Source organism: Enterovibrio norvegicus (genome assembly GCF_002876705.1).
Lineage (GTDB): Bacteria > Pseudomonadota > Gammaproteobacteria > Enterobacterales > Vibrionaceae > Enterovibrio > Enterovibrio norvegicus_B.
In genome coordinates this window covers 37,410-95,080 of record NZ_MDAG01000057.1, presented here as the reverse complement: position 1 = coordinate 95,080, position 57,671 = coordinate 37,410, and the positions used below count along the sequence as shown (strand labels likewise).

The following is a 57,671-nucleotide window of genomic DNA, read 5'->3' as shown; positions in this document are numbered from 1 at the left end:
CAGCGCTGATTTTCTTATAAATTCTGACAGATAAAAATACACATAAATATAATTTAAAGACGCGGACAACAGGAGTGCATAATGCCGAATTCAGTTCTCGGTCTAGCATCCGGAAATGCATATATCATAAAAGCTGATGGTTCTATTCAAATTGCTTCCGATAATCCCACCCTTTCAGAGGGTGATATTCTCATTCCTTCAAAATCGGCAGCGAAAAACAGCGACATCGATAATGACAGCAATACCAATGAGGGAGATCTTGGTGTTGCCACGCAAGATGGTCAAGAAGTCGCTCTAGACGACCTTCCTGCCGATGTTCAACAGATCATCGAAGCATTGGAGCGTGGAGAAGATCCTCTCAACGAAGAGGATTCAGAACCAGAAGCAGGTCCAGACCTTCTAGGATCATCCATTACCGCTCCCCCTATCGTTGAATCGGGCAGTGAACACGTACAAGTTGTTGCTGATTTTGCTCTGGACGATAGTGCATTAGCGACTGATTCTGCTGGCGGTGATGATGATGAAATCAGTGCATCATTACGTTTCATTCCAATAACGGCTGACGACACCTCTCCTGTTACCCCTCCTCCCGTCACGCCCGACCAACCAGCAGTATTTACTGGCACGCTGACAGGCAGCGTCAACTTTCTTGGTTTTGATGTAAACCCAAATGAAGGCAGTAACCTGACAAGCCCCAATGACGCGATCTCTAACGGTACACAACCCACGCGAACGACAACGACCATGTCGGTCACAGGTTTTGCTTTTGTCATTTCAACCACAACGGGTGGTGCAGGTGGTATGGCAACCATTTCGCGCGTCAACAATGACGGCACGTTGACAGAAACTGACCGCATTACCTACGACGCCGCGAATAACACCATTGAATCGACGTCTGCCGGCGACCTCTCTGCAGCACTGACCGCGGCGGGTATCGACGATATCGCCTTTAGCAACTTGACCCATTCCAATGCCTTTAACGTTGATGGTGTCGAAACACTGTTTTTGACATCCAACAGCGGATCTTCTATCACTGCATGGTCAATTTCAGACGCTGGCACCCTTTCATTCAATGGCGGAAAAAGCTTTATCAATGCAGAAGATTCTAAAAGAAGCATTGGTGAGAACGTGGTGTTTGAAGCAGAAGATGGCACGGAGTATATCTTTGCCACACGCCCAGGAGGCGATGGGGTCTCCAAATTCACTTATGATCCTGTCACGGGTCAAATCACCAACAATAACGAATTCATTGATGGTGGCGATGCAGTCTCAGCCATAGATATCATCACACTCGACAACTACAGCACCTTCGTTGTTACCTCATCGCGAGACAATATAAAAACCTTCTCGGTGAATCAAAGTAACGGTGAATTGACGCTGGTTGATACACAAATTCCAAACAATGGAAATGCATCTTCCGTCAACTTTTACCACACGCCGGATGGTAGAACTTACGTCATCTATTCCAACAATGACCGTGATTCTGCAAGCATTTATGAGCTAAGCAACACGGGGACGTTGACCCTCACTGACACCATCACTGGCAATGGACATTACTTCGCATCGGCTGGATACATCGAAGGGCAACCCGTTTACGTCACCGCCAACAAAGTAGAAGGGGTCGACCTCTACACCATTAGCGATGATGGCAAGCTCGTCTATCAATCAACCGTTGACGATATTGAAAATGATTGGACGCCTCCCGTTATCGTTCAAACCGAAGATGGTAGCTATTACTTGGTTGATGCTGACAGTAACTCCGCCACTGCCAAAATAGACATTGGCGATGAAGATGTGCTTACTGTATCTGGCTCAGTCGCGTTTATAGACCCAGACTCAAGCGACGTACCTGTATTCAACGACACAACCATCAACGGCGAATATGGCACCTTTACGTTGGTGAATGGTACTTGGACTTACACGCTAGAGCGCGATAAAGCCCAAAGTTTAGATACGAATGAGGTGGCGCAAGACACCTTTACTGTCACCGCAACCAATGGCGCACAACAAAACATCGTTATCGATGTCACGGGCAACAAACCCTATGTCGCCAACAGTGTCATCGGTAACAATACAGACTCGCTTGCACTTAACCTTAGTCAAACAACAGCGACTGGCACGTTATCGATAGTGAATGCTGACGGAGATTTGGCGGCGGTGTTTGCTAACACCACAGAGTCTGGAAGTTACGGTAGCCTCACATTGGTCAATGGCAACTGGACATATACCGTCGACCCTTCCCTTCTGCCTACCATTCCAGCAGGAGACACGATTCAAGATACCCTTTCGTTGCAAGCCACTGATGGCAGTAAAACAGAAGTGGTTATCGTAATTGGTCACACAGAAGCGGATATCAACAGCTACTACGATAGCCTCGCAGATACTGGGCTGTCAGACATTATCGACCTCAACAGCATCACCTTTGTTGGTGGTGAAGACGCAGACATCATTCGCGGTAACAGCGGTGACGATGTGCTTTTGGGGTTGCTCGGCGATGACATCATTCATGGCGGTGCTGGGAATGACACCATTGATTTAGGCATGGGTGATGACACCGTCATTGGCGGTGCAGGCAACGACACGCTTTATGGTGGTGCGGGAGAAGACACCTTTGTGTTCGAACTCGACGACATGGGTACTGCGGCGTCACCCGCTGTCGATACCATTGGCGATTTCAATACATCTGAAGACACTCTCGATCTGTCGAACTTGCTACAAAACGAACATGAAGAGAGCATCGGCCAATACTTGAATTTCATCGATAACCCGAGTGGTAACGCCACACTGCAAATATCATCTGAAGGCAATGGCGATATCGACCAGCAAATCGTATTTGAGAATAAGAGTGTTGTTGACTTCGCCAGCGATTATGGCGTGACCATCGCTGGTGTTGCTCCAGAGCAAATAAGCGCGGCGGTCATCGATGCCATGATTGCGCAATCGCAAATCATGGTTGATTAAACGACACAAGGTCGATTAAGTAACACAGAGCCAACCAATAAAAGCCAGCATCGAGAATTTCTCTACGCTGGCTTTTTATTTTCCGTACACATCTGCCGCTTCCCTATACAGAAAGTCCGTATCCCCACTGCTTCATCTCAACACCCAGTATTTTACGAATTTTACAACTTCTAGCTAAAACAAGGCGTTAGCCAAGCCAGTAAACATGCGTGTCTGCCTGTAAAAAACACCGTACAAAAAACTTTCACTTTTCGCTTTATTCCTGTTGATCAAGCTCACATTAAATTGCATAATCTGCTCGAAATTTCACCAAGAGGAATAACTCGTGTCACAGAAAATCGTCGCTAAAGTCTCTAAGAACGCACCACTTTTTGTACTAATGGGCGCAACTATCGCGTTTACCATGTTTAATGCAATGTACTGGGGCGGCGTGCTGTAAGGCACGAATACCTTAGAGTATGTTAGAAGCCCAACGCGCTTTTAACATCGGGGAAAACTGGCAGTTGACCACCCTCGTTTGACTGCCAGATAGAACATCAGTAAACCTCACACCCTCTGTAACACGCTATGTTCAGTTTCCTTCCTCAACACCTTACCTCGTTCCGATCCAGCAAAAACACGTACAAAAAAAGCCCGATTTACACCGAGCTTGCTTGAACGAATCAAAACATGTTTACACGAGCTATTGACCACCCGCCCCCATTTTTGATTGCTCACTGCTTTCGACTAGATTACGTGACGCGTAATGCTTCAGAACCTGCCAATGGGACTCATCAATCTCGATACCGTCTCTCCATGCTCTGCGGTCAGCTTCAGACAAAGACTTTGCCGTGATACATGTTGTAAAGGGACCAAAATCTTCCGCAGTAAACGCCGACTGTTGAACGTCGATATGCAGACATTTTTTAGGTAATTGGGGCAATTCACTGAAATAGATATCAGGAAAACGTCGCCCCGCATTCCACACACAATCCACATGAAACGGCGCTTGGCTATTGCTCCACTGCGCGCGAACTGACAATCCCTTCCCAGCCAGCTTGAGCAATTCACCGTACGCAAACCAGCGGTTATGGCTGTTCAGAATTTCAATACGAATGGCTGAGCGACCGATCATTTGATCCATAGAAACATCGATCAAAGCAGGAAAATGGTTCAGTAGACTCGCACCCTTCAAATCCGCAGAAATGGTGGCATCGTTTGTCAGAAAAGCGCCAACAGGTACGTCAGGCTCTGCCGCCAAAAAATCCATGGATGACACAAAATGAGAGACGCCTTTTAACCCTGACATTTCTAAATCTGCCACCATGTTAGCAATCACATCCGATTCCCCACATTGGCGATGTAAGCTTTCATAAGCCTTACTGCACAGGGTAACCAGTTCATTGTGAGAGAGATACATCATGCCAACACCCCTCGCTTACACGTTGCCAACGCTGTCACTTCGCACTCAGTACAAGGCATCAATGGAAACAACCAGCTTTCCTCAAACCGTTTAGCAGCGAGATCACTCACCAAAGGCGCACCTTGGAATAAGGTCACACGCACCCAACGGTCTGATCGAGGGTCAAACTTAGTCGCACCAAACATCGACAATTTACAGCGCAACAAATGCATGGGTAATGCACGTTCTGACAAGACATTCATTTGAATATCGCCCATCGGCTGCTGTGCCATGGTCCACACACGTCGTGAAATCACGCGATGAGAAGGATTACTCAACAAAAAGTGCGCCAAAGACAATGACGGATCCGCCTGTTGCAGTGCCGCATACAATCTCGACACTTGACGTCCAACGTCCAAAGGTAATTCGCGTTCTTCTCCAGGCTCCTGGCCGCGAACACCCATTCTTGGCTCTTCTTTATCTTGTGAACGATACCAAAACCAATACTTGTTTTCTGGCTCAGTAAAGTCGATATCAATCGCCCAACGGTAACGGGTTTCCATTACCTCCAGCATGTCTTTCACACTGATACCCGGATCAAGTGATAGAGATTCGTCTGTATTCAGCTTGTCGATGAAGCGATCAACACATTCAGGAAAGATCTCCATGATGCAAGTAGCAAGTACCTCTTGCGTTTCCAAGCTCAAATCGCTCGCACTATCAAGCACATCACCCCAAGTGTTGAACGGTGAAAACTGCTGTCGTATGCGTGTCATCAAAGCAGGGATCTGCGCGATGCATTCCACATTCAACGCTTGTTGCTGTTCGTTGATCGTGATGATTTGCTCAAAGTGCGTTTGGGCTTTTTTCAGTAAGCCACACACACGGTTTGTACTCTCTTCATTCACACTCTGTGAGCAGGCTGAAGCCAACGCCATTTCACGTTGTGACAACCAGCGATCCACCACGCGAGGATGACGAATAAGATACGGAGCCATGCCCAAGCCCGTCGCATTACCTATGCCGAGGTAACGTTTCAATTCAGGACAAATTGTTGATGCTTTTTCACCGCCGCGCTGCTTGGCAATATACTCGACCCAATCCAGACTGAATTGACGAAGAATATACACCGCACACATTTGGGCGCTGAACGTTAAATTAAAATCTTCGTTGCTCTGCAGGGTTTCAAAATCTGCAATGCCAAACTTCCCATTGCCGTAAACAGCCGTGGTACGGAGGATATACCCCACGCGGGCAATCTCAGCCGTGTTTGGCTGTTCGCCTTGTGCCAATGACGACACCAAGTGCTCGAATACGCGCACGCTTTTGTTTGCACGCGCCAACACCAGCACACGGGAAGAATTACGACCTGCTTCTTGTAGGGGAACATTTTGACGGAGTTGCTCAATGGTGCTCATATCTACACGCCCACGGATCAGCGCGAAGGTGACATCCCATTTTTCAGCAATGACACGGTCATTTCGATCTTCATCTGCAATCGCATCAGAGAAGACAACCAATTGGTATGTGTCATAAGAAGCTTCAAGTTCGTAAACTGCGGTGCCAAAACCCTTGTCACTCATTTTCCAAAGGGCTTGCGACACTTTCCAATTTTCACTCGCCATTTTTCTGATCAGCGATCGAACAAAGCTGATGCGGGTTTGGTGCATGGCGCCCAAACGTGTTGGGGCCATAACGATTGCAGGGTCTCGGAGCGTATTCTCAGATTCCTTGGCAAAGCTCGCGTTCATTCATGCTCACCTATGATTCTGGGACGTTACCTATTTGTCCTTATCCATAATTATCCGGAACATCACGAGTTCGTGATGTTCCGAAACGGCATATTTCTGTCCAATTTGCGTCAGCGGGTTATCTAAGCCCTTGCGCTGTCGCCATCTTCATTGCGATTTGTGGCGCATTCCAAAGTGCAGGAAGCAAAATGAGCGACACAGGTACCGCGGTAATCACAATGAAAGATTGCAGTGCCGATACACCACCCGCCCCTAGGGAAATCAAGATGATGGCTGTTGCCCCCATCATTACACCCCAGAATGAGCGAATAAGCGCATTCGGTTCTGTTTCACCACTGATCACCACACTGATGGTGTAGGTCATGGAGTCACCCGTGGTGACGATGAAGATCGTGGTTAAAATCAGGAACAAAATAGACACAATCATAGGGAACGGGAGTTGCTGTGTGATCGCAAGCAAAGAGGCTGGCAAGTTAAACCCTTCAAATGCCGCACTCACAGAACCTGGGTTCGCCATTTCAAACGCCAAACCAGAACCACCAACAATCGAGAACCAGAAACACGTAATAAGCGGTGCGATAATGCTAATCGTCGTGACCAACTGTCGAATGGTGCGTCCACGAGAGATTCGCGCAATGAAGATGGCCATCATTGGTCCATAACCAAGGAACCATCCCCAGAAGAACACTGTCCACCAGCTCAACCAACCCATATCACCGCGGAACGTCGCCATCGGGATAAAGTTGTCAATCATTGTGCCCACACCCTGAACGTAACCGTTGATAATGAAATCAGTTGGGCCAACAAGAAGGATGTATATCATCAAGCCAACAGCCAGAATGATGTTGTAGCGGCTCAAAATTTGAATGCCTCGGTTTACCCCACTCAGTGCAGAGATGGTGTAAATCGCAATGGCACCCAAAATAATGATGAACTGCGTGGTAAAGCCATCAGGCAAGTCGAACAACGCATTTAACGCGTAACTGACTTGCAAGCCCAAGAAGCCGATAGGACCAATGGTACCCGCCGCCACTGCCACGATGCAGCATGCATCAATGAAAGAACCGAAAAAGCCTGTTAACACGCGATCGCCAAAAACTGGATACAAAAGTGTGCGCGGTTTAAGTGGAAGGCCTTTGTCGTAGTGAAGGTGCATCAACACTATGGTTGTTAGCGTGCCAAGAATGGCCCAAGCCAAAAAGCCCCAGTGCATGAAAGACTGTGATAAGGCATTGAACGCTTGGCGTTGAATATTGCCTTCAGGCGTACCATACAACGGAGGAGGATTCACAAAGTGAGCAATCGGCTCTGCCGCCGCCCAGAATACTCCACCACCTGCAAGTAGCGTACACAGAATAATGGCTAACCATTTGAAACCGTCTAGCTCTGGTTTCTCAAGACCACCCAAGCGGACTTTCGATGTGGTTGGGCTTATCGCAAGACCCATACCGACCAAGAACGTAATCAGCAGCAGCAACTGCCAATAAGGCCCAAATATTTTCACTGACCAAGCAAAGCCTGCATTTACAAGGCTCGACAACAGTTCGTTATCAACCAGTGCAAGCACAACGAACGCAGTCAAAAACCCTCCGCTCATCCATAACACAGGGTTGTTTAACCCAAGTTTTTCAATGGTGCTTTGTGCCTCTGGCACGGTTTTCTCTGAGTTGAGTAAGTCAGACATCTTCTGTCTCCACATGATGGCGAACACAATGGTCAGAGCCACGGTGCCCGTTTCGTTGACAGCAGGAGGCAAATCCTTCAGCCGCAGTAAGTTATTCCGCTGGTTTTAAGCCAGCATCGAGGAATTCGATCCAGTTTCCGCCAAGGATCTTGGCCGTCTCCGTTTCTGAAAACCCTTTATCGCGAAGTCCCTTAAAGATGTTCTTCATACCGCTACTATCGGGGAACCACGGCAGCGCCGCAGGCCAACCCGAGTTGTTGGCCGAACCTTCTCCAAAATCGAGGCTCTTTGACCAACGTCCATTTCGCATCCATTCCAGTACGCTTTGTGGCTGGTTCAGGCACAAATCGCTGCCAATGGCTAAACGATCGATCCCTACCATTTCGGCAGTATCTGCAATGAGCGAACAGAATCTTTCTAAGGTGCAATCACTGCCATCGGGCAAATGGAATGGATAAAGGCTAAAACCAAGCAGGCCGCCTCTTTCCGCCAATGCACGGATCACAGTGTCTGATTTGTTTCGAAGCGCTGCGTGCGCTGAGGAAGGGTTTGCATGGCTAATGCAAATGGGGCGCGACGAAAGATCGATGGTTTCCAACGTTGAACGTTCCGCACTGTGCGACATGTCAATCACCATGCCCACGCGATTCATCTCTTCAATCACTTGTTTACCGAAGCGCGTAATACCGCTGTCGTTTTTCTCGTAGCAACCCGTCGCCAGCAGGCTTTGGTTGTTATACGTCAATTGCATGATGAGCAAACCCTGCTTTCTCATCACCTCGACCATGCCGATTTCGTCATCCAGTGGCGAACAGTTTTGCGCGCCGAAAAATACGCCAACTTTGCCTTCTTCTTTGGCTTTCACCACATCGCTCATCGACATGACGGGCATGATCAGGTCAGGATTTTGCTCAAAGAGTAAATTCCACTCAGCAAAACGCGTTAGCGTTTCACGGGCCGTTTCGTGGTACACCAAGGTGGCATGAATCGCCGTCACACCACTTTCTTTGAGCTGTTCGAAGTAAGCTCTGTTCCAGTTGCAGTACTGCAAACCATCGATAATAAGGTGGTCTTGATACATGCTGACTCCTTGCAAATGTTCGCGGTGTGTAACGTTAGAATGTGTTTAGGGAGAGGTGTGTAGAAACACACCTCTAAGATAAACATGAAATATCGTTGTTAAATACTCGGAAAAACTCAGTAAGGGCGCTGGTAAGCCGTCTTTACAATGGTGTAGAAATCACGGGCATATTGGCCTTGCTCTCGTGGCCCAAAGCTCGATTCTTTACGACCACCAAACGGGACGTGGTAATCCGTACCTGCGGTTGGCAAGTTCACCATCACACAACCGGTTTGCGCTTGGCGCTTAAACAAGGTGCTGCTGCGCAGGCTCTGCGTCACAATGCCCGCTGTCAGACCAAAACGTGTGTCATTCACGGTCGCGATCGCTTCTTCAAGTGAGCTCACCTTTTGCACACACGCCATGGGTGCAAACAGCTCTTCCTGGTTGATGTCCCAACTGTTGTCAGTGTTCAGGAAAAGCGTTGGTGACATATAAAAACCGTTGTGTTCACGATCAAGTCGCTCGCCACCAAAGGCCAGATCCGCGCCGTGTTCTTTTGCACGCTCTACCCAACTCATGTTTGCGCTAAGCTGGCGTTCATCAACCACAGGGCCCATAAACACGCCATCTTCCAAGGCATGACCGACTTTGAGTTCTGACATGCGCTGAATCAGTGCTTCTACATACGCATCATGAATGTCTTCCATCACCACGAGACGTGACGACGCCGTACATTTTTGGCCAGTGCCTGAAAATGAACCCGCGATCGTTGCATCAACAGCCGATTTCAAATCCGCATCGCTCGCAATAACCAAGGCATTTTTACTGCCCATTTCGAGCTGGCAGCGCACAAAGTTTGGTGCGGTTGCCGCAGCAACGGTGCGGCCAACATCGACAGAACCCGTGAAGCTCACGGCATCGATATCTGGGCTATTGATCAAAGTGTCACCCACTTGGGCACCAGAACCCAGAAGCAAGTTAAACGCACCAGGGTGAACGCCCGCACGGTGGATGATGTCCGTCAGCGCCACTGCGCTAGCCGGTGTCAGATTGGCGGGTTTCCAAATCACACTGTTACCAAACGCAAGCGCTGGGGCGATTTTCCAAGCCGCAGTGGCCGTTGGGAAATTCCACGGTGAAATGATTGCCACAACACCTACCGCTTCACGCGTCACTTCCACCGTCACATCAGGGCGCACGGAATCGGCAATGTCGCCCATTTGACGTAACACTTCTGCTGCGTAGTATTGAAAAAATTGGCCTGAACGATAAATCTCACCACGCCCTTCAGCAAAAGGCTTGCCTTCTTCCATCGACAGCAAACGCCCTAACTCATCGCAGCGCGCAATCAGCTCATCACCAATGGTGTTCAGCACTTTTTGTTTGAATTCGAGCGGGGTGCTTTCCCATGAAGGCTGCGCATTTCTCGCGGCATCAATCGCTTGTTGAACCTGAGACAAACTTGCTTGAGCAAAATCACCAAGTGACTGTGATGTATCAGACGGATTAACGTTTGCAACTGTGTTTGCGCCTTGTAGCCATTGACCGTCGATGTAGAGTGCGCTTTCCGTGTTATACGTCATGAGAAATCCTTGATTCTGTTATCTAAATTCGTGTTCAAAACCTGTATTGCTTACTGCGAGCTTAGTCTGTGTTTGGCACGGCTGCATACACCGCGAGTTCCACCAGCATGCCCTCTCTTGCTAACCCAGCAACAACCATGGCGGCTCGGTTTGGATAAGGCGCGGTAAAATACTCGGCGTAGACGCTGTTGACCGTGGCAAGGTAGCTTCTGTCTGTGACATAGATAAGCACCTGCAATACCGCATCCAACCCCACTCCTGCGCATTCGAGAGTGTGCGCGAGGTTATCTAGCGTTTGACGCGTTTGTGCTTCAATACCCCCCTCAGTAAGCTGGCCCTGGGCATCAATAGGAATTTGAGCCGTATAAAGCGTTCCATTGTGCGTAACCGCCCATTCCAACGGCGCTTTTGAGGCAAAAAGCTGTGTCGGCACAGCGGTTTTACGGGTAGGTGAAGAGGTATTTAAAGACATGGCGCTCGCATCCATTTAACCATTTCGTTTCATTTGATTTACATATTGCACCTTTCATTTTGATAAATCTAACGGTTAATTTTTGACAATTGTTCAATTTTATTTATCAATAGGAGGGGAGAGGAATAAATCAGCAGGACGTGAAAGATGGACATCAAACTTCAACAGCTTAGGCATTTTTCATTGGTGGTAGAACAGGGAGGGTTTCGGGCAGCGGCTTCCAAAGCAAATCGCTCGCAAGCCGCCTTGTCGACGTCAGTAAAAGAGTTAGAGAAAATTCTCGGGCAATCACTGTTTGATTCAGGACACAAAGCGAAACTCACGCCGTTTGGCGACCTGTGTTTACCCAAAATTAATCAGTTCTTAAAGCTGTATGAGGACCTCAATTCCGATCTTCGCGCAGCAGCGGCCGGGCAATTGGGACAAGTGAGAATCGCAAGCGTGCCTTCAGTGGCCGCAAAGCTGATCCCCCGTATTCTGGCAACCTACACGGAAAGCCACCCAGAGGTTGAAGTCGTGCTGGTGGATGACACTGCTGCTGGCGTAGAAAATCGACTATTGGCAGGAGAAGTGGATGTTGCACTGGGGAATTGCCTGCACATTCAAGATGAGCGCATTGAATTTATCCCATTGCTGGCAGACCCCGTCGGCATTGTCTGCCTGAGCGATCACCCCCTTACTCAACACACATTGCCTATCGACTGGGAGGTGCTCACACCCTACCCCTTCATTAAAAACGGGACCTGCTCCCTACTTGAATCCACACCAGCCAATGCGTTAACAAACACAGCGCTCTACACAGTTGAAAACATCACGTCGCTATTTTCCGTGCTCGAATTGGGTATCGGCATTACGACGCTCCCTCGCCTCGCCTTCCCCGATAACGCCAAAAACCTCACTTGGCTGCCGCTGGCCTCCCCCTACGTAGAGCGACAGATTGGGATATTCCGTCTCAAGGCGCGTGTTATGTCTCCACAAGCTTATGATTTTTACGAAATGTGTATTCGAGAACTAAAAGTAAAAGCAAACCTCGGACAATGAATGCCTATTTTTCTTGCAAAAGAATTAACCTCTCACCGCATTCTATGACCGCGATTTGGTGCCAAACCACTGATTTCATCGAAATGTAATTAAGCGCTCAGTGACTTTCGAACTATTAATCGCAAATCATAAATTTCACATGCCACAGCTTGGAGAGACATACATTCATCTGCTTGATTTTATATGGGTCATCAATACCCAACGTGAATAGTCAAGGAGAACCCATTGAACAAGAAACTCGCTACACTTTTTATTGGCGCTGCGTTCGCGCCGAGCTTGTTGCTCGCACAACCTCTTGAGACAAAAGATGTCAGTCCGCGTATTGTCGGCGGTAAACCCGCAGCACCAGAAAATTGGGCTTTCTATACGCAAATTGTTAACCGTCCAAGCAATCGCTCATTCTGTGGCGCTAGCTATATCGGTGACGGGTATGTGCTCACCGCCGCTCACTGTGTCGACAATGATGCCCCTAACCACATAGCCGTCAAAATCGGCGGTATTCGATACAACGGCACCGACGGTGTTCGCGTCAATGTTGAACAAATTTTCATTCACCCCAATTTCAACACAAGAACACTGGCCAATGACATTGCCCTCCTTAAACTCACCAACGTTCCTTCTGGTGTGCAAGCCGTTGATATCGCTGCGGGCAGCGTCAGCCAATATGCAGTTGAAGGCGATACGCTTACGGTGGCAGGCCTCGGTCGAACATCTGAAGGTGGTAGCTCACCTACTGTGCTGCAAGAAGTCGATGTTCCGTTAGTGTCTGATGCAGTTTGCCGTCAATCTGGTGGCAACTATGCCAATGTTGGCAGCGTGTCATTTTGTGCCGGCATTCCTGCTGGCGGCATCGATTCATGCCAGGGTGACAGTGGTGGACCACTGGTCATCAATCAAGCGGGACAAATTACTCAGCTTGGCATCGTGAGCTGGGGCATTGGGTGCGCACGCCCTGGGAAGTATGGCGTATACAGTGATATCGCAGCGCTTCGACGTTTTGTTGATGGGATTGTTGGCAATTCCAATGACGTGCCGTCTGTTGAGTACAAAGCCAATGAGACTCTGACTGCATTTAATTGGGGTGACATTAAACAGCACACGTTTGCCATCAATAACACTGGCTCAGTTGGCTTTACCGTAGAAAATGTCAACGTAACAGGCTCTGGTGTTGCAACCTCACCCGTCATCGCAAACGACCAATGTACGATGGCAACACTCTCGGCAGGTGAAAGTTGCCAAATCGAGGTTGAATTTGGCGCATCAATGGCAGGAACAGCAACAGCGAACCTGACCTTTGACATTGATAAAACCACGACCGTATATCGAGCAAAGGTGTCTGCTATCGCCAAAGATCCATCAACACCACCAACGGGTACATGTCAGGATGAATGGAAACCAGGAACAATTTACCTCACTGGCGACACGGTAAATTGGGCAAACACAACGTGGCAAGCAAAATGGTGGACACAAGGCGACAACCCGTCTCAATCAAATGAATGGGGAGTTTGGAAAGCCATCGGCAGTGTTGACTGTTCGCCAACAACGCCGCCTGTGAATCCGCCAACAGAACCCGAGCCGCCTACAGAGCCACCAGCGAATGGTAATGCCTATGAAGTCGGTCAGAATTACAATGCAGGGGACATCGTCACAAACAATGGCGAAAGCTTTGAGTGTCTGTCTGGCCGAATGGCCTTTGGTGCAGCGGAACACCCAGTGTTTACGCACCAGGGACAGGGACAAGCTGGCAACTCGCTTGGGTGAAACGATAAATTGAAAACACAAAAGAGTGCCTTTTCCTAACGGCACTCTTTTCTACACATCACCATTCACCCCGATTAAAACAGTACTTTTATCGCAAATATATAAACTTAAGAACTTACACATACAATTATTCGCGACGGAAAGCACACATAATCTAACAGAGTTGCCTAATGATAGTTTTGTAACTTTCCTGACATGACCGCCCATTAGGTTAGCGACATTGTATTCCCTTGTTAGGCTTTCTTATGAGCATACGTCAGCGCCTTTTAATCGCATTTTTGTTCTTCACATCACTCACCATCGCCATGGGTGGACTTGCTCTCTGGATATCATCACGATCAGCAGACGCTTACTCAGAATATGTGAATAAAAAGCTGCCCGAAGTCTGGACTCTCATTGCGCTAGAGCGTGATCATCGCGCCTTGGTCACACTCTCCCAAAAAATCAAAGCACAATTGTTGTTTTGGAATGAAGTGGAACCTCAATTCGAAGCTTTTAAAACGAATTATGAATACCGTTGGCAAGAGCTTTCTCAATACCCTTCATTAACGCTTTGGCGAGAAGAGAACCAGGCGAATAAGGAGAAGATCGACACTTACATTCAAAAATTCGAGAAAGCGATTGACGAGAAAAGCTATTACGACGCTGGCCGCTTAGTTGACTTTGATATGTACCCTAGCGTTGACCCTATTCTAGTTTCAATAGATAAAAAGCTCTTTGAACGGCAAACAAACGCACACGCCTCTGCCAATGGGCTGATCCATTTTCTAGACCAACAAGCGAACGTCATTTTTAGTGCCATTGGCATAGCGTTGCTCGTTGCATTCTCCTTAATGTTCTGGCTAACAAAAACTGTAATAATGCGGTTAAAACGTATTGCTAAAGCACTCACAGGAATAGATTTACATTCAGACCTTACCGTCAGAATTGAAGATAAGTACGACGATGAAGTCTCTGCCGTCGCGCTGGCAACCAATAACCTACTTGAAAAATTCAATCAGTTCGTCACCGATATCAAAACCAGAACAGATGAACTCGACAAGCAATCAGACACGCTAGACAAGCAAAACAAAACCGTGTCGAGCATCAATAAAAACACGCAGGATCAAATCACCGAGGTAGCACATTCTCTAACAGTGATGGATACAGCAACCTCCGATATTGCGTCTGCCATACACCAAACCCGAGAATCCATTGGCAACCTCGTTGCAGGCAACAGCGAGCTGCAATCGCAAATGACAGCGACAGAAAAATCCATCGCATACAGCGTCACCACCGTCGGCAATGTAGAAACAACCATGCAAGATCTCACCGACACAAGTAAGAAAATCGCAAGTGTGATGGACGTGATTGAAAGCATTGCAGAACAGACAAACTTACTCGCATTAAATGCAGCGATTGAAGCGGCAAGGGCTGGTGAGTATGGTCGAGGGTTCGCCGTTGTCGCAGACGAAGTCCGTAGTCTTTCTCAGCGAACATCTCAGTCAACTGGTGACATACGCGGTTGGATTAACGAATTGATAAACAGCGTAGAAGCCGCCAGCCGTCTGCTTGGAGACACCAAGCTTGCCAGCGAGAATAACCAAAAAGCGAGCGTCGAACTTCAACACCATTTGAGCGCGATGAGCCAGACGTTTGAAGGATTAGAAAAACGCAGTGTTGTTGTAGAATCCGCGATCATGTCACAGCACAGAGAGTTAGGCCTACTCACTGAGCGACGACAAGTGTTAAAGCGAGGCAGCCAAACATTAACCGAAGCCATCACTAGCACGCACAGTGTCAGTAATGGCTTAAGCCAACAATCAACAGCGCTAGCGAGCCTTACCGAACAATTTAAAACCTAGCTTAAAACGAAGTCTTTTAGTTAAGTGTCGACTGACATTGTGATGACAATGTCAGCAAACTCACCCGTAGTGAATACCTCTTCATCTAACATGGGTAAAACACTTATCAAGCGTCAAACCGCGCATCAATAAACGACTGTGGCGGAACAAAATAATTCGTCCCGGTTTTTGCTTCCACGTAATCCAACAAACGGTCGTAGTTACCGTCTTCATCCGCAGTGATCATTTGCCTTAACGAGGTTTCAATCAAAGACGCAGTCGCAGCAAACCCAACAAACATGGTGCCGTGTTCAATGGCATTGCCGTAAGGGCGGTTTTGGCGCAACATCTTGACCTCTTCACCGTCAATTTCGACTTTGCTCTTCTCGTTATGCGCCCAAGCCGGCTTTTCCATATCGCTCAATTCAATGTCGTCCATCTTTGTACGACCTATCACTTTCTCTTGATGCTCGGTTGCTTGCTCGTCCCATAACCCCTGACGATCAACATACCGTTGCACGGTGAGATAGCTGCCACCTTGGTAATCTTCATCACTCGCGCCAATGAGCACAGATTCAACACGTTCATCGTCCACAGGATTTTCAGTGCCATCGACAAAATCGATCATGTCACGGTTATCGAGGTACTTGTAACCTTGAATGTCTTCCACTAAATCAGCGATACCTGACAACGCCTTTGCTACGTGCTTAGCCACTTGGAAATTCAAATCAATCCGTTCTGACTTCACCATCAAGAAAACATCGCCCGGTGTTGACGGGAAATGACGCTCACCATTTTGCATTTCAGTGAAGGCGCGCAACTCGGCTGGCGGGTTTACATCAGGAAACAGGCTAGGCCACGCATTCGCAGAAAAACCCATCGTCATGGTTAAATCCGCGGAAGGATCTTTTTGTCGAATGGATTTCTCGATACCAGGCAATTGACGAAGAGCTTCCCCAATCTCATCGAGGTTTAACCATTGGTCTTTTAATGTAAACGTCAGGTATTCGACGTGTGAGGTTGGATTGGTCAGGACACCTGGTTGCGCGAGCATTGCAAGTTCATTCATACATACACCTGTCGTAAGACTCCCTGTTTCAGAATCATAGAGGCGGGAAGGATGCCATCGTCCTTGAATCATCTATGGTCAACAAATACGTTGTTACTGTAGAACAGCTTTTGGTTAGAGGATGAGGGATGCCTGTAACGAATCTGCTTTTCTTTCATCGTTCGCAAAGATGTTACGCCTGATAATCCCAGAAATAAAACAGCGAGCGATCGGTCGCAAAACGAGAAATGGTGCAGGATGACGACGTTGTAAACGATTTACCTGTCAACTATTCGTACCAATCTAGTCTCAATTACCCCCCTTATCACCTTGTCACGCTCGATATATCTTCTACCTCAGTTTATTAGCAAGCGCTTTCATACGCTTACACCTTGCAGATAAAACGCATATACCCAAACAACCTGAAGATGCTCGGTGTTATCCCTTTTTGATGGAGATCACTACATCGGCAAAGGGACGCCTAGATCATAACGTCAGTAAACCTCGCTGAATCCTGCATCTTCAGGTTGTTTGGGTATATAGCGATACAGTCACCCCGTTCATGTTTATTAAGGATGTTAAACAATGAATACCGCGGTAACAGAGAAAGAGAATCGATCGGTTGTTGCTGCTTATTTTGATGCGCTGAAAAGCGGTGATATGACAGGGCTAGCACTGCTGTTTGATAGAAACGCACTTTGGCATCAACCGGGCCGTAACCCTTTCTCGGGAGACAAAGTGGGCTTTGGACGTGTCCTTGCAATGCTTTCACGCATGCAGAATGTCACCAATAATTCCTACGCCATAAAACGTGATGGCTCGCTAATGACGAGCGGCAATCTCGTTTCTGTTCCAGTCCACACAACGGCCTCCAGCGGCAACCTTTCGATTTCAATGAAAGGCACTCACCTTTTCCGCATTGACGGCGGATACATCATGGAAGTCTGGCTATTTTCCGAAGATCAGAAAGCTGAGGATACTTTCTGGTCTGTTTAGTATTGCTACAACCCTCCCTCTTGTGGCAAGAGCCCGATGCGATACCGCATGGGCTTTTTTTTTACTCAGATCTTGTCGCGACTTTCCAACAGGTAATCAATAAATAGCCGTAAACGCATGGGAATATGCTGGCGGCTTGGGTACAACAAGTAACACGTTAAACTGTCGCCATGCCACTCAGGTAAGACAGGCACGACCTTTCCTTCCTTTAAAAGATGCTGAACATTTTGATAAATCAAACAGCCCAGTCCCCGTCCAGCCACCACCAACTCATTGAGCATGCTAGGTGAATTTACAATGTCGTAGCGACTAGGTTGAAACCTCAAGGTCTCGTCACCTTTCATCACATTAACGGTACGATTTGGCATTAACTGCTCAAGCACAATCCAACGACAAAACTCTAGATTTTGCTCAGTGATAGGCTCTAAAAGTGTGTCGAGATATTCCGGTGAGGCGTAGATGGCGAGTTGATCATCAAAGACAGGTCGCGCGACAAAATCTTGCTCATTGACGCGAGAAACGCGAATGGCCAAATCTATTTGGTTTTCGATCAGGTCAATCTTTTGATCTGTCATGACCAAATCAAAGGTGATATCAGGATATTGCAGGGTGAAGGCTTCTAACTTGGGCGCGAGCCAAGATTTCATGATGTCCAGCGTTGCCGTTACACGGATCGGCCCTTTGGGTTTATCTCGCGTCAGCACATCATCAATATCGATCAACGACGACAGTACCGATTCCGCTAAAGGCAGTAAACGCGCACCATCTTGGGTGAGGGAAACACTGCGGGTGGTCCTTTGAATAAGCCGAACTGACAAACTTTCTTCCAGCTTTTGAATCTGTGCGCTCACTGCAGGACGGCTAATACCGAGCAACTTCCCCGCTCGGCTAAAATTGCCTGTTTTGACCACAGCAGCAAACACCGCCATGGGTTTTAGTCGTGATAACTGCATGTCTATCCTTAGAACATCACACTACTCAGGAGAATTCACTCATCTCTACCAACTATAGAGGCATTGACGATAACATGCGGGAAATTAACGAATTTCGTGACTTTTTGATATGCCAGAAACGAGAAAACCCGAGCATCTCTGCTCGGGCTTCAAATATGGCGGTGAGTGAGAGATTACTCGTCACTGCGTTTTTCATAAGCCAGAAACGAAAAAACCCCAGCATTTCTGCTGGGGCTTTAGAATGTGGCGGTGAGTGAGAGATTCGAACTCTCGATACGTTGCCGTATACACACTTTCCAGGCGTGCTCCTTCAGCCACTCGGACAACTCACCTAATTTTCATCAAGCCGAATGCGATGCAGTTCGTCTCAACGGGGCGCTACTATAATGATTTCCCCATGCAGGGTCAATGCTTTAAGCCGTAATCTCGGTTTACTCGCTCAGCATTTGAGCACCCCATCAGAGAGTGGTGAAATCAGCGACGCGCTGGCTTACTCTTGAACTGCTTAATACTGCTTTTCTGAGAAGTGCGGCGGTTGGCTTGCTTATCACGGGGGGTGCGTTTACTGCTACCCGTCGATGGCTTGTCCGTAACGGGAAACGCTTCCAGTTCTTGTAAAGGCAACTCGCGCTTGATCATGTTGCGAATGGCTTGCAGGTAATCCGTCTCGGTATGACAAACCAGTGTGATAGCAAGACCTTGCTCCCCAGCCCTTGCTGTACGGCCAACGCGGTGAACATAGACAGCAGGACTCAATGGCACATCGAAGTTAATCACAACGGGCAAGTGGTCAATATGTATGCCGCGCGCCAATAGATCAGTGGCTATCAGCACTTGTACCTGTTTGTCTTTGAAAGCAGCAAGCGTTTGTTCGCGCTCGGATTGTGCTTTATCACCGTGTAATGCAGCAGAGGTAATCCCCGCTTTGTTCAGCTTTTTACAAAGAGCATCGGCATTGTCACGCGCACTGATAAACACCAATACTTGCGGCCATTCGTGTTGTTTAATTTGGTCTATCAACACATTGGCTTTGCTGCCTTTGTTTACCAGATACAAACGCTCTTCAATCTGCTTTACCATGCTGTTTGTCGCACTAGCAAAAATGGTTGCAGGGCTGTTTAGTAACCCTTCCATTGATGCTTCTAACTCTTCTGGCAAGGTTGCTGAGAACAACATCATTTGGCGTGATGTGGGTATCGCCGCCAAGATGTTTTCAACATCTGGCCAAAACCCCATATCAACCAGTCTATCCGCCTCATCGAGCACAACACTGTCAATCGTCGATGTTTCAATGGCCCCTTCTTTTAACAACTCTTTCAACCGGCCTGGCGTTGCAATAACAACTTCTGGCTTCAATAAAAGGCGTTCAATTTGCGATTCTTTCTCTATGCCACCGCATACCACAACGGTAGAGAGATTTAATGCAGTCGCAATCGGCGTAAGCGCTTCATTGACCTGTGCAGCTAGCTCACGAGTTGGCACCAAAACCAGCTTACAAACATGCGATGCCGTCGCTTGGGCGCCATCGAGCAGCGGTAAGCCGTATGCCAAGGTTTTTCCGCTGCCTGTTTGCGCTATCGCAAGTACATCCTTGCGGGCGCTGATTGCAGGGATCGCGAGTGATTGAATCGACGTAGGTGCTTGGCATTGCACAGGCAGAGCTGCAACAAGAGCAGGCGACAAAGGCAACGTTGAAAAGGTGTTAGGCGTAGAGAGCGACATCGTGCACATCACTTATTTGGAGTAATCGGAACGCGGGGAATGTAGGAGCAAAACACGAGCAACTCTCGTCGTCAAAGAATGACGGAAAGCTGCTCGCGAATTAAATTATGCGTCGATGTCTTGCGTGTCTTCAGGACGAAGTTTACGTTGAACACCCATCAGGAAGTTACGCAGGATTTGGTCTTTACACTCACGGTAGTGTTTGTTATCCGCTTTGCGTGAGAACGCGCTCAGTTCGTGCTTGCTCAAGCGGAACTCCATCAGCTCTAGCGTTTCGATCACATCTTCTGCTTTCATGTTCAGTGCGATGCGCAGCTTCATGAAAATCATGTTGTTGTTCAAACGCTTCTCAGGCTCAGGCTGTTCGCCTTCACGCTTGCCACGTTTCGTGTTGATCAAACCATTCAGGAAAATCGCTAATTCGGTATCTGTTGCTTTAACAAAAGCTGCATCATCATCCTTGCGAAGCCAGTTAACCACTTGCTCTTGAGTCACAGCGTGATCAGCAGCAGCGAAAATTTCTACCATCGACTGATCTTTAAAGTCAAAGGTATAACGGATACGGCGGAGAATGTCGTTATTAGTCAAAATAATTCCTAGTGTTAGGTTTGATCTAGCCTTTCAGTGCAACCACTGACGGCAAAAATAAAAGCGCGCAACTTTAGCATAATGCCCTCTGCGTACCAATGATTTCTTGTTCTCACGCAGCGGCCTGCGGTTATCCACTCTTTATTCTTACACCAACTCAACATAAACATCCGATCCACTCTTGCAATAAATACAAAATCTTCGATGAGAGGGCTTTACTTTTCATTGATACGATCAATAATGATAATCATTACTATTCGCATAACGGTAAATGAGAATGGATTGGAAAACCTACGTGACACACGGAAATAGATGTTTTCACAACAAACACTGGGTTGATGCAGAGCGGCATTATGGCCTCGCATTACATGCAGTGGAGAAGGAAGAACCTGTCACACATCAAAATGGCGACATCCTTTTTGCTTGGCTTGCCTGCCACCATAACCTGGCCACCTTATTCCAATCCCAAAGCAAGCACTCAGAAGCGCGTTTCTATTTAGATACCCCTCTTGAGATCCTCGAAAAGACGCTTGGTAAGACACCCCCAGATGATCCCTTTTTTATTTCGCTGCTGCGCGCCTACCAAACGGGATTAAACACGCTGTGCTTATTCGAAAAAGCCATGAATTCAACAGTAGCGTCAACCGCTACATCGCAAACAAAGGAGAACGTGAAATGACTCAACGCTTGGCATTATTTGCATTCCTATTAACAACAAGCCCAATGTTGATGGCGCATGCAGGCCATGACCATGGACATTGGTCAGCCTCCCTTATTCATCTTTTATGGGCGCTACCTGTTATTGTCGCAGGGGCAATTGCATTTTGGGGGTTACGCCGTATACGTCATCAAAAGCATCATCAACAAGGAGAGTAAGCATGCTATACGCCCTATTAAATAAGCTCGACCAAAGAACAGCGTTTACTCGCGCATCTGCACATTGCGATATTCCTTGTAAAATTTATGACCCTTCCCATGCACAAATCGCAGCACTTACAATCATAAGAATGTTGGACTTGATTGAAGAATTACCAACCTCGGCATTGTCCCAAAATCAGCAAGCACGTTTCGTTCGTTTGGTGCAGCAAAAGGAAGAACATGGCAGCAAAGTAAAAGAAGATATTCGTGTCATTTGGGGGGATTATTTCAAGCAACCACAATTCGATACGTTCCCTGAAATTCACACGCTTACGCATGACATCATGATGCTGGCTTCAAAGGCGAAACAAGAAATTGATCGTGATGCAGCACTGGCGCTTTTAGACAAAGTGAACCGCTTTGCAGATATATTCTGGCAGAGCAAAGCCGTACCCACTTATGTCGCAACGTGCCCGTACCCACCAGCACTTCCTGTCATTTACCCAGATTTGAAGCCATAAACCCATGCTCGGATTACGACTCTTTCGGATTGAGGGACATTCTATGTTCCCTCTCTATAAATCGTCTGACTTTGTGATAACCGTGCGTGAACCATCATGGTGGAGAAAGCAAACCGGCACAGCTTATGCGTTTACCCACCCTATTTTTGGATGTGTCATCAAAACACTTAAGCAAAGCGATGAACATGGCCAATATTGGTTTCGAGGCGCAAACCCATCCAGTGTCAGCAGCCGAACACTCGGCGCTATTGATCCAGCAATGCCGCTTTATCGGGTGTTGTTTAAAATCAGTAAACCCACGAAGTCGTTGACGGCGTCATGAACCTTGCACGCTCTTCTCCAAAAACCAAAAAGCCCCAGTATCTCTACTAGGGCTTTCGATATTTCACTTCACATCAAGACAAGGTCTGCTCTAACGCTTTTTTAAGCTCCAGTTCTGCCTTCTCAATCACTTGTTGTGCATGCTCTCGCTGGGCTCTACCCTCTTTGACACGAGACAAGGTGTTATTCAGCGTTTCAATGGTCAGTTGGTTCACCGTTTCCAATGAATCTAGATCCAGAATACCACGCTGATAGTTTTCTGCGATTTGCTCTTCCAACGCCTTTAGCTTCTCTGCATTCTGCACGTACTGCTTGTTGGTATAGTCTTTCACTGCACGCGTGACTTTCAGTGCTTTCTCTTTTTCGTAATTGGAAATCGCAATCAAGAACTGGCGTTTCCAAAGTGGGAAGGTGTTGTGCACGATATCTTGAATATCCTCCATCAACATTTTATTGCCTTCCTGCGAGAGGCGAATTTGAGGCGCAGTTTGAATAGCAGCAAGACGCGTCAACTCAAGGTTGTGAACACGCTTTTCAAGACGTGCAATCGCTTGAGATGCATCACGGTATTTCTGCGCATCGAGTGCATCACCACTTTGTTCAGATTGCGAGAGCAAATCAGGCAATACGTTCTGCGTGAGCTCGTTCAGTTTGTACTTACCTGCCGCGATGTACTGATCTAACCCGCTGAGCAATTCCAAGTTGTGGTCATAGAGCGTATCAAGCTGTGAAATGTCATGTGCAAGCTTCACTTCCTGCGCTTCCAAACTGCCAGATAATTGCTCTAACTGACCTTTGACAGAGTCAAAGCTTGCTGAGAACTTTTTAAAAGAATCAAAAAGCTCACCAATCAATGGAAGTCGCGATAGCAGACTCTTCTTACCAAGGTTGTCGAACTCAGCACCGTCCATCGACGACACCATGGCGTGCAGAATATCCCCAGCTTCTCCGCTGTCGCGAACACGCACTTGCTCCAATACTTCATCAGAGAATGCAGTGATTTTTTCTAGCGCATCTTTACCAAACGTAATGGTGGCAACGGTATCAAACGCATCAAACTGTTCAGCCAACGCGACGATTTGAGGCGTCACCTCAACATCCAGTACCTGATTCTGAGGATTCGTCAATTCAGTCATCGGATCTCCCTGTCTTTATGACGGCTTATGGCAGGGAAATTTCTGCCACAGCGTTTCAAACTGTATTGAGAACGCAGAGACAAACCTGCGATCATCGGTAAGCGTAATATCTTCTTGATTATATTTGGAGGCACTGCGCGTCCAATTAAAGCTGCCATTGAGCAGTCTTTGTTCGTCAAATATCGCAAACTTATGGTGCATATGGTACTGAGTCGTATCAATTTTGACGGCAACACCTTGTTCTGCGAGGTATTCAACATCGCTGCCTCTGTCGTTCATTTTATCGTTATCCGTCACGATGCGAACCTTAATCCCGCGCTTGTGCGCATCAAGGATCTGTTTGGTCAAATCATTGTCGGCAATCGTGAAAACGCAAATATCAATGGAATGACGTGCAAGTTTTAATTGCTCGGTAATGCCCGCAGCACAGGTTCTTCCTGGTGAAAACCAGCTCGATGCGATTTCCGCTGAACTCGCGCTCATGATGTTATCAAGCACTTTCACAACCCGCTCTAACCAACGCACCAGAGCTGTCGCATCGCCTTGGTTTGCGATTTCTTTCTGCACCAATTTGAAGCTCAGATTACGCAGATATGAGCGATCTTCATCGCTTAACACCGATTCTGCGAGTTCCGCTTGAAGTTCGCGACGCTCATTGTCATCAAGGCGGTAATCTTCAATCGACGCTTCCAGCCACGCTGCCCATTTTTGTCGGTTCATTTAGTTGCCTCCCTGGCTGTTACCACCAAAACGGGCAACATATTGATTAAGCATGGCGAGCTGTTGTACTACCTGCCCTGCACGATCTTCGGAATCACCCATCATTTGTTGGCGTTGATATCCGTCTGTAATTTCTTGCCAACGCCCCTGCTGCTCTGGCGTCATGTCACCGCGTAACGCCGCAAGTTTAAGCAAGTTTTCTTCTGTGCCTGCAGCCAAAGTCTGAGCTTCGCCTTGATAGTGGTCTTGCAGCATGGTGTTGAGTTCATCGTCGGTCATCACTGACGAGATTTTTTCCGCCAGTTTGTTCATATTCCGATAAGACCCTTGAAGCTTAAACGGTGGTTCTACACGATACTGGTCCGCTGTGGCGGCAGATTTAATGTATTGCTGGTTCACCTTGAGCACGGTTTGCTGCGCTATCATCATTTTTTGAAGCGTTGAGACAATCTCATTGGATTCAGTCGCCGAATACGAATGGCTCATGTCACTCAGGGCAATGCTCTCCCCTTCCGCCATACGAACAAAGCGGTACAGGTCATTCAAGTCTCTGGTCGCTAGCGGTGCCAGCACAGAATTCGACGTCAGAGAGTTCTCAATGAAGCTGAGTTCGAATGCCTGCTTTTGATCCGACAGCATGTCGCCAAGGTTGTAGATATCGGCACGGTTCGACAACATATCCGGAATACGGAACGCTTCACCGGTTTCGGTATACGGGTTACCCGCCATCACAACAGCGAATTTCTTGCCACGCATGTCATAGGTTTTGGTTTTGCCTTTCCATGTACCCTCAATGCGACGTGTTCCATCACACAGTGAAATGAATTTCTGAAGGAACTCTGGGTGGGTATGCTGGATATCATCAAGATACAAGAGCACGTTGTTGCCCATTTCAAAGGCGAGGTTAATCTTTTCGATTTCGCGCGCGGCGTTTTGATCAGGCGCATCAGCAGGATCGAGTGACGTGGCTTGGTGCCCAATGGACGGACCATTGATCTTCATGAACACGAGGCCCAACTTGTGCGCCACGTATTCGATCAAGGTCGTTTTACCGTACCCCGGTGGAGAAATCAGCAGCAGCATCCCCATCAAATCGGTGCGTTTCTTATCACCCATTGTGCCCATCTGCTTCGCAAAGTTATCGCCAATCAATGGCAGATAGCTTTCGCTGATAAGCTTATTTCGAACAAAAGATGTAAGAGGACGAGGTTTAAATTCCCCGAGTCGGAAATCATCTTTTGCTGTATTGAGTAATTCCGTACGTTGATTGAGGTACGCATCAAACTGGGGAACAACCACACTTCGGTGATATTCATTGCGCTGAATGAAGTCATCCAATATGAGCGTTAAATGGCCTTTTTCAATCCGTTCATGCTCACCAAGTAAGCCTTCAACGTCTGATAGCAGGGAGAAATCAACACTGCCAATCGTGAAACTAGAACAGGACTTCAACACGGCAATGGTTGCTGCTTCGACAACAAACGCCTCACCATACTTTTTACGTGATGTATAAGCGGCTAACCACTGTTTGTGATCAGCAAACGCTGCTTCAATCGCTTCATCAGCTTGATGCCAACCCAGACTGCGACGGAACTGAAGATAGTCTTCACAAAGCGTTAGAGCATCCTGACTGACATCAATGTTGAGTTCACTCTGACCCAGTAAGTTAACCAAATACTCAGCCGCATCGCTCGCCTGCTCAGTATCTAACAATGCCACCAGCTGTGTTTGTAACTGTTGGTAGGCTTCTACTGAATTTAAGTGCTCACGCAACAACTGCGCATTGCTAGCTTGTTGGCGATACTCTTCAATAGTTTGGGTGTTTTGAGCGAGTAACCAGAGCAACGCAGAAGAGCGAGCAGACTGGCTAAATCGTAGCAACCCTGCTTGCTGGTATATCGGCAATATTTTATCCAAAATACGGATGGCATCATTGTCGTGAATACCTTTCACGTAACCTTCTTTATAGCGAGGCGCGGCAAATTTTTGCACACACTCACTCAACGTCCCTTCTTTTTGATCGGCATAGAGCTTGTCGAGGCTCAATCCATCCGTATTGAGTTCGGCACCATGCAGGATCAAGTACGCCAAATACTCAGCGCGATAAACCTCATCACTTTCTGACGCTACGTCCAAACGCGACATTGATTGAAGCGCTAGAAACGTTTCATCGTCAACGGATTGGTAGAAATCTGTACCAGAAATATGCGTAGACAGCGTGCCACCATGATCAACAAGGCTGAGATCGAGCGGCTGTTGGTTCACACTAAAACGGTGCTTGCCAAGGCGAAGGACTTTGCCGCCTTGTTCAAAAATGTCCTGATTATCACGAAGCGAGCGTAATGACTGATCTTGCAGTGATTTGATTTTTGAATCGACACTGTCAGCTTTCACACTGTCACCCAACTCTCGAATCGTTGTCGACAGTTGATGCAGCTTCAACACCATAGCATCCGTGGCAAAGTAGCTGTTGAGCCCAGCCACATCATCAAAGCGTTCTACGCGTTTTTCGATGCTAGACATGGTGACGTTAGCAGCTTGAAGCAAATTTTGAACACGACGTTGTTGCCCAGCAATCAATTGCTGTTTGTGGTTGTCCAATGTCGATTGGATTTCATCGCGCTTCGCATAAATCTCGGCGAGAAACTGGTCAAAATCTGCGAAGCGAGACTCTAGCTTATCTAACTGCCCAACCAATTTTGCCAGCTGATTGTCACAGTCGTCAGGGCTTGTCGCTTGCTCCATCGCACTGCTAACGGATTGGCTAAGCAGCTTAAATTGCGCACTGAACTCAGCTTGCGCTTCTTCACTTTGAAGGCCTTTAGACTTGCCGCGAAGTTTCGCTGACACGGTATTGAGCATTGACGACACTTCCGTCGTTAAATCCAAAATCCGTGTCGCTTGTGTCGGGTCATCCGTTTCAATATCCGTGACTTCTTCCGTCACCAATTGAAGCTCGCTTCTTAGCGTTTCAACCTGCTCTTGTAACGTTTGAATCTCTGCGGTTTTATCGACTTTTTCAAGCTGCGCTTCAATGGTCTGTATTTGCTTTTTAAATGGCAGATAGGCTTTTTCCTCCTGCAACAAATTCAGCAACTGAAGGTTCAGGTTTTCCCGCTGTTCCTGAAGGGTTTCCAATAGCGCATCAACACGCACTTCATCAATGTAGTGCTGTTGGCGCAATGCCATCACAGCCCCTACTTGCCCTTTCACTTCTGAAAGCAAGGTAAGTAATGTGTTGGCTTGTTCTTTCGGCGCGAGCTTAATCTTGCCGATCAGATCAGAAACAATGCGATGCTGATCCTCAATGCTTTGTGCTGCATGACTTTGAAGCTGTTGAACCTTGGCAAACTCATCAATGATTTTGTCTGCAGTGCCCATCAACTCGCTAATGGCTGCACCCATCCCTAACGCGTATTCATGCCCAAGCCACGTATAGTGATCAAGCGTTGACTGGCATTGCTTGAGCAATATTTCAAACGCAGCCTGTGTCACTTCTTCAGTTTGTGCCAATTGGCAAATTGACAACACGGAAGACAAGGCTCGAACCAACTCGGTGTTCCCAAGATTAAAGAGTGGGCTACTGCCATCACCTTTTGCATTCTCGATAGCGTAGTGCTCTGGCGTTGAAAACGGTGTATCCCAAATACGCAAAGGGTGGATAGTGGAGGCTTCCGCATTTTCAGACAATTGGAAAACAAGGAAGCGTCCATCAGGATAAAGGCTGTAACCATGGCTTTCCATGGGTGCTTCGAACTTCTTCTCAATCAAGTTGTAGGTGAAGGCAATGTAGTAACCATCCACTGCATTGAAGAAGAAATACAGAATGTCTTCACCGTTGGGTGAAATGACTTTCTGAAAAAACTTGAGATTATTGGCTGGAAAATCAAATTGTTTACTTTCACCATTGGCAAGCACATAGCCGTTGGCATAAAGCACACCATGATCTTCGGGCAACGCTTTCGCGCTTTCACGCATTGCATCTGCCCGCGTCACAGATTGGTTCAGCGGGTTGTAGAGAAAGTAACGGCTATGCTTTTCGCGGTTTGGTTTCACACGAAGCGCAATCAAATCACCGATAAAGGCATAATCGATTTGCGCATCAGCAATACTCTGATGCGCATCTTCTACGTCTTCGCGATAAATGCCTTTTCCTTCCGAGGTGTTGTCTTCAACCTTAATGGTCAAATCTCCACCCACACATTCCACGAAAAGTTTATCTCTGATAGACACATGCGGGTGCTCACCCAACACATGATCTTCACGCGTCGTGGCAATCCAATCAAAATCATGCTGAGTCGCACTCTCGAGTGGCGCATGACCGTAAGAATCCATGTACTCAGCGGAATTGGCATTCAATTGGAAGCGAAACACCTTACGGTCTTCGGGTCGGCTACCAATTTGAAACGCGATATAAAGCACACTTTCCTGACGCGAGATTTGAGACAAACGCGCATCGCGGTAATAGGTAAACAGTTCGGTGAACTCGTGCACAAAGCGCGCATCATTCAAAAAGCTGTTTTCTAGGGATAGAGATTCAACACGAAACGTGCCTTCATTTTCATGAAGCTGATAAAGGCCAAACACATCATCCAATGATGGCGCCGCCTTCATACCCACCTGAACATGGTAACCGAACAAAAGTTGTTGGTTTACCTGCGCCATGTCAATGGGAATACACTTGGCATCCGTTTGCACGTTGGCTTTGCCAATCAGCGTGAGCTCTTGGCCGCCAAACACGTCCTGACGTTGATGATTGAAAGACTGGGAAAGGGTTTTTAGCTGATTACCTTGTTGGGACAGGCGGGATTTGAGAACCTCATACGCTCCACCTTCACTCACAGCTTGTTGAGTCGTCTCTGACATAATAATACCTATCAATCCCGCTTCAAAAGAAGCGGGATTCTGCGAGAAGAAATGAAGGGTTATTTATCGTCTGATGATGACTGCATAGAACTCTGAATTTTCTTCAATAGCTCCGTTGCACCACCTTGAGAGTTCAACAAGCTTGCTAACGCAACATTGCTCAAATCACTGCTTTTCAGTTCTGTGTTTTCCAAAATAGCTTTCAAATCTTCTGGTAGGCTTCGGTTTCCATCCACATACTCAGACACCAATGGATTCAGCACTTTTGATTGCTCAAACTTGGCATCAATCGCGGAGGCATCCATGATAGTGCGACGAATTTGCTCCATCCCTTCACCACCGAACAGACGGATATCGGCTTTAGACAGCGCTTCAGCCAGTGCTTTCGCGTTTTCACTGACCACGGTTTTCTGTGCATCAATACGCGCGATTTCCAAGTCTTTGTCTTGTTGGAGTTGCATCACCCACTTATCGTGATCGCGTGTATGCTCATCGTATTGTTGCGCCGCTTCAAAGCGTGCTGTTTGTGATTCAGCTTCTGCCAAGCCTTTGGCACGAAGTGCCTGGGCTTCTGCTTCGCCTGCACTTTGCATAGCAAAGGCTTCCGCTTCGCCGGTTTCCTTGATGGCTTGAGCACGCTCACGGTCCACTTCCACTTCAGCAAGACCCGTTGCGCTGATCATTTCTTTCTCAGCATGCGCCATACGTTCTTTGGCTGCAGCCTCACGTTCTTTCGCCACATAACCCGCTTCTGCACGCTTGGTCGTGACGATATGCTCCGCTTCCGCTTCACGTGTCTTCACCGCCAAATCATTTTCCGCATCACGGGTTTTCACTTTAAGTTCGGCTTCATTTTCAATCAGCAAACGCTCTGCACGTTCTTTTGCTGCATCTTTCTCAGCACGGGCGCCAACGAGCAATTCAAGCTGTGCCGCTTCTGCTGCCGCCTCTGCTTCTATCATCTTCACGCGTTTTTCACGACCCACACGCTCATTAACACGTAAATTCTCGGTCTCTTCTTCTTCGCGTGCAATTTTACGTTCAATCTCAACACGTTGAGAGCGTGTTTCAGAAACGGCTTTAAGCGCTTCTTCCACAGTGGTCTCTTTGTGCATTTCACGCTCGACCACTTCCGTCGCCGTGCGAACTTTTTCCGTTTCGACAGAACGCGTCAGTTCTTCTTGTTGAATAGCCACTTGGCGTTGATTAGCAATACGGGTCATTTCGACTTCCATTTCCACGCTCTCACGTTTCTTGGACACTTCTTCTTCCGTCTCTAACTTCGCCAACTCAGTCACACGCAGGTATTCTTGTTGCTTCTCTGCCGCCAGCGCCTCTTCTTGTGCCTTAATGATGTCCACTTCACGCTGAATACGCGCAATGCTCTCTTTTTCTTGTTTGTCTAACTGCAGACGGTTCGCTTCCGCTTCAACGTTTTTCTTCTTCATCGTTGTGCGTTCGTCTTGACGGATAGCATTCGTTTCGGTGTTCTTTTGAGCAGTAATTGCCGAGATTTTACGAATACCTTCAACATCAAGAATGTTGTCTGGGCTGTGAGCATCTAGTGCGGTTTGATCAACCTTATCAATAACCACATCGTAGATTTTAAAACCATCCATTTCGCTGCCAATAACTTCAACAACGGCATCGCGGAATGCGCGGCGATTCGTCAATAATTCTTCGAACTCAAACTGTTTCACAGCCGTTTTTAACGCTTCCGAGAATTTAGGTTGGAAGTGTTCTTTCAAACGATCAAGATTCGATGCTTCATGTGCAGTAAACAGCTTTGCAACACGAACAATGTCTTCTTCTTCATGGTTTACGCCGATATAAAAATCGACTTTCAAATCCGCGCGAATGTTATCTCGACAGTGAAGTCCTTCATATTCCTCACCTTCCTGATCTTTACGGCCGCTGCGTACAACAGAGATTTTCTTGCGCGTAATGTCCATGTATTCGAATCGGTTAACAATCGGCCACACAAACGTACCGGTTAACGAAGCACGTGTACGATGAAGTCCGTTCACAATAAGTGCGTCACCCTCACCACGTACTTTTTTATAACGAGAGGTGAGAAAAACCATGACGATAAGGAAAACGCTGATGCCAATGCCGATAAAAATGATGCTAGGGGAAATTTCCATTTCCAACTCCTGATTTGTAGTCCGTTATGCTTTCGCTACCACGTAGCGATTTGAAGTGTCATCCTTATAAACGATGACCACTTCTTCTCCGTATTGAATCGTGCTGTCGCCCTGAAGCATGGCATCAAGCAAAAACTCATTGCCCTGATGCAACACGACGACCTCCCCTCTGTCTTTGTTAACGACATTGCTGTGAACCCGCGCTTTCAAGCCAACATAATCAACCTCAGCGAACGCTTTTTTATGGTCGAACAATGGCGCGAGTGGCTTTAACAACAACGCAGATATTGCAAGAGAGAGGTAAGCAACGATTGGGATTGATACGAGATCAATCAAAAGGTTTGTAACACCTGAAAACAGGTTGTTATTAACTTGCGCGGAGTAGAACGATATGACGGTTGCGATAAAGCACGATACGCACAACGCAACCATAAGAGGGACTTTGGATAACACCTGAGGCAATAACAACCCTGCGCCAGGAATATTATCAAGGTCAAAAATGTCGAGATCAGCCGTGAAGCCTTCCACCACATTAAAAACCAGATCTACGAGCATAATGAGGAAAAACACTACAAACGGAATGAAAAATACGCTTGTAGGAAATGCCATCAGCATACCCAGGAACTCACCAACTGCCATATAACGTTACTCTAAACAAAGTTTTATATTTTATCGTTGTTTTGATGTCTAAACTTTTTACAACGGTATCCAGACTAACTGAGAATGCTCAGGTTTAAACCCATGAGACAGGCTTATATGATTGGGTTCAAAGAAATAATTCGGGAAATTCTTATACAAGACAGAGGCTCGGGCTTACAGCCAGTGCATCTAAAGTGAGACAGCAATGAGGGTGTTATACGCTGTTGCAGTGATGGGGGTCGCGTTTAACGTCAGTGATACGCTAGAAACAAACAAGCCCAGCTTTTCTTCTAGAGCTTGGAATGGCAGCACAGAAGAGATTACGCGCCTCTCTTTAGCCTTCATCTTGCTGTTTCCTGTTTTTTTCATATGCCAGAAACGAGAAAACCCGAGCATTTCTGCTCGGGTTTCAAATTTGGCGGTGAGTGAGAGATTCGAACTCTCGATACGTTGCCGTATACACACTTTCCAGGCGTGCTCCTTCAGCCACTCGGACAACTCACCGTTTTGTTGTTGAGTGCTTGTCTCAACGAGGCCGTACTATATAGGGCTGGTATATAAAGTCAATTCTTTCACAGGCTCTCAGTGACTGTTCGATGAAAATACCGCCAACTCACCGGATAAATTGCAATAATGACGCCCGAAAGCGTCATTATGAGGTCGTTGCGGTGATGCTTGAGGCGACTAACTAGGGAGGTAGTATTTCGACCACCCTTCGCTCACCACACCTTTGTCGATCAACCTTTGTACTGTGCTCGGCGTCATGCCCATGCCTTCCAGAATACGTCGACTTGATGTACCGAACCTTTCCGTTGGTGCAAGGGAGAGAATTTGCCCGCTGGTTGGTCGAATTGCATAGTGATCAACCATGGTGGTGACATGACCGCTTGGGTGTTCGTCATACACAGAGAACGCATACGTTCCAAGGTCGATACCGACTTTGCCATCTTGCCTACGGGTATAGTGTTCACGCAGCCACTCGATGCTTTTGATGTCAGCAATCGCAACATCCAGTGACTGAAAAGTACTCGCCCAGACATCACTGGTGTTTGTTGCCATCATGCGTGCGATCAATTCAGTCTGTTGAGTGTCATCCATTGAAGACAACCCCGCAAAACCTGACACACTTTCGATCTTCTCAAGGTCTTTTTCCGTGGCATCCAAGTACACCCAACCATCTTGCGTGTGATAGATATGCGATAGCGCATTGTACCCCAGTGCTTGTCTACCGGATGGCTCATCAAATGGCGCACGATCTTTGTAATCGTAACTGTATTTGATTTGCGCGAGGTTGGTGGTCGACGAAAGCGAGGTTCTCGCACGCAGTGCTTCTCCCGTATGCTCGCGGTGATAAAGCGCAACCGCGATGCTTAACCCACCCGCAAAACCACAGTTCACATCCAGCGTACCAATGTGCGCGTGTTCTTCCGGTGTTTGTTCGCCACCGAAACGGCTCATGATGCCACTGTTGGCTTGAATGATATCGTCGTAGCCAATGTAATCGGTTTTCTCGCCACGCTTAGGCCCGCCGAGACAATCGAGACGGCAGAAAATCACATCAGGGTTGATTGATTTCAGGCGCTCATCGCTCAGACCCAAGGCTTCGACCTGGCGCTCTGGCGCATTAATCACAACAACATCACTGTCTTTCACCAACTGCTCAAAAATCACCTTTCCTTCGTCAGTCAGCATGTCCATTAACAGGCTGCTTTTGCCGATGTTGGTTTGATAGCTAAACAACACCCCAATCAGCGGATCGTACATCGCCGTCGTTGGATCGAGTTTGGTGACTTCTGCGCCAAACCTGCCAAGGAATGCGGTGGAATGCGGCCCTGCGATGACATTGGTTAGATCCAGAATACGCACGCCTTTAAGCCATAGATTATCCGATGGTGCAGTCGTTGCAGAAGGTGCAGAAGAATACGCAGGTCGCTCTGAGAAATACTGCGCCGCTTCGCTAACATCGCTGATTTTTCGTGGTGCTAAATCACACTGTGCCTCGGCGCATTCTTCAAACCACACCAAAGGACCTGGTTGTTTCATTTCACCATATACAGGGTCGTCTACAGTGACAATCAAACCGCTTTGATCGCAGTGTTCACTGTTTACCCATTCTTGTGTGGTTCGGTGTGGCGCACCCGGGATGCCATTTTCCCCGAACAGTCTGCCCCACTCTTCTGATGATTTAGTCAAAAAGACGGCCTTCATCTTCGCGGCGACTTTTCCTGCCCAATTAGAAGGCAGCGGGTAAACACCTATAGAGGTTTCGCCTGACCACTCCGCAATCGGCAGGTACAGATCATCAACTTCAGGCAGACCGTCTTCCAACAACTCGTCGTAAATACCCAGCAACGTCAGACAACGTTTTGCGTGGTTACGGTGTGACGGACACACAACATAGAAAAAGCGTCCATCGAGACATTCATAAGTACGAAAGAAGGGATCGAGAAACTCCTGTAAGTCGTCATAACTCACGTTCATCTCAAGGCCTTCATCATGACGGCGGGCGATCTCATGTTGGCGCATCGTGAGGTAGCGATCCGGCATATCCTCGATGACAATAGAGTTGTAAGAGAGACCTTCCATTAAGGCTGAAGCAACAGGTACTTCAATGTGATCGCCCCTTCCATGCTTTTCACGAGCAAACAATGCCAACGCAAGTGAACTCGAAGCAAGCGTGGTGGCATAGGCTGAACCCAATGCCAACGGAGAAAAGCTTGGATTGCAACCCATCAACACGCGGTTATAACCCATATCAGTAAACACACCTGATGTGGCAGCAATAATGGCTTCTGTCGCCTTCCATTCTTTTCTCAATGCATCATTCGATGCAAAGCCCGGAATGGATAGAGTGATGAGCCTAGGATCTGCAGCACGAAGGCTATCGAAATCGATACCCAATTGCGCAAGACGTCCTGGACGGAAGTTTTCGATAATGATGTCGGCGGATGCACACAAAGAAAGTGCTTGAGCCAATCCATCTTCGTTTTTTAAATCCAGTTCAATACAAAGCTTATTTCGATTAAGCACCGCATTGGCGGGATCTTTCCAAAACGCGCCTTCCGCGGGGTCAATGTGGATCACATTGGCCCCCAAATCAGCAAGGATCATTGCAACGGCAGGCCCTGCGATATATTGGCCGAAGTCCACGACATTCACACCGTAAAGTGGCAATGTATTTCTCATTTATTCCAACTCCTGTCCAAAGAGGTATATCCATGAAATGAGAAAGTCCCTTTATAAAGAAAGGGAGCTTCATTGCGACCGATGTTAATTTGGCATTTATTTATTCACCATTAATAAAAATTAGGCCTAAGCGTTAAATAAATTAATGGCTCATACAATTAATTATATAAATCAAGAAATAGCTTGTTTGACTGATCCTTTTCAACCTCAGTCAATAACCAATCAATAAATGCTTGCGCGTGTGGATGGAGGGCTTTTGATTTAGAGCTCACCAAATAAAATGCTTCTTGCGTCGTCACTTTGGTATCAAATAAACGGACCAGCTTTCCTTCATCGATGTATCTTTCCACCAAACTGCTCCTACCTAGGGCTATCCCGCCATGATTGACCGCCACTTCTAACGCATTAACCAAGGTATCGAACTGACTGCCACGATCAAACTCCGCATAGGGTAACCCCATGCGTGTGAACCAGTGTCCCCAGCCATCTTCGTAGCCAATGACATGAATGAGTTTTTGCTTCAACAAATCACTAGGAGAGAACGCCGTATCCAATGTTGCAGCAAACGTCGGGCTACAAACAGGGTAAAGTACATCCCATGTAAGACGGTGTGCTTCTAAGTGTGCCCATTTGCCTTTTCCGTGGGTAACCTCAACATCAAAATTGTTTGAATTTTCACGGTTATTCACCCATATATTACTGGTAATTCTCAGGTTTATGTTTGGATTATTGTCTGAAAATGTCTGAAGCCTAGGGGCGAGCCAATGGATGAAAAACACCAAGTTCACCCGAACATTAAGCAGCTTTGACCGTCCTTGACCAAACAACTCCTCCGTGATTTCAGACAGTTTTTCAATCGCCTCATGCACAACAGGAAGATAAGCAGCGCCCGCTTCTGTTAACTCAAGCCCCCGCGGAAGACGCACAAACAACGTTGTGCCTAATTGACTTTCCAGCCCCTTGATCTGCTGGCTGATAGCCGCTTGGGTAATGTGCAGTTCTTGGGATGCATGGGTGAAGCTCAAGTGCCTTGCTGCGGCTTCGAAAGAACGAAGCCAATTCAGAGGCGGTAATCTCTTTTTCATCGCTATTTTCCTGATGTGTTTCTCGCCGAATGTAATAAAAACAATTACGTAAAAAGCCATCAAAATTATCAACACCCTCACGTATAAATTTTCTTATACCAATGACCGAATTTTTATTAATTGCGAGGGTATCTCTAAATATGAAAGTTTACTTAACGTCAAAAAGCCAAAGGACACATGCTAAATCGCGACAAAATCATGACGCATTTAATACATAAATAAAAATTGTGACGAATAACGGTATTTATATACACATATTCGGACGAGGAGTTATGCAATGGAAACGGATGTAAATCCAAGCAACTCAAAAGGAATTTTTGCAGGGGTTAACCCTGTCATGGCAATTGGCTCTTCCGCGCTTGCTGTATTGTTTGTTTTATACACGGTAATCATGCCTGAACACGCAAACAGTGTTTACTCAGCCGCTAAAGGCTACATCGCGTCAAACTTTGCTTGGTACTACGTGGGATTGATGAGCGTGTTTCTGTTCATCGCTGTCTACTTGGTGTTTAGTCGCTACGGCAGCATTCGACTAGGAAAAGATGATGAAAGGCCAGAGTTTGGCTTTTTCTCTTGGTTTTCGATGTTGTTCGGTGCAGGAATAGGCATTGGTATTCTATTTTGGAGTATCGCAGAGCCTATGTATCACCTTCAAAGTAATCCGTTTATCTCACCTGACAATGCCCTCACCATTGAAGCGGCACAAGTTGCTATGCGCGTCAGTATTTTTCATTGGGGTTTGCACGGTTGGGGCTTGTTTGCTCTTTGTGGACTCTCTCTTGCTTATTTTTCTTATCGCAAAGGCTTACCTCTTTCTATTCGCTCTGGCCTTTACCCTTTATTGGGTAACCGTATTTATGGCCCGATAGGTCATGCTGCTGATTTGTTGGCCGTGTTCGGCACCGTGTTTGGTATTGCAACGTCCTTAGGATTGGGCGCACAGCAAATGAACGCAGGGCTGAACTACCTCTTCGGTGTCGAAGTCAGCACAACGACGCAGATGGTATTGATCGTAGTAATTTCAATCATCGCGACGTTCTCGGTCATCACTGGCGTCAACAAAGGTATCCGCATTCTTAGTGAGCTGAATATGCAGCTTACTGTTGTCATGCTTGCGTTCTTTATCATCCTTGGCCCAACGGCATATGTGATTGGATCCTTCTTTACCAACTTAGGCGACTACATGCTCAATGTTACGTCGCTAGGCCTTTGGGTTGATCCAAACCCTGAGCATACGTGGCAAGGCTCTTGGACCATTTTCTATTGGGGATGGTGGATTGCATGGGCACCTTTCTGTGGCATTTTCATCGCGCGTATCTCCCGTGGCCGCACCATTCGTGAATTCATCCTTGGTGTGCTTATCGCCCCCACCATGCTGGCAGCATTTTGGATCACCATTTTCGGCAACACAGCGATGTACATCGAACTGTTTGGTCAAGGCGGCGTAGTCGATGCCGTGAATGACGACCTTACGCTGGCCTTGTTCAAAACGATCGAACTGATGGATGCAGGTACCATTCTGACCACGCTCGGTGCATCTATTTGCACCATCATGCTGGTGACGTATTTCGTGACTTCTGCAGATTCCGCCACGCTGGTTATCTGCACCCTCATTTCTATGGGTAACCCTCACCCACCCATGCGTTACCGTATTTTTTGGGGCATGTCGATTGGGCTTGTCGCTGCCGTATTACTGCTTGCGGGTGGGTTAGGCGCATTGCAAACCGCCTCCATCATCGCCGCATTGCCCTATTCCATCGTGATCATCGCCACCATCGTTGGTCTTTACAAAGCACTAAGAGCAGAACCTCTTCCTGGAAAACCTGAAGTCATAGGAGTAGCAAAATGAGCGCATCAGTCACCTTACCTCGAATGATGGAAATTGGCGGCGGTGCCGTCGCGCAAGTTCCAAACATGGTCAAAAATTTGAATGCATCACGTGTGTTGCTGATCACTGATAAAAACATGGTTGAATTCGGTTACGTCGCGAAGATTCAAGGCATCCTGATTGAAGCGGGTATCGAATCCAGCGTGTATGCCGACACCATTCCTGAGCCAACTTCTAGTTCGATAGAAGAAGCGGTACTGGTGACGCGTGAAGGCAACTTTGATTGCATCATTGCATTGGGTGGCGGTAGCGCAATCGACAGTGCGAAAGCAGTCAGTATTCTGGCACGCTTTGGCGGAAAAATGCGTGACTACAAAGTGCCTCGCATGGTGAATGAAGAAGGCATTCCTATCATCGCCATTCCAACCACCGCAGGTACTGGCTCCGAAGTAACGCGCTTTACCGTGATCACCGATGACGAATCTGATGAAAAAATGCTGTGTGTTGGATTAGGGTTTGCCCCCTATGCTGCGGTTGTCGATTATGAACTCACCATGTCTCTGCCTGCCCGCACCACCGCAGACACAGGCATTGATGCCCTCACGCACGCTATCGAGGCATATGTGAGCAAAAAGGCCAGTCCATTTAGCGATTACCACGCCCTTGAAGCCATTCGCCTCATCGCGCCAAACCTCCGTAAGGTTTATCACGACGGAAGAGACACAGATGCACGTGAAAAACTCATGCGGGGCGCAACCTATGCGGGCATCGCATTTTCGAATGCCTCCGTGGCTCTGGTGCACGGCATGAGCCGCCCAATTGGCGCGTTCTTCCACGTGCCGCATGGCTTATCAAACGCGATGTTATTACCTACCGTGACGGCATTCTCCATTGAAGCAGCGCCAGAACGCTATGCTGACTGTGCGGTTGCCATGGGCATTGCTCAAAAAGACGATCCTATCGATGTCGCCAATGCGCGTTTGGTCGAGGAACTCGCCGCTATCAATGCCGAACTCAACGTTCCCACTCTGAAAGAATTTGGGGTGGAATTCTCCATGTTCGAAACCGTGCTCAACACCATGATCGAACAAGCCTTGCTGTCCGGCTCGCCCGCTAACAATCCGAAAGTGCCGACGCCCGATGAAATGAAAAATCTTTACCTAAATCTTTGGTCTTAAGGAAGAGGAACCATACAAATGAAAACAATTGGACACTTGATCAACGGCGAACAGCGTGAAGACGGCGAGCAAACACAGTTGGTGTACAACCCTGCCACAGGCGAAGCCACTAAAGAACTTTTCTTAGCCAATGATGCCTTGGTGGATGAAGCCATCGAGGCCGCGAAAATCGCTTTTCAAACATGGCGTAACGAGCCGCCGATCAAGCGCGCGCGTGTCATGTTCCGCTACAAGCAATTATTGGAAGAACATAAAGATGAGATTTGCCGACTGATTGGTGAGGAGCACGGCAAGATCGCCCACGATGCGGCGGGTGAATTGCAGCGCGGCATCGAAAACGTTGAATATGCATGTTCAGCGGCAGAGCTGTTGAAAGGTGAATTTAGCAAGAATGTCGGCCCGTCGATTGATTCTTGGTCTGAGCACCAACCTCTCGGTGTGGTAGCAGGCATTACACCGTTCAACTTCCCCGCCATGGTGCCACTTTGGATGTTCCCGATGGCCATCGTCTGCGGTAACTGCTTTATTCTCAAACCGTCAGAAAAAGACCCCAGTGCCGCTTTGTACATTGCCAATCTTCTCAAAGAAGCAGGTCTACCTGATGGCGTGATGCAAGTCATTCAAGGCGGCAAGCCTGTGGTCGATCGCCTGCTTGAAAGTACAGAGGTTGAAGCGATCAGCTTCGTTGGCAGTACGCCAATTGCAAAGTACATTTACGAAACAGCAAGTCAAAACGGCAAACGTTGCCAAGCACTAGGCGGTGCGAAGAACCACGCCATCGTGATGCCTGATTGCGACCTCGACAATGCGGTAAACCAACTGATTGGTGCGGCATACGGTTCAAGTGGCGAACGTTGCATGGCGTTATCTGTTGCGGTTGCCGTCGGCAACGAAACCGCCGATAAGCTCGCAGCCATGCTCAAGCCAAAGTTGCAAGAACTTCGCGTGGGTGCGTTCTATGATAATGATAACGATTTTGGCCCGCTGATCAGCAGAGAGCATCAACAAAAAGTGGTGTCATACATTGATTCCGCAGAGCAAGATGGCGCCACGATTGTTGCTGATGGAAGACACCCCAATATTGAAGGTTACTCAAGCGGGTACTTTGTTGGGGCGACGTTGATTGATAATGTGTCTCCGACCATGGAAAGCTATCAACAAGAAATCTTCGGGCCTGTATTACAAATCATCCGCGCGGATTCGATGCAAGGCGCGATGGATTTGATCGACAAACATGCATACGGCAATGGCACCTGCATCTTTACCCGTGACGGTGAAGCCGCGCGCTACTTCTCTGATAACATCAAGGTCGGCATGGTCGGTATCAATGTGCCGCTCCCTGTTCCCGTTGCCTATCACAGCTTTGGCGGTTGGAAACAATCTTTGTTTGGTGATCTGCATGCGTATGGGCCTGATTCGGTCAAATTCTATACGCGCAGGAAAACCATTACACAACGTTGGCCATCAGCAAATGTTAGAGAAGGTGCGACGTTCTCCATGCCAGTGCTCTAATTCGGTAATGACATGGATCACAACAAAGCCCAGCCTTGCGCTGGGTTTTGTTCGTTTAGATGGCGCCTTTCTCACGAGTGAAGCGCTTTGCGTTGAAAAGTCGGCATTTTTTTTCAGTACTTAGCAAGTCACTGCTAGAATACAGCCAACATCAATACAGAGACGTAGATATGCAAGTTTCGCTCACGCAATTTATGACAGATAACGATTTAGAAAATCAGTTGTTATCTGAGATGCAAACAAAAGGCTTTGTTACCGCCATGGCGGCAGCACCTTACATGATTGATCCAAGTGAATGGTTAGCTTTCATGTGGGGCGGAGAGGAAGAGTCACCGTTCTCAAGTCACGAACAGCTTGAGCAATACGCGAATATCATCGTCAACTTGTGGAACGAGCAACGCGGCGCGCTGCTGTCTGCAGAGTGGCAATGGCCTGAAGGCTGCGCGCTGAGCGATACCGACATTGTGACCGCCGACACTCGCCTCTACTGTGAAGGCCTGCTGCAAGGCTGGACACTTGCGCGTGATGATTGGGAAATTCTGATGCCAGAAGATTCCCAAGAAAGCGCCCTGCTTGGCGGCGTATTGCTGTCGATTAGCCTGCTGTTCGATCCAGAAGCTGCACTGCCAACCCTTGAAGCACAAGGCGCCGCAGAATTGGCCCAATTCGAAGAAATCTTCAAAGGCATGCCAGTGATGCTTTGTGGCCTGACGCAACGCGCAGCACAGCTTGTAGAAGAGGCGTAATTCGCTCTCGATCTCAAACGCATACTTTCAAACGGCTGCCACTGTGCAGCCGTTTCTTTATCCACGGTCTACACCCAAACACAACCTGAAGATGCAGGATTCAACTCGCCCGAAAGGAGGGTATAAACATTGTGCTTTTTATGAGCAAAACAAATCGCGCACTGTTCGAATAATCCTGATATAGTCCCGCCCCTTGCTTTCAACATCCCCATGTTTTCAGCAAACAACGATGTCCGGCGCTGTTTCGCGTGTCTCCTGTCAACCAGTGATACAACTATCACGACAAGATTCATCGGATAATCACCTTTTCATGTCATACGCTACCAACAGGTAGTATTGCTCGGGATACCTCCGTGACCAAAGAATCAAACTCTGCAGGCCAACAGGCTGCGTTTTCTACATTGCCGCTAAAAGCGGAACTACTTTCTACCTTGAACACGATTGGTTTCGAAACCATGACGCCGATTCAAGCGCAAAGTCTCCCTGCCATTTTGGACGGGAAAGACGTTATTGGTCAGGGAAAAACAGGCTCGGGCAAAACCGCAGCATTCGGTTTGGGCCTACTCAACCGTTTAGACGTAAAGCGTTTCCGTATTCAAACTTTGGTGATGTGTCCGACGCGCGAACTGGCTGACCAAGTCGCCGTAGAAATTCGCACCTTGGCGCGTGGCATTCACAACATCAAAGTGCTCACCCTATGTGGTGGTGTCCCAATGGGCCCACAGATCGGCTCACTTGAGCACGGTGCACACATTGTTGTTGGCACACCAGGTCGTATTCAAGACCACCTAGAGAAGGGCCGTCTGTCGTTAGAAAACGTCAACACCTTGGTGCTTGATGAAGCTGACCGCATGCTAGAAATGGGCTTCCAGCCTGCACTGGATGCCATCATTCAAGACATTCCAGCAGGTCGCCAAACCTTGCTGTTCAGTGCAACGTTCCCATCGCAGATCCAAGCGATCAGCAAGCAGATTATGAATAGTCCGCTGATGGTGAAAGTAGAATCTACTCACGATAACAGCAGCATTTCACAACACTTCTATCAGTGTGAAGGCAACCGTCAGCGTATGGACGCGTTGCTGTTATTACTACTTAATCACCAGCCAGAAAGTGCGGTGGTGTTCTGTAACACCAAACGTGAGACCAAAGATGTCGCGGCGTGCCTTGAGAACGAAGGCTTCTCAGTCGTTGCATTGCACGGTGATTTGGAACAACGCGACCGCGACCAAATGCTACTTAAATTCGCGAACAAGAGTGTCACTGTGATGGTAGCAACCGACGTTGCAGCACGTGGCCTCGACATCGATTCATTGGATGCCGTGATTAACTACCACGTTGCGTTCGACACTGAAGTACACGTTCACCGCGTAGGCCGTACTGGCCGTGCGGGTAGCCAAGGTGCTGCTTACACCCTTTACGGCAGTGAAGACGGTTACAAAATCGCGTTGCTTGAAGATTACCTAGGCCGCGAAATCAAAGGTGAAGAACTGCCAGATTCGTCTGTCATGCAAGCTTTGCCACCAGAGCCTTTGATGGCAACACTGCACATTGATGGCGGCAAGAAAAGCAAAGTTCGCCCGGGTGATATCCTTGGCGCACTGACTGGCGGCGATGATGGCATCCAAGGTGCTGACGTTGGTAAAATCAAAGTCACCGATTACCGCTCCTACGTTGCCGTTAAACGCAACGTGGCGAAAAAAGCGCTGAAGAAATTGTCAGCAGGAAAAATCAAAGGCCGCACTTACCGTGTGTGGCAATTGCGCTAATCGAACAAAATAGGCAGGCCGTTATATCGCCCTGCCAAAAACGCCCTCATCCAGCAATGGCATGAGGGCGTTATTCGTTTTGCTTTCAAATAAAGCTAAGAAGCTAAACCCGGTTTACCCTTATCTATTTGCTGATTTTTTTAATCGCAGCTTCCGCGCATGCTACGTCTAAATGACCACCCGGCGCGCCTCCCACACCAATAGCACCCACAACGGCATTATTCACTTTCAACGGCAGCCCACCCGCAAGCAGCAATAAGCTTTCATCCATGTTCTGCAAGGGTTGTAAGATCGGTTTTTCGTTAATGAGTTTCATCAATTTGGCCGTCGGCTGCTTCATACTTGCCGCAGTAAAGGCTTTCTGACGAGAGCTTTCAAGTGTGTGCGAACCCGCTTTATCATTACGCAACTGGGCCAAAACACGCCCTGCCGGATCGACGACGGTCGCTGTGACCGCGTAGCCATCTCTTTTACACTGTTGAACGGCTTCAACGGCAAGCGCTAGCGCAGAATCTGAGGACAAAGAAGGAACGCTCACCGTGTCGATTTTTGCATGTGCTGAAAAGGCTGAAAAAAGAGCGACACTAAGAATAATTGTGCGAATGTTGGTGGCTGATTTCATACATAGATCTCCATTAGTTCATCATGTTTCTCGCAGCACAATGTAACTCCACCAAATTGCCCCATACTTTCATGAACATTACACCTTAGTAATGAAAGCCAAATCCCATGCTCACTTTGGTAAATTGTGGATAGCACAGCAAAGGAGACAGCCATTGAATCTACTGATCGTGGAAGATGATGTTCACATTCAGCGTTTCTTAACCCAAGGTTTCGAGCAAGAAGGCTGCACTGTGGCCTTGGCAAGCACTGGTATTGAAGGGCTACATTTCGCTACTCATGACCAGTTTGATGTCGTCATCTTGGATATCATGTTGCCAGAAATGGACGGCTTAGAGATGCTCAGGCAATTGAGAGGACAAGGCTTTACAGTTCCTGTCATCATTCTTAGTGCTAAGCATTCAGTGGAAGAGAGAGTGAGCGGGCTTCAATCCGGCGCAGATGACTATCTGGTGAAACCCTTTGCCTTTACGGAATTGCTCGCGCGCTGCCAGACGGTGACGCGACGGACACAACCCGACAATGCTATTTCAACCCGACTGCAATATGACGATTTGATGCTAGACATCATCAAGCGTGAACTTGTTAGGGACGACCTCGCCATTCCCCTTAACAAACGGGAATATGCCCTTACGGAACTCTTTTTACGCAATCCAGAAAGAGTGCTATCGAAGACCGTCATATTAGAAAAAGTTTGGGGGTATCAGTTTGACCCGCAAACAAACGTTGTAGATGTATTGGTATGTCGCTTAAGGTCGAAGGTAGATAAAGACTTTAAGCTCCCTCTTATTCATACCATTCGAGGGGTTGGCTATGTCCTCAGAAAAGAGTGTTAGCAACGCCCTAACGCATACGCAAAAGGCCCTGTTCTTTCGTTTTGTCACTGTGTTGCTAACGTGCTTGTTTGTCGTGCAAATGGTCATCGCCGTGATGCTGCTTTACAGAATGCAGAGCAATAACATCAACATGCTCGCTTCTATGGGTGCCGAATATCAGCGTATTTTGACGTTTAATGGCGCTGAAAAGTTAACCCATGTTGTGGTCGCCAACCCGGAAAGATTGCAAGAAAACAACATAACGATCTTTAAACAAGAGGTCACAAATCCCACCGTGTTTCACTATGTGTCCGGTGCCGAACTGGCGCTTCCCGAATCAAGCTTACATGCTTTTTCTTCAAAGATAGCGAACGCAGAATTGTCCGCGCCCAATGGTAACGTCGCACACAATGAACACTGGTATCAGCAACTGATGACCCAACCATTTTTGACGTTACCCTTGGTGGCGAATAACCAAGCTTACATAATGGTACAGCCAATTTTCTCAGATTTCGGGGCAGTCATCAGCGAATGGCTTCGTATCGGCCTAGCATTGGCCGTATTAGCGGTCATCAGTCTTTTGTTTGTTTGGCGGTTAATCCATTCAACGCTATCCCCTTTATTCACCTTGGCACGACAACTCGATGAGGCCAGCCAAAGCCCGTTGGAAAGCATGAGCAACACATTGAATTTGGCGAAACAAGCCAACAATGATGACCTCTCCAGTATCAACCGCAGTGTTAATTTGTTGCTAATGCGCCTCGATAAAGTAATAAAAAGTATGGATGACACAGTAAACGCCATTGCTCACGATTTGCGAACCCCTCTCTCCCGTCTCAGTCTCTCTGCAGAAAAAGGATTGCTCACGGAACAAGGTGATAGAAATGGTACTCAGGTGATGAAAGATGCCTTGGCAGACTGCTTAGAATCCTCCCATCAAGCCGATCAAATGCTCACCACCTTATTGAAAATTAATGATGAAGTGGCTGGACGCCTTTCTCCTAAGCTATCTCAAGTAGATATCAATGCGACATTACTCAACGTAGCAAGCTGGTATGAGGAAACCGCAGAAGACCGCGATATTCAATTGACTGTGATCACTCACCCAACATCATCTTTGCTTACCGATGAGGACAAGCTTATCCAGATATTGGTGAACCTTATTGATAACGCCTTAAAGTTCACACCCAGAGGCGGCACGATTCAATTGGCGTACTCGGAGCACAATAACCTTGCAAGCCTGTCAGTGACTGACTCTGGCATTGGTATTCCAGAAGATAAGCACGCATTAATTTTCACCAAACTCTATCGTGCTGATGAAAGTCGAACAGCGGAAGGGTATGGCTTAGGGCTCGCGCACGCGAAAGCGATAACAGAGAGTTTGTCAGGCCAACTCACCGTTGAATCAGAGGTCGGCAAAGGCAGCACGTTTACCATTAACTTAGTAAAAACTGCCTTGCGATAAAACAGGGATGAATATCAAAAACACATCCCTGTTTTATCGCAATCAAATCAATATTACGAATGACTTACAGCATGCCGTTTGCTCATCACAATTAAGATAATGGCAGGAATGTTCATCAAAATTCCGTAAAGCAAAGGCGTCAGCGCTAGTTGTGGTTGATTCAGCTGAACGACAGCCACGAATATCGCCGTGCCTGCATTTTGGATCCCCACCTCGATGGACAGTGTTTTCGACAAGGTTGCATCGCCCCCCAACCCTTTTGCTACAACCACGCCCAGCGCCATGCCAAGAACACAGAGAAGAAGCACCGCGATAGAAGCAACGGAAAAGAGTTGATGAAAGACTTTAGTGTTCGCCGCGAGGGTGATCGCGACAGTAAAAAATAGCGCCCACAACGCAGTACGACCGGCAAATTGAGCAAATCGCTCAAAGCCAGCCGACGAGCAATAGTGCTTGAACGTCATCCCCAACAATACCGGCACCAGAGTCACCGCGATAAGCTGCATGATGGCCGTTTTCACAGGAATGATGGCTGACACATCCGACAAAACAAACGGCAGCATTAACGGCAAACTGAACGGAATGATAAGGCTGCTTATCGCCGTCATCGTGATAGAGAGTGCTGAATCGCCCCCGCAAAGGTGACAAATTGCATTTGAAGATGCACCACCCGGTGCTAACGCCAATATCCACAACCCCACCGCCACCACTTCGGGCAGATTGAAGAGTTGAATTAAGCCATAAGCAATGATCGGCAAACCGATAAGCTGAGCAGACAGGCCCGCAGCCACTTTACCGGGAAATTGGGAAACACGCTTAAAGTCCGCAACGGTGAGGGTTAACCCCACACAAAACATCATCCAAGCAAGCGCGACAGGCAAGCCGATAGTGAGCATGGTTTGACTCATAGAATATCCTTCACTGACATCGAAACGACCCGCTCGTTATTATTGTTTTCGTGTTGCTCGTACATGATTTGCACGTCGTAAACAGGCGGGTTCAACGTGCGGGACAATTTAGCAGATCAAAAAAGGCGAACAATGCGTTCGCCTTTAAACTAGAGGGAGCATCAAACTTTATGCGTTGCCTTTCACTTGAAGTTGCAACTCCGCAGCAAAATCCAACATGCGATTCAGCGGGATCAGTGACTTCTGACGAATGGCTTCATCAACATGAATTTCATGCTGCACGCCGCCTTCTTTCAGCGCAAGTTCGATGGCTTTCAAGCCGTTCATTGCCATCCAAGGGCAATGTGCACAGCTGCGGCACGTTGCGCCAGCACCTGCGGTTGGGGCTTCGATAAGTTCTTTATCTGGCACGACTTGCTGCATCTTGAAGAAGATGCCTTTGTCTGTCGCGACGATCATCTGCTTATGTGGAAGCTCTTTTGCGGCCTTAATCAGCTGGCTCGTTGAACCAACGGCATCCGCAAGTTTAACCACGCTAGCAGGTGATTCAGGGTGAACAAGGATTGCTGCGTCTGGGTAAACCGCTTTCATGTCCTTGAGGGCTTTGGCAGAAAACTCATCGTGCACCACGCACTCGCCTTGCCACAGCAACATTTCCGCACCGGTTTTATTGGCAATGTACGAACCAAGGTGACGGTCAGGCCCCCAAATAATAGGTTTATCCTGCGCATCCAGATGTTCAACGATTTCCAATGCAATCGACGAGGTGACAACCCAATCCGCGCGTGCTTTTACCGCTGCCGACGTGTTGGCATAAACCACCACAGTATGATCAGGGTGCGCATCGCAGAAAGCAGAAAACCTGTCTTCCGGGCAGCCTAGATCCAGTGAGCATTCCGCGTCTAGCGTCGGCATGATCACGTTCTTTTCTGGGGTCAGGATTTTTGCACTTTCGCCCATGAAACGGACGCCAGCAATCAGCAACGTTTTCGCAGGGTGTCGATTACCGAACTTGGCCATCTCAAGAGAGTCACCCACAAAGCCACCGGTTTCTTCAACCAGCGCCTGAATTTCAGGGTCAGTGTAGTAGTGCGCAATCATGACTGCGTCTTTCTCTTTCAAAAGCTGTTTGATGCTTTCGATGTAGTCTGATTTTTGCTGCTCAGACAGCACCTCCGGCTTAGGAGGGAAAGGATATACCGTCTCAGCGGTATTAATAATCTGGCTCATCCACTTACTCAGATATGCTTGCAGTTCGGCCATTATACACGCCTTATAGCAGCATTTTCATCTCAGAAAACGTGTTGTGGCTTAGAGACACAATAAATTTGCAAAGAAAAAGCCGACTCAAGGTCGGCTTTATAGGGTAGTTGCTACGTTTACTTCTTCAATTGCTTTTCTGCTTGGCTTGCCGATGTCGAACCTGGGTATTCTGTCACGACTTTCTGGAACAAGGTTTTTGCACCTGCCTTGTCGCCCTCTCGGTCTGCAATCATCCCAAGCTTGAGCATTGCATCTGCACGCTTGCTTGATTTCGCAAACTGACTAACGGCATCAAAATGCTGCTTCGCCAATGCCAATTCGCTCTTCGCGAAGTATAGTTGCCCCAACCAATAATGCGCATTTGGCTTATAAATTGATTGCGGGTATTTGGTCAAAAATGCGTTGAAAGATTCCGTTGCGCCTTGGTAGTTTTTCTCTTTCAGAATCAGGTTCACGGCTGATTCATATTCTGCGTTTTCAGACTGATTGTTTGAATACGCTTCTGTGGTTGCTGGCGTTTCAGATTTACTTTCAACTGCAGGTGCTGGTTTTGCAGTGCGAAGCGTATCGATTTCACGGTACAAGTCGCGCTGGCGTTCCAACATCTGATTTAATTCATAACTGTTTCTTTCAACAGTGCCGCGCAATTCGTCCAACTCGCCCGCCATTTGTTCTAGCTGACGTTGCATGTCGATTTGCATTTGGTTGCGGGCTTCTAGCATTCGCTCCAAGCGCTCTACAGAGCTACTGCTGCTACCACCACCTAACTCAGTCACCGGAGCAGGTGCAGCAGCCACAGGGGCTGCCACACTCACCAGTAACGCCAGCGATAAAGAACGCAAAGTGTTACTGTTCATCATGATTTACCTTCTAACTTAGTAAACCAGAACCGCACGGCGGTTCTTCGCGTAGGCTTCTTCACCTTGGCCTAGCACCAATGGTTTCTCTTCGCCGTAGCTTACGATAGAAATTTGAGAAGCTGGAACACCTAGCGCTTGCAGGTATTTCGCTACTGCGCTCGCACGGCGCTCGCCAAGTGCGATGTTGTATTCTGGTGTACCACGCTCATCGGCGTGACCTTCTACAACCACTTTAATGCTGTCGTTTGCACGCAGGAATTCAGCGTGTGCATCTAGCATGTCTTCAAACTGTGGCAATACAGAGTAGTCATCAAAGTTGAAGTAAATAGTTTGAGACTGACGCAGTTCGTTTGCACGAATTTCTTGCTCAGTCAGACTGCCTTGGCCGCCGTCTACTGGTGTTACGATAGTGGTTTCTTGACCTTTGTTGGTTTCAGAACCCGTGCTATCAGTAGAGCTGTCGCTAGAGCTACAAGCCGCTAGGGTAAACATAGGTAGCGCTACCGCCAAACCCTTAAGTACTTTATTCAATTGCATCTCGTTTTCCTTAATTTCAAATAAGCGCAAATATTATTGGAACGGGGACCATGTTGGTGCCCTAACTCGGCCGTTTGTTGCTGGTAGTCGTGCTTTAAACCGTCCATCAATAGAAACCAGTGAAAGTACGTTATTACGCCCATAGACCGAGCTGTAAATGACCATGCTGCCATTCGGTGCGAGGCTTGGTGATTCATCAAGCATCGTTTTGGTTAGAACTTCTACGGCACCCGTTTGCAAATCTTGTTTTGCAATGTTGTAACCTGAGTCCGAGCGGTGAACCATTACAAGGAATCTACCATCCGGTGTCAGCTGACCACCGAGGTTTTGGCTACCCTGCCAAGTCAACCTGTTGGTAGAACCGTCGGCTAAATTTACTCGATAAATCTGTGGTTTACCACCCCGGTCTGACGTAAAGATCAAAGACTGCCCATCTGGATCCCAGAAAGGTTCAGTGTTGTTCGCGCGCCCTTTGGTGATTTGTTCCATCTTGCGCGTTCTCAGATCTAACACATAAACCTGCAAGCTGCCTGTCTTGGAGAGAACCAAGGCTAACTTGTTGCCATCAGGCGAAAATTTTGGCGAACCATTGTGACGAGGGAATGACGAGATCATCTCTCGTTCGCCGGTATAAATATTCATTAAGAAAATTTGTGCCTGACCGTTTTCAAAGCTCACGTAAGCGAGTTGTTTACCATCAGGCGACCACGTAGGCGACATCAGAGGTTGCTTTGAACGCAACACAAGTAGTTCGTTGTAGCCGTCATAGTCAGACAGGCGAAGCTGGTATGGATGTTCCGATTTATCATCAATCACCACGTAGGCAATACGTGTTAGGAACGCCCCTTTTTCACCCGTTAGCTTTTCATACACTAAATCTGAAATACGGTGCGCGTACTGACGAAGCTGCTTGCCGTTGACCGTTTTGCGGTTATTAAGCAAAAGGTGGTCTTTGGTTAGTTCCAATTCTCCGGTTGCTGACAAGCCTTTGCTTGTGCCGCCAGTTAACTGGCCGCGAACCACATCGATCAATTGGTACTCAATCAGGTATTTCCCATCTGGTGTTGGGCTGATTTTACCTGTTACAAGCGCATCGACACCCAATGCAGTCCAATCGTTGAAATCCACGTTTTCGTCGCTGTAAGGCGTTTGTGGCATCTTGTCGGTTGGGACTGGGCTGAATTTGCCGCTGCGTTGAAGATCTGATGCGATAACATCAGACACATTGGTCGGTAACTTGCCTTCGCCTTCCCACTTAAAAGGGACAATGGCGATAGGACGTGCAGAGTTGACCCCTTCGGTGATGACGAGTTTGAGCTCAGCTTGTGCAGGCTGAATAGCCGCAAGCATGAGTGCAAACACACCAAAGAAAACACGTTTCAACATGAAGAATCCCTCTTACTCTGGTTTCACAGTCAGTTCAATATTTTGAAGCTCAGCTGCGACTTCTTTATCTTCCGGCATTGGGAAGGATGATACTTTCAATACGGCCGTTTTCGTTGCACGACATAAAGTGCGATTTCCACCCACTTCATTTACATCGAGTAAAAGCCCTGTGCTCGACAAGCGCATTTTCACCACACACTCCTGACCAAAAAGACTGCTGTCTACCAGCAAGTTTTGCTGAATCATTTGTGTATAAATTGCACCATAGCGAGCAGCTTCATCAGAGATAAATCGCCCTCGAGCCGAACCGCGATTTGCCGATTCGGACTCGAGACCGCTAAAAAGCTCGTTGAGGGCAGCCTCCTGCTCTGCCTGCTTCTTACGTGCAGCTTCAGCTTTACGCTCTGCTTCTACACGTGCAGCTTCCGCTTTGCGGGCAGCCTCTTCGGCTTTTTTCTGCTCAGCTAGCTTACGTTTACGCGTTTCTTCTGCCTTGCGGGCTTCTTCTTCAGCGCGTTTTTTCTCTGCTAACTGACGCTCACGTTCTGCTTCTGCTTTCTTACGTTCTTGTTCAGCACGCACGCGCTCAGCTTCTGCCTTTTTCGCCGCTTCTTCCGCTTTACGCTGTTCTGCGACTTTGAGCTGGCGTTCAGCTTCTGCTGCCGCAGATTTCTCTTGGGCAATGCGAGTCGCTTCTTTGGCCTTACGTTGTTCTTCAGCTTCTTTCTTACGGGCTTCCGAAATACGCTTGCGCTCAGTTTCCGCTTCTCGTGTCGCTTTTTCAGCCGCTAGCTTTTCAGCACGCAATTCACGAAGACGCTTCTCTTCTTGTTCACGTTGCTTTTCAAGTTGATCAGCTTGTTGTTCTAATCGACGAAGACGGTCATCTTCTTGTCGTTTAGCTTCATCACGCTGTTGGCGAATTTTTCGCGCTTGTTCATTTACAATGCTGGGGTCAATAACGACCGCTTCAATACTCTGCCCCGCAGGCTGGTGCGATACCTTTGTGAAATCAGCGCCCCACAACAAACCGCCCAAAAGCGCGGCGTGTAACAGCACGGATATGATCGTTGCGCCTGAGTAGCTTGTTTTCTCTTTCTTCTTCATTCAGTTACTCATCTCACGAATCAAGCGGTTCAGTCATGAGTCCAACTGAGGACACACCTGCTTGGTTCAACGCATCCAATGTTAGGATGATCTCTGAATAAGGCACTCGACCATCACCGCCGACAAGCACAGGTGATTTAGGGTTCAGTTCCAGCTCCGCTTTCACGCGCACCAACATGTCTTGCAAGGACAAGCCACGTTCCATATCACCATTGTTAACACTCAAGCCCAAGCCGCCGTTTTGGTCGACTTCAACAATGATAAATGCACCACTGCCTGCATCATCAGCAAGGTCCGCCGCTGTTTTCGCGGTAGATGTTTGTGGAAGATCAACATCCACACCTTGCGTGACGAACGGCGCTGTCACCATAAAGATGATAAGCAACACCAACATGACATCGATGTATGGCACCACGTTTATCTCGGCAGTCATTTTCCGCCGTTTAGATTGATAAGGCATGGCTTACTCCTTCGGTGCAGCGAATGCCTGGCGGTGCAAAATGCTAGAAAACTCTTCCATGAAGTTCACATAGTTATTTTCAAGTTTGCCAACCTTGGAGGTTAACTTGTTGTATGCCATTACCGCGGGGATTGCAGCAAATAGGCCCATTGCCGTTGCCACTAGCGCTTCCGCGATACCTGGCGCAACCATGGCCAACGTCGCCTGCTTCACCGCACCCAATGCAATAAATGCGTGCATGATGCCCCATACCGTACCAAATAGACCGATGTAAGGGCTGATTGAGCCCACGGTGGCTAAAAATGGCAGGTTGGTTTCGAGTGATTCAACTTCTTTCGACAGTGACACGCGCATAGCACGGCCTGTTCCTTCCATCACGGCTTCTGGCACTTTGCCGTTGCTGCGGTGAAGGCGCGCGAACTCTTTAAAGCCCGAATAGAAAATTTGTTCACTGCCTGTCAGCTGGTCTTTACGCGCTTGCACTTCTTGAAACAGCTGAGAAAGATCCATTCCAGACCAAAAACGGTCTTCAAAACGTTCTGCTTTTGCAGTCGCCTGAGAAAGGATTTGAGAACGTTTGATGATCATCGCCCAAGACACGATTGACATGCCAAGCAGAACTAACATCACTGCCTTAACGAGCAGACTCGCTTGCAAAAACAGATCAAGAATTGACAGTTCAGCGCTCACTTAAAATCTCCGATTGAATCGATGGGGGGATGGATTTGGGTTTCATTTTCTCAGAATCGACACAGGCTACCTTAACGACGGCCCGACACAATACCTGCCCGTCTGAATTAACTAAATTCTGACAGAAAGTGAGGGTCACACGACGCAGCTCTGACACCGTTGTTTCTACGGTTAACAATTCGTCAAACCTTGCGCCCTTGATAAAGTCGATATCCATATGGCGAACCACGAACGCAGTGTGTTCTTTAAATAGCACTTGTTGGTTGACACCGATGCTACGTAAAAGTTCTGTTCTTGCACGTTCGAAGTACTTGATATAGTTCGCATGATATACAAGACCACCAACGTCAGTATCTTCGTAGTAAATACGAACCGGCCAGCAGAATGGGTGGGGTTGGCTCATCCGATAATTACCTGAAATCCATAATAAGGTTTAGCGAATTACTATAACTGACTTACTCAAGGTATTGAAAGCACGTTGCACCGTAGTACATCACGATTGGCGCAAAATAAAACAGCCTGAGGCCAAAGGCACTCAGGCTGTTGCATAGATGAACGGTCATTGCGTCTTTAAATGAATGCAGTCGTGAGGATTGAAATCATCACAGCCCATGCAAACGGTGGGAAAAAGACCAATTGCCAAAACCAAAAGCGCGGTTTGAATGCCATGCCGTGGATAATCCCCGTGCATGTCGCCCAAATCAGTGCTGGGGCATTGGCGACACTGAAGCCACCAATGTTGTCCGCAAAGGTCTGCGGATCCCAAATCACCCATCCCGCGCATGTCAGGGCAAGCACCAATGACATGATCATCAACACACGCTTATGAAGACGGTCATGCAGACCGTCCAACATAGTCGTGAACTTATTCTTCACTGTCGTGATCCATGGCTTCAGTGTGTTCTAACCAAAGCGCATTGATAATACCGAACGAGCACGCCAGCAATACACCTAGAATCCAAGCGAAATACCACATGGTTGACTCCTTCTCTTAGTACAGTGAGGTTTTGTTTTCTTCGATGAACTTGTCATCGAGACGACCAAACATCTTGTAGTAACACCATGCGGTGTAAGACAGGATGATTGGCACCATAACAAACGCAACGACAGTCATGATATTCAACGTTAGTTCGCTCGATGTCGCATCCCACATGGTTAAGCTGTGGTCTGGGAACAAGCTAGAAGGCATCACGAATGGGAACATCGCGAAACCTGCCGTCAAAATAACACCTGCAATGGCGAGGCTGTTGAACAAGAACGCAAAACCGTCACGCTCGAAACGCGCGCACACAGCAACCAGCAGCGGCATGAATACAGCCAGTGCGGGTGCAGCCCATAGTAGTGGGTAAGCGTCGTAGTTATTGAACAGCGCACCCGTTAGCGTCATCACTTCTTTGTTCAGTGGGTTAGACGTCGCACTCGTCATGATTTCGCTTGTGATCACATAGCCTTCAATGCTTTGTGCCCAGAAGCCAGCAAGTGCAAAGCACACTGCCGTCAGGATGGCAGAAATCTGCGCCACGTTACGTGCACGGGTGTGCAACGCATCGGTGGTTTTCATCTGAAGGTAGGTCGCGCCTTGTGTCACGATCATGAACAAGCTGACCAAACCACACAGAATCGCGAATGGATTCAGCAAACCAAAGAATGAACCTCGGTACGTTGGGATCAAGAATTCGCTCAATTCGAAGGGTACACCTTGAAGAAGGTTACCAAACGCCACACCGAAGATGATTGGTGGTACGAAGCTACCGATGAAAATGCCCCAGTCCCAGGTTTTACGCCAGCGTGGGTCTTCAATTTTCGAACGGTAGTCGAAGCCAATTGGGCGCAACCACAAAGCGGCTAGCGTCAGAATCATCGCCAAGTAGAAACCTGAGAATGACACTGCGTAGACCAACGGCCATGCAGCGAACAGCGCACCGCCTGCGGTGATTAACCATACTTGGTTACCATCCCAGTGCGGGGCAATCGAGTTAATCATCACGCGGCGCTCGTTATCGGTTTTACCAATAACAGGCACCAGCGCACCGACACCCATGTCAAAGCCATCGGTGATCGCGAAGCCAATCAGCAGAACACCAATCAGTGCCCACCAGATCAGACGTAGAATCTCATATTCAAACATGTCTCACGCTCTCCTTATGCTTCAACTTGACGCGCAAGATCCGTTTCCGGGGTCTTTAGCTTTTCAAAGTGATAACGGCCTGTTTTTAGGCTGCTAGGGCCTAAGCGTGCGAATTTAACCATCAAGTACACTTCGGCAATCAAGAACACTGTGTACAGTAGAACGATTGCAACCAATGAGGTGATGATTTCTGACGCGGGAACATTGGACGCAGCCATGTGTACAGGCAGAATTTCACCCACAGCCCATGGTTGACGGCCATATTCAGCAACGAACCAACCTGCTTCACAGGCAATCCAAGGCAATGGAATACCAATCAGTGCAAGTTTCAGAAGCCATGGTTTTTCGTCGATTTTCTGACGACAGGTTTGATAGAACGCCATACCGAAGATAAACAGCATTGCGAAGCCACACGCGACCATGATGCGGAAGCTCCAGAATAGCGGCGCTACCTGTGGAATAGAGTCTTTCGCAGCTTGTTTGATTTGCGCTTCCGTTGCATCAACAACGTTTGGTGTTTGTTCTTTCAGTAGCAGACCAAAACCAAGATCTTTCTTCACGTCATCAAACGCTGCGATGTTTTCAGGTGTTCTTTCACCTGCACGCAGTTTTTCAAGCAAACCATAAGCAATCATACCGTTACGGATACGCACTTCATGCTCATCAACGATGTCATGAAGGCCCGTCACTTGCTTATCAAAGGAACGCGTCGCGATGATACCCATTACATACGGGATCTTAATCGCGTAGTCGGTTTCCATGGTTTCTTGGTTCGGGAAGCCAAACACAGTGAACGCTGCTGGTGCAGGTTCGGTGTGCCATTCAGCTTCAATTGCTGCCAATTTCACCTTCTGAACATCACCCAGCTCATAGCCAGATTCATCGCCCAGAACGATAGTAGACAGGATACCCGCCATACCAAATGATGCAGCAATGGCGAAAGAACGGCGTGCAAATGCAACATCACGGCCTTTCAGAAGGTAGTAAGCACTGATACCCAGAACGAACATGGCACCCGTGGTGTAACCTGCTGCCACGGTATGAACGAATTTCACCTGAGCAACCGGGTTAAGTACAACTTCAGCAAAGCTCACCATTTCCATTCGCATGCTTTCGAAGTTGAACTCAGCACCCACTGGGTTTTGCATCCAGCCATTCGCGACAAGAATCCAAAGCGCAGAGAAGTTTGAGCCGATAGCCGTTAACCAAGTAACGGTAAGGTGTTGACGTTTTGAAAGGCGATCCCAGCCGAAGAAGAACATACCAACTAGCGTCGACTCAAGGAAGAAGGCCATTAAGGCTTCAATCGCGAGCGGGGCACCAAAGATGTCGCCGACGTAGTGAGAATAGTATGCCCAGTTAGTACCAAACTGGAACTCCATCGTTAGGCCTGTTGCAACGCCTAGCGCGAAGTTAATACCGAAAAGCTTACCCCAGAACTTGGTCATGTCCTTGTAGATTTGCTTGTCAGTCATGACATAGAGCGACTCCATGATGGCAAGCAGGAATGCCATACCTAAAGTCAGTGGGACAAATAAGAAGTGATACATCGCGGTAAGAGCAAATTGGAACCGCGACAGATCCACAATATCAGTTAACATGTTAACTCCTTCCTCGCCAGGCTCGCTGGCGCGCGATACTTTCGTATCGATAAGTAAATGCTTAAACACATGCGGGGCTGACTGGCCGCGCCTAACTAAGCTTCCTTACGGGATCTGTGTAAACAGACCTCCCTTTTTATGTTGCACTTTTGTGCCCAACTAGTTAGGATTTTGTTAAGTAAGTCCTAATATAGCTGCATCTAATATTAAACATTCTGAGCGGCCGCTTCAAAGTATTTGGCGTGCGCGTACATTGATTGCTGTCAAATTAATCAATTGTCGCTGTCAAAATTTTGCGATTGTTAGACATCAATCAATTTTGGCGCGATTTTTTTGGCAAATGATCACGCTGAGCAATGACATGCTCATCCCGAAAGTAGGCGAATAGAGACAAGAATAGTTGTTGAACCGACGTTAACGGGGAATTTACGTGTCACAGGTTGTGAAACATCTGTCGTTAGCGAGATAAAAGTAGGAAGAGCAGGAAGAGCAGGAAG

The 57,671-nt window shown here is 47.8% G+C and carries 47 protein-coding genes, 2 tRNA genes and 1 pseudogene; 16 read left to right on the top strand and 34 right to left on the bottom strand.

Annotated features, from left to right (window positions below; translation table 11 throughout):
* Nucleotides 1-81 precede the first annotated feature (81 nt).
* Entirely contained in the window at nt 82-2,961 is a 2,880-nt protein-coding gene (locus BCT27_RS19960) for a VCBS domain-containing protein (protein WP_102396563.1), read from the top strand.
* A gap of 682 nt (nt 2,962-3,643) precedes the next feature.
* On the opposite strand, the gene BCT27_RS19955 is transcribed toward BCT27_RS19960, so the two are convergent.
* The 6 genes from BCT27_RS19955 to BCT27_RS19930 form a co-directional block, all read right to left on the bottom strand.
* A complete protein-coding gene (locus tag BCT27_RS19955) occupies nt 3,644-4,363 on the bottom strand; it encodes a DUF3726 domain-containing protein (RefSeq protein WP_241905217.1) in 720 nt (239 codons plus the stop codon).
* Nucleotides 4,360-6,093 (bottom strand): hypothetical protein, encoded by a 1,734-nt coding sequence (locus tag BCT27_RS19950; protein ID WP_102319074.1) that lies wholly within the window; start codon nt 6,091-6,093, stop codon nt 4,360-4,362. Before BCT27_RS19950 ends, BCT27_RS19955 begins: the two co-directional genes overlap by 4 nt.
* 118 nt (nt 6,094-6,211) lie before the next feature.
* A complete protein-coding gene (locus BCT27_RS19945) occupies nt 6,212-7,777 on the bottom strand; it encodes a BCCT family transporter (protein WP_198597597.1) in 1,566 nt (521 codons plus the stop codon).
* A gap of 91 nt (nt 7,778-7,868) precedes the next feature.
* Complete coding sequence (locus BCT27_RS19940) at nt 7,869-8,858, bottom strand: membrane dipeptidase (protein WP_102396562.1); 990 nt, start codon at nt 8,856-8,858, stop codon at nt 7,869-7,871.
* Nucleotides 8,859-8,974: 116 nt separating this feature from the next.
* Nucleotides 8,975-10,423 (bottom strand): aldehyde dehydrogenase family protein, encoded by a 1,449-nt coding sequence (locus tag BCT27_RS19935; RefSeq protein ID WP_102319077.1) that lies wholly within the window; start codon nt 10,421-10,423, stop codon nt 8,975-8,977.
* Between the two features lie 61 nt (nt 10,424-10,484).
* On the bottom strand, nt 10,485-10,895 hold the full coding sequence (locus BCT27_RS19930) for a RidA family protein (RefSeq protein ID WP_198597596.1): 411 nt from the start codon (nt 10,893-10,895) through the stop codon (nt 10,485-10,487).
* Between the two features lie 147 nt (nt 10,896-11,042).
* Between BCT27_RS19930 and BCT27_RS19925 the strand changes: the two genes are divergently transcribed.
* The 3 genes and pseudogenes from BCT27_RS19925 to BCT27_RS19915 all read left to right on the top strand — a co-directional run bounded on the left by BCT27_RS19925 (nt 11,043) and on the right by BCT27_RS19915 (nt 15,541).
* Nucleotides 11,043-11,936 carry a LysR family transcriptional regulator gene (locus BCT27_RS19925; RefSeq protein WP_102319079.1) on the top strand — a complete coding sequence of 298 codons (894 nt, stop codon included), beginning with the start codon at nt 11,043-11,045 and terminating at the stop codon, nt 11,934-11,936.
* A 225-nt stretch (nt 11,937-12,161) separates the two neighbouring features.
* Nucleotides 12,162-13,705 (top strand): annotated as a pseudogene (locus BCT27_RS19920) (trypsin-like serine protease).
* A gap of 237 nt (nt 13,706-13,942) precedes the next feature.
* Nucleotides 13,943-15,541: a methyl-accepting chemotaxis protein gene (locus BCT27_RS19915; protein WP_102396560.1), complete on the top strand. Its 1,599-nt coding sequence runs from the start codon at nt 13,943-13,945 to the stop codon at nt 15,539-15,541.
* A gap of 106 nt (nt 15,542-15,647) precedes the next feature.
* Here BCT27_RS19915 and BCT27_RS19910 read toward each other — a convergent pair whose 3' ends face one another.
* On the bottom strand, nt 15,648-16,589 hold the full coding sequence (locus BCT27_RS19910) for a Dyp-type peroxidase (RefSeq protein ID WP_102396559.1): 942 nt from the start codon (nt 16,587-16,589) through the stop codon (nt 15,648-15,650).
* Nucleotides 16,590-17,153: 564 nt separating this feature from the next.
* Here BCT27_RS19910 and BCT27_RS19905 point away from each other — a divergent pair.
* On the top strand, nt 17,154-17,564 hold the full coding sequence (locus BCT27_RS19905) for a nuclear transport factor 2 family protein (RefSeq protein WP_102319083.1): 411 nt from the start codon (nt 17,154-17,156) through the stop codon (nt 17,562-17,564).
* A 65-nt stretch (nt 17,565-17,629) separates the two neighbouring features.
* Here the strand turns inward: BCT27_RS19905 and BCT27_RS19900 are convergent, their stop codons facing one another.
* The 4 genes from BCT27_RS19900 to BCT27_RS19885 all read right to left on the bottom strand — a co-directional run bounded on the left by BCT27_RS19900 (nt 17,630) and on the right by BCT27_RS19885 (nt 20,827).
* Nucleotides 17,630-18,517, bottom strand: a complete 888-nt coding sequence (locus BCT27_RS19900; RefSeq protein WP_241905216.1) for a LysR family transcriptional regulator — start codon at nt 18,515-18,517, stop codon at nt 17,630-17,632.
* 244 nt (nt 18,518-18,761) lie between these two features.
* A tRNA-Ser gene (locus BCT27_RS19895) sits at nt 18,762-18,849 on the bottom strand.
* A 142-nt stretch (nt 18,850-18,991) separates the two neighbouring features.
* Nucleotides 18,992-20,239, bottom strand: a complete 1,248-nt coding sequence (locus BCT27_RS19890; RefSeq protein ID WP_102396558.1) for a DEAD/DEAH box helicase — start codon at nt 20,237-20,239, stop codon at nt 18,992-18,994.
* A 105-nt stretch (nt 20,240-20,344) separates the two neighbouring features.
* Nucleotides 20,345-20,827, bottom strand: coding sequence for a YehS family protein (locus BCT27_RS19885; RefSeq protein ID WP_017008227.1), 483 nt, complete (start codon nt 20,825-20,827; stop codon nt 20,345-20,347).
* 277 nt (nt 20,828-21,104) lie between these two features.
* Here BCT27_RS19885 and BCT27_RS19880 point away from each other — a divergent pair, with 277 nt between their 5' ends.
* From BCT27_RS19880 to BCT27_RS19865, 4 genes are read left to right on the top strand one after another with little or no spacing between them, the layout of a single operon-like run.
* Nucleotides 21,105-21,506, top strand: coding sequence for a tetratricopeptide repeat protein (locus BCT27_RS19880; RefSeq protein ID WP_102396557.1), 402 nt, complete (start codon nt 21,105-21,107; stop codon nt 21,504-21,506).
* Nucleotides 21,503-21,703, top strand: coding sequence for a hypothetical protein (locus tag BCT27_RS19875; protein ID WP_102319087.1), 201 nt, complete (start codon nt 21,503-21,505; stop codon nt 21,701-21,703). The genes BCT27_RS19880 and BCT27_RS19875 overlap by 4 nt, the downstream gene beginning before the upstream one ends.
* A gap of 2 nt (nt 21,704-21,705) precedes the next feature.
* Nucleotides 21,706-22,206, top strand: coding sequence for a superoxide dismutase, Ni (gene sodN / locus BCT27_RS19870; protein ID WP_102319088.1), 501 nt, complete (start codon nt 21,706-21,708; stop codon nt 22,204-22,206).
* A 43-nt stretch (nt 22,207-22,249) separates the two neighbouring features.
* Complete coding sequence (locus tag BCT27_RS19865) at nt 22,250-22,528, top strand: S24/S26 family peptidase (protein WP_102391780.1); 279 nt, start codon at nt 22,250-22,252, stop codon at nt 22,526-22,528.
* A 73-nt stretch (nt 22,529-22,601) separates the two neighbouring features.
* Here BCT27_RS19865 and BCT27_RS19860 read toward each other — a convergent pair whose 3' ends face one another.
* The 9 genes from BCT27_RS19860 to gcvA all read right to left on the bottom strand — a co-directional run bounded on the left by BCT27_RS19860 (nt 22,602) and on the right by gcvA (nt 36,303).
* Complete coding sequence (locus tag BCT27_RS19860) at nt 22,602-23,663, bottom strand: toxic anion resistance protein (RefSeq protein WP_102391779.1); 1,062 nt, start codon at nt 23,661-23,663, stop codon at nt 22,602-22,604.
* Between the two features lie 15 nt (nt 23,664-23,678).
* Entirely contained in the window at nt 23,679-24,383 is a 705-nt protein-coding gene (locus BCT27_RS19855; protein WP_102396556.1) for a phospholipase D-like domain-containing protein, read from the bottom strand.
* Nucleotides 24,384-29,249, bottom strand: coding sequence for a DNA repair ATPase (locus BCT27_RS19850; protein ID WP_102396555.1), 4,866 nt, complete (start codon nt 29,247-29,249; stop codon nt 24,384-24,386).
* A gap of 59 nt (nt 29,250-29,308) precedes the next feature.
* Nucleotides 29,309-31,393 (bottom strand): flotillin family protein, encoded by a 2,085-nt coding sequence (locus BCT27_RS19845; RefSeq protein WP_102319093.1) that lies wholly within the window; start codon nt 31,391-31,393, stop codon nt 29,309-29,311.
* 24 nt (nt 31,394-31,417) lie between these two features.
* A complete protein-coding gene (locus tag BCT27_RS19840; protein WP_241905215.1) occupies nt 31,418-32,002 on the bottom strand; it encodes a DUF1449 domain-containing protein in 585 nt (194 codons plus the stop codon).
* A gap of 219 nt (nt 32,003-32,221) precedes the next feature.
* Nucleotides 32,222-32,377: a hypothetical protein gene (locus tag BCT27_RS25505; protein ID WP_157939243.1), complete on the bottom strand. Its 156-nt coding sequence runs from the start codon at nt 32,375-32,377 to the stop codon at nt 32,222-32,224.
* 71 nt (nt 32,378-32,448) lie between these two features.
* Nucleotides 32,449-32,536: transfer RNA gene (locus BCT27_RS19835), tRNA-Ser, on the bottom strand.
* A 180-nt stretch (nt 32,537-32,716) separates the two neighbouring features.
* Entirely contained in the window at nt 32,717-35,218 is a 2,502-nt protein-coding gene (locus BCT27_RS19830; RefSeq protein WP_102396554.1) for a CoA transferase, read from the bottom strand.
* A gap of 158 nt (nt 35,219-35,376) precedes the next feature.
* Nucleotides 35,377-36,303, bottom strand: a complete 927-nt coding sequence (gcvA, locus tag BCT27_RS19825) for a transcriptional regulator GcvA (protein WP_102396553.1) — start codon at nt 36,301-36,303, stop codon at nt 35,377-35,379.
* Between the two features lie 277 nt (nt 36,304-36,580).
* Here gcvA and BCT27_RS19820 point away from each other — a divergent pair, with 277 nt between their 5' ends.
* The 5 genes from BCT27_RS19820 (at nt 36,581) to dbpA (ending at nt 43,333) form a co-directional block, all read left to right on the top strand.
* Nucleotides 36,581-38,152 (top strand): BCCT family transporter, encoded by a 1,572-nt coding sequence (locus BCT27_RS19820; protein WP_102319097.1) that lies wholly within the window; start codon nt 36,581-36,583, stop codon nt 38,150-38,152.
* The gene (locus tag BCT27_RS19815; protein WP_102396552.1) at nt 38,149-39,309 is read left to right on the top strand and encodes an iron-containing alcohol dehydrogenase; all 1,161 of its coding nucleotides are present in this window, start codon (nt 38,149-38,151) and stop codon (nt 39,307-39,309) included. Before BCT27_RS19820 ends, BCT27_RS19815 begins: the two co-directional genes overlap by 4 nt.
* Before the next feature lie 18 nt (nt 39,310-39,327).
* A complete protein-coding gene (locus BCT27_RS19810; protein ID WP_102396551.1) occupies nt 39,328-40,821 on the top strand; it encodes a CoA-acylating methylmalonate-semialdehyde dehydrogenase in 1,494 nt (497 codons plus the stop codon).
* A gap of 170 nt (nt 40,822-40,991) precedes the next feature.
* Nucleotides 40,992-41,567, top strand: coding sequence for a UPF0149 family protein (locus BCT27_RS19805; RefSeq protein ID WP_026024416.1), 576 nt, complete (start codon nt 40,992-40,994; stop codon nt 41,565-41,567).
* A 353-nt stretch (nt 41,568-41,920) separates the two neighbouring features.
* Nucleotides 41,921-43,333 (top strand): ATP-dependent RNA helicase DbpA, encoded by a 1,413-nt coding sequence (gene dbpA / locus BCT27_RS19800; protein WP_017008243.1) that lies wholly within the window; start codon nt 41,921-41,923, stop codon nt 43,331-43,333.
* Nucleotides 43,334-43,457: 124 nt separating this feature from the next.
* Here dbpA and BCT27_RS19795 read toward each other — a convergent pair whose 3' ends face one another.
* A complete protein-coding gene (locus BCT27_RS19795; RefSeq protein ID WP_102391773.1) occupies nt 43,458-43,955 on the bottom strand; it encodes a GlcG/HbpS family heme-binding protein in 498 nt (165 codons plus the stop codon).
* A gap of 154 nt (nt 43,956-44,109) precedes the next feature.
* On the opposite strand from BCT27_RS19795, the gene BCT27_RS19790 reads away from it, so the two are divergent.
* Both BCT27_RS19790 and BCT27_RS19785 read left to right on the top strand, forming a co-directional pair.
* On the top strand, nt 44,110-44,790 hold the full coding sequence (locus BCT27_RS19790; protein ID WP_102391772.1) for a response regulator: 681 nt from the start codon (nt 44,110-44,112) through the stop codon (nt 44,788-44,790).
* Nucleotides 44,768-46,234: a sensor histidine kinase gene (locus tag BCT27_RS19785; protein ID WP_102396549.1), complete on the top strand. Its 1,467-nt coding sequence runs from the start codon at nt 44,768-44,770 to the stop codon at nt 46,232-46,234. Before BCT27_RS19790 ends, BCT27_RS19785 begins: the two co-directional genes overlap by 23 nt.
* A 53-nt stretch (nt 46,235-46,287) precedes the next feature.
* Here BCT27_RS19785 and BCT27_RS19780 read toward each other — a convergent pair whose 3' ends face one another.
* The 13 genes from BCT27_RS19780 to cydA form a co-directional block, all read right to left on the bottom strand.
* Complete coding sequence (locus tag BCT27_RS19780; RefSeq protein WP_102396548.1) at nt 46,288-47,142, bottom strand: bile acid:sodium symporter family protein; 855 nt, start codon at nt 47,140-47,142, stop codon at nt 46,288-46,290.
* Nucleotides 47,143-47,310: 168 nt separating this feature from the next.
* The gene (gene nadA, locus BCT27_RS19775) at nt 47,311-48,372 is read right to left on the bottom strand and encodes a quinolinate synthase NadA (RefSeq protein ID WP_102396853.1); all 1,062 of its coding nucleotides are present in this window, start codon (nt 48,370-48,372) and stop codon (nt 47,311-47,313) included.
* A 149-nt stretch (nt 48,373-48,521) separates the two neighbouring features.
* Nucleotides 48,522-49,262, bottom strand: coding sequence for a tol-pal system protein YbgF (ybgF, locus tag BCT27_RS19770; protein ID WP_102396547.1), 741 nt, complete (start codon nt 49,260-49,262; stop codon nt 48,522-48,524).
* Nucleotides 49,263-49,280: 18 nt separating this feature from the next.
* Nucleotides 49,281-49,802 carry a peptidoglycan-associated lipoprotein Pal gene (gene pal / locus BCT27_RS19765; protein WP_017008247.1) on the bottom strand — a complete coding sequence of 174 codons (522 nt, stop codon included), beginning with the start codon at nt 49,800-49,802 and terminating at the stop codon, nt 49,281-49,283.
* 33 nt (nt 49,803-49,835) lie between these two features.
* Nucleotides 49,836-51,188 carry a Tol-Pal system beta propeller repeat protein TolB gene (gene tolB, locus BCT27_RS19760; RefSeq protein ID WP_102319105.1) on the bottom strand — a complete coding sequence of 451 codons (1,353 nt, stop codon included), beginning with the start codon at nt 51,186-51,188 and terminating at the stop codon, nt 49,836-49,838.
* Between the two features lie 12 nt (nt 51,189-51,200).
* Nucleotides 51,201-52,295 carry a cell envelope integrity protein TolA gene (gene tolA, locus BCT27_RS19755; protein WP_102319106.1) on the bottom strand — a complete coding sequence of 365 codons (1,095 nt, stop codon included), beginning with the start codon at nt 52,293-52,295 and terminating at the stop codon, nt 51,201-51,203.
* Between the two features lie 13 nt (nt 52,296-52,308).
* A complete protein-coding gene (gene tolR, locus BCT27_RS19750) occupies nt 52,309-52,755 on the bottom strand; it encodes a protein TolR (protein WP_102319107.1) in 447 nt (148 codons plus the stop codon).
* Nucleotides 52,756-52,758: 3 nt separating this feature from the next.
* Complete coding sequence (gene tolQ, locus BCT27_RS19745; RefSeq protein WP_017013958.1) at nt 52,759-53,445, bottom strand: protein TolQ; 687 nt, start codon at nt 53,443-53,445, stop codon at nt 52,759-52,761.
* A complete protein-coding gene (gene ybgC, locus BCT27_RS19740) occupies nt 53,435-53,848 on the bottom strand; it encodes a tol-pal system-associated acyl-CoA thioesterase (protein ID WP_017008252.1) in 414 nt (137 codons plus the stop codon). The genes tolQ and ybgC overlap by 11 nt, the downstream gene beginning before the upstream one ends.
* Nucleotides 53,849-54,015: 167 nt before the next feature.
* Nucleotides 54,016-54,300, bottom strand: coding sequence for a cyd operon protein YbgE (gene ybgE / locus BCT27_RS19735; protein ID WP_102319108.1), 285 nt, complete (start codon nt 54,298-54,300; stop codon nt 54,016-54,018).
* Nucleotides 54,301-54,310: 10 nt separating this feature from the next.
* Nucleotides 54,311-54,421 carry a cytochrome bd-I oxidase subunit CydX gene (cydX, locus tag BCT27_RS19730; RefSeq protein WP_078752244.1) on the bottom strand — a complete coding sequence of 37 codons (111 nt, stop codon included), beginning with the start codon at nt 54,419-54,421 and terminating at the stop codon, nt 54,311-54,313.
* Nucleotides 54,422-54,436: 15 nt separating this feature from the next.
* The gene (gene cydB, locus BCT27_RS19725; RefSeq protein ID WP_102319109.1) at nt 54,437-55,573 is read right to left on the bottom strand and encodes a cytochrome d ubiquinol oxidase subunit II; all 1,137 of its coding nucleotides are present in this window, start codon (nt 55,571-55,573) and stop codon (nt 54,437-54,439) included.
* 14 nt (nt 55,574-55,587) lie between these two features.
* The gene (gene cydA, locus BCT27_RS19720; RefSeq protein WP_102391768.1) at nt 55,588-57,174 is read right to left on the bottom strand and encodes a cytochrome ubiquinol oxidase subunit I; all 1,587 of its coding nucleotides are present in this window, start codon (nt 57,172-57,174) and stop codon (nt 55,588-55,590) included.
* Nucleotides 57,175-57,671: the final 497 nt, after the last annotated feature.

Coding starts and splice junctions, on each gene's coding strand:
- BCT27_RS19880 (WP_102396557.1), top strand. CDS start 21,105: ATGGATTGGAAAACCTACGTGACACACGGAAATAGATGTTTTCACAAC.
- BCT27_RS25505 (WP_157939243.1), bottom strand. CDS start 32,377: ATGAAGGCTAAAGAGAGGCGCGTAATCTCTTCTGTGCTGCCATTCCAA.
- BCT27_RS19930 (WP_198597596.1), bottom strand. CDS start 10,895: ATGTCTTTAAATACCTCTTCACCTACCCGTAAAACCGCTGTGCCGACA.
- ybgC (WP_017008252.1), bottom strand. CDS start 53,848: ATGAGCCAACCCCACCCATTCTGCTGGCCGGTTCGTATTTACTACGAA.
- BCT27_RS19780 (WP_102396548.1), bottom strand. CDS start 47,142: ATGAGTCAAACCATGCTCACTATCGGCTTGCCTGTCGCGCTTGCTTGG.
- tolB (WP_102319105.1), bottom strand. CDS start 51,188: ATGTTGAAACGTGTTTTCTTTGGTGTGTTTGCACTCATGCTTGCGGCT.
- ybgE (WP_102319108.1), bottom strand. CDS start 54,300: ATGTTGGACGGTCTGCATGACCGTCTTCATAAGCGTGTGTTGATGATC.
- ybgF (WP_102396547.1), bottom strand. CDS start 49,262: ATGAACAGTAACACTTTGCGTTCTTTATCGCTGGCGTTACTGGTGAGT.
- BCT27_RS19940 (WP_102396562.1), bottom strand. CDS start 8,858: ATGTATCAAGACCACCTTATTATCGATGGTTTGCAGTACTGCAACTGG.
- BCT27_RS19960 (WP_102396563.1), top strand. CDS start 82: ATGCCGAATTCAGTTCTCGGTCTAGCATCCGGAAATGCATATATCATA.
- sodN (WP_102319088.1), top strand. CDS start 21,706: ATGCTATACGCCCTATTAAATAAGCTCGACCAAAGAACAGCGTTTACT.
- tolR (WP_102319107.1), bottom strand. CDS start 52,755: ATGCCTTATCAATCTAAACGGCGGAAAATGACTGCCGAGATAAACGTG.
- BCT27_RS19865 (WP_102391780.1), top strand. CDS start 22,250: ATGTTCCCTCTCTATAAATCGTCTGACTTTGTGATAACCGTGCGTGAA.
- BCT27_RS19910 (WP_102396559.1), bottom strand. CDS start 16,589: ATGAATGAACTTGCAATGCTCGCGCAACCAGGTGTCCTGACCAATCCA.
- BCT27_RS19900 (WP_241905216.1), bottom strand. CDS start 18,517: ATGCAGTTATCACGACTAAAACCCATGGCGGTGTTTGCTGCTGTGGTC.
- cydA (WP_102391768.1), bottom strand. CDS start 57,174: ATGTTAACTGATATTGTGGATCTGTCGCGGTTCCAATTTGCTCTTACC.
- nadA (WP_102396853.1), bottom strand. CDS start 48,372: ATGAGCCAGATTATTAATACCGCTGAGACGGTATATCCTTTCCCTCCT.
- cydB (WP_102319109.1), bottom strand. CDS start 55,573: ATGTTTGAATATGAGATTCTACGTCTGATCTGGTGGGCACTGATTGGT.
- BCT27_RS19875 (WP_102319087.1), top strand. CDS start 21,503: ATGACTCAACGCTTGGCATTATTTGCATTCCTATTAACAACAAGCCCA.
- BCT27_RS19925 (WP_102319079.1), top strand. CDS start 11,043: ATGGACATCAAACTTCAACAGCTTAGGCATTTTTCATTGGTGGTAGAA.
- BCT27_RS19815 (WP_102396552.1), top strand. CDS start 38,149: ATGAGCGCATCAGTCACCTTACCTCGAATGATGGAAATTGGCGGCGGT.
- tolA (WP_102319106.1), bottom strand. CDS start 52,295: ATGAAGAAGAAAGAGAAAACAAGCTACTCAGGCGCAACGATCATATCC.
- BCT27_RS19850 (WP_102396555.1), bottom strand. CDS start 29,249: ATGTCAGAGACGACTCAACAAGCTGTGAGTGAAGGTGGAGCGTATGAG.
- BCT27_RS19845 (WP_102319093.1), bottom strand. CDS start 31,393: ATGGAAATTTCCCCTAGCATCATTTTTATCGGCATTGGCATCAGCGTT.
- pal (WP_017008247.1), bottom strand. CDS start 49,802: ATGCAATTGAATAAAGTACTTAAGGGTTTGGCGGTAGCGCTACCTATG.
- BCT27_RS19795 (WP_102391773.1), bottom strand. CDS start 43,955: ATGAAATCAGCCACCAACATTCGCACAATTATTCTTAGTGTCGCTCTT.
- BCT27_RS19935 (WP_102319077.1), bottom strand. CDS start 10,423: ATGACGTATAACACGGAAAGCGCACTCTACATCGACGGTCAATGGCTA.
- BCT27_RS19905 (WP_102319083.1), top strand. CDS start 17,154: ATGAATACCGCGGTAACAGAGAAAGAGAATCGATCGGTTGTTGCTGCT.
- BCT27_RS19810 (WP_102396551.1), top strand. CDS start 39,328: ATGAAAACAATTGGACACTTGATCAACGGCGAACAGCGTGAAGACGGC.
- BCT27_RS19855 (WP_102396556.1), bottom strand. CDS start 24,383: ATGAACCGACAAAAATGGGCAGCGTGGCTGGAAGCGTCGATTGAAGAT.
- BCT27_RS19830 (WP_102396554.1), bottom strand. CDS start 35,218: ATGAGAAATACATTGCCACTTTACGGTGTGAATGTCGTGGACTTCGGC.
- BCT27_RS19945 (WP_198597597.1), bottom strand. CDS start 7,777: ATGTCTGACTTACTCAACTCAGAGAAAACCGTGCCAGAGGCACAAAGC.
- BCT27_RS19950 (WP_102319074.1), bottom strand. CDS start 6,093: ATGAACGCGAGCTTTGCCAAGGAATCTGAGAATACGCTCCGAGACCCT.
- cydX (WP_078752244.1), bottom strand. CDS start 54,421: ATGTGGTATTTCGCTTGGATTCTAGGTGTATTGCTGGCGTGCTCGTTC.
- BCT27_RS19840 (WP_241905215.1), bottom strand. CDS start 32,002: ATGGCATTTCCTACAAGCGTATTTTTCATTCCGTTTGTAGTGTTTTTC.
- BCT27_RS19890 (WP_102396558.1), bottom strand. CDS start 20,239: ATGTCGCTCTCTACGCCTAACACCTTTTCAACGTTGCCTTTGTCGCCT.
- BCT27_RS19785 (WP_102396549.1), top strand. CDS start 44,768: ATGTCCTCAGAAAAGAGTGTTAGCAACGCCCTAACGCATACGCAAAAG.
- BCT27_RS19805 (WP_026024416.1), top strand. CDS start 40,992: ATGCAAGTTTCGCTCACGCAATTTATGACAGATAACGATTTAGAAAAT.
- BCT27_RS19820 (WP_102319097.1), top strand. CDS start 36,581: ATGGAAACGGATGTAAATCCAAGCAACTCAAAAGGAATTTTTGCAGGG.
- BCT27_RS19955 (WP_241905217.1), bottom strand. CDS start 4,363: ATGATGTATCTCTCTCACAATGAACTGGTTACCCTGTGCAGTAAGGCT.
- gcvA (WP_102396553.1), bottom strand. CDS start 36,303: ATGAAAAAGAGATTACCGCCTCTGAATTGGCTTCGTTCTTTCGAAGCC.
- BCT27_RS19915 (WP_102396560.1), top strand. CDS start 13,943: ATGAGCATACGTCAGCGCCTTTTAATCGCATTTTTGTTCTTCACATCA.
- BCT27_RS19860 (WP_102391779.1), bottom strand. CDS start 23,663: ATGACTGAATTGACGAATCCTCAGAATCAGGTACTGGATGTTGAGGTG.